Raw genomic sequence first — 56,875 nt, 5'->3', positions numbered from 1 at the left:
AGACGGGCTGACAGTTGCGCCACACCGAACAGCGAGGCCACACCCACGGCGGCGAAAGCGGTCATGCCCATCAATTCCAGCATGCGGGGCAATTGGGTGGCCATGGCGCTGAAGGTGAAGGCGATGCACACAAAACACAGGGACAACAGCAGCAGGTTGCGCCGGTCATTCGGTGTCCATGGTCGGGCTTCGGCGGCCGGCCGGTCTGCGGAAGGGGTGTCTTGCGGCACGCTGTGATGCACTTTCAGCGCCAGCAGCACTTGCACTGCGGCCCAGAACACGCAGGCCCAGCGCCAACCGTAGGCTTGTTCCAGCGCAGCCGTCAAGGGCCAGGCCACCGTGCTGCCCAAGCCACCCACCACGGTCACCACCGTGATGGCGGGGCGGGTGTTGGTGCCATACAAGCCCACCAGCGTGGCAAAGGCGGCTTCATAGACACCCAGCGGCATGGCCATGCACAACAGCACCCAACCGGCTGCCAGTTGTGCCGGGTGATGCGCGGTGGCCAGCACCAGTTGGGCACCGGCAAACAGCAGGTTGGAGGTCATCAACAGCTTGCGCCCGCCATGCCGGTGCAGCAGCCGCCCAGCCAGCGGGCTGACCAGGCCCGAGCACAGCAGCCCAACCGAGAACATGGCATAGACCCAGTTGGGCGGCAAGCCAAAGCCCTGCGCCATGGGCACAGCCAACACCCCGAGGGTATAGAAGCAAGTGGCCCAGGCCATCATCTGGCCCAAGCCCAACAACACGGACGCCTTGGCCTGATTGGCCGGTAAACCCATGAACGCCATCAGTGGTCAGGGCTTGATGTAGCCGTAGTGTTCGCGAAATTGAAGCTGCCCAATGCGCACCACACCGGAGGGTGTAAAGGAGGCGTCCAGTACAAACTGGTCCTTCTTCATGTTGAAGGCATTGAGCGTGAGTTCACACACTTCAAAAGTCACGCCTTTGGACACCAAGTCGGAAATCAAGGGGCCGTATTCAATGTTGGGGTTCTTCTTGTCTTTGGCCCCATCCACCAGAAAGCGCACGCCTTCACCCAGAGCCACCACCACAATTTTGGTGTCGGGGGCGGTGTCCATGTAATTGCGCAGGGTGCGCAGCCCGGCGGTGGCCTGGGTGTCGCTGTTGTCGAAGTGATACACCACTTTGTCGCCTGCCTGCGCCTGAAGGGGCAGGGCAGTGGCGGCCAGCAGGGTGGTGGTCAAGGCCACTGTCAGGACAAAGGGCTTGAATGGGCGCATGGCTTTTTCTCCATGGGTGTGGGTTGGTTCAACAGGCAGCCCACAGTATGCGCCATCTGCATCGGGATACCTGCCCGCCCACTGCACCGTGCAGCGTCAACCTTGCAGGGTTTTCACCAAACGTCGGGCCAATCTGCGGGTCAGGCTGTCTTGGCCATGGGCTAGCCGACGCGCCAGCAAATCCGACAAACCCTCGTTCACCGTGTGTTCAACCTGTTGCCGCAGGGCCCACGCCCCACCATCCGGGTCCATGCCCTGAAAAGCCGACGCGTCAATCGGTTCATGAAACCGGAAGTACATCTTCTGTGGTTTGGGAATCAGGGTAGGCCCCCAACCCTTCAGCAACGGTGGAAACTCTTCGGGCTTCAGGCCGCTGAGTTGCACCAGCTTCTGCCCGATTCTTGAGGACTGCATGTCGCGGTTGTCCCAGAGTATGTCGTAGCAATCATCAGCACCCACGGTGGAGAAGGGCACCACAGTGCAGCCATTCTGGATGGCCATGCGCGCAAAGCCAGTGCGGTTCTTCCAGCGCAGGGTGTGTTGTTCGCCTTTGCGTTTCATCACTTCGCCACCGCCGCCCGGGTAGACGATGATGTGTTCACCGGCCTGCATCATGGCCGTGCAGTTTTCCCGTGTGCCATCGACTGCACCGCTGGCCGCCAGCATACGCCCCCACACCGGCAACTTGAAATGGCCGTGCAAAGCCAAGGAGCGGCAAAGGATGCCCCGCTCCTGCCAGATAGCCCGCATCATCAGCGACGCGTCTGCAAACGCCATCAGCGAATGGTTGCCCACCAGCAACACCGGCCCCTGCTGTGGAATCAGGTCCAGCCCTTCAAACTCGGGACCAACCATCCAATCCCACAGCGTCAGCCAGCGTGTGAGCTGCTTGCCCAGTCGGGTTTCATCGCTGGGGCTCAGTGGAGTGTAGTGCCAGCCATTCATGTGTCGGGTTCCTTGCGGTTTGAAAGTGTGGTGCTATAGTGGAATTGTTGATACTATTTCAATTATGAGAAACCATTCAGTATTGAATGTGCAAGCAAAAATCTAGATGTTCCCAACTAAAAACCGGGCAGTACCATGACCAAGGAATCCCCAGCGCAGGCCAGCGGCCTTACCCGTGGCCACAAGAAGAAGGCCAGAACCCGCAAAAAGCTGCTGGACACCGCCATTGAAATCCTCAGCACCATCACCCCCGGCGAGATGACCCTGTTGGGCCTTGCCGAGCGTGCAGAAGTGGCCAGCGGCACCATCTACAACTACTTCTCCACCAAAGAAGAGTTGTTGGACGCGGTCGCCATTGAGTTGGCCAGCAACTTCTCCGGCATCATTGAGGTGCTTAACACCCACGCCAAGTCGGGCGCTGAGCGCGTGGCCACGGGCTTTCGCCTGTACGTTCACCGGGCCAAGGCTGAGCCCCACTGGGCCATGGCCATGGTGCGCCTCTTGAACAACAATGTGTTGCTTGATCAAGCCATCGCCAATTTCATCCGGGGCGATATCCGCCTGGCCATGAAAGAGGGCGACTTCACCGTGGGCGATGTGGATACCTGCCTGAGCTGGGTGCTGGGCATGGGCCAGCAGGCCATGTTGGTGGCGGCCACTCAGCCCTGTGCACCCGGTATGCCTGAGCAGTACGCCGAGATGTTGCTGCGTGCCTTCGGCGTACAAAGCCGCAAGGCCGCGCGCATTGCCACGCTGGCGCTGCCCGATTACACGGCAGCGCCCACCCCCAACGAAGCCTGACGCCTGTTGGCTCACTGGCCGAGCTGGGCCCGGCAGTGCTGGTCAAAGGCGGCCAGCTCGCCCTGGGCCTGGCCTCTGATGTCCTGTTCCAACACGCCTGCCAACACCTTTCCAACCAGCGGAATGTTCACGCTGACCACCCAGTCGTGCCTCATGCGAAATTCCTGAAAACCAGGCTCTACAGTCAGTTTCAGTGACATCCGTATTGGTGCATTCAGCTCAAAGTTGCAATTGCACACCAGCCGCTCAATGTCCCACGTGTCGGTGCGGGTCAGGGTCAGGCTGTCTTTGACGACTTTCTGCAAAGGCCCGGGCAGCTTGGCATTCAGGGGGTGTCGTCGTTTGAACGCCGCCCTTGTCTTGCTGACTTCCAGGGCCAACACCTCCAATGCTTCTCCATTCAATTGCCGGGCCAGCCCAAGGTGAAACCCCTCGGTGGCCAGCATGCGTGTGAATGCATCGGCGGACACGCCTTGCACGGTGTGTGTGAAGCTGAATTCATGGCTCATGGACAGTCTCCTGATCTCGGTCTTGGGTTGTTCTACGGGTGCGGTCTGTGTCTGGAATATCAAAAATCAGACACAAGTCTCAATATTGAATATTGACAGTATTATCAAAAATGGTGATTATGTCAAAAAAATACAGGAGACATCATGGCCCAATCACCTCGCCGGGGCGCGCGCCCCTCAGCCTTTTCCTCGCGGTCTGCCCGGCCCTGTGCCGTGCTGGTGACGTTGGCCTTTGGCTTGTTCCATGCCCAGCTTGGCGCAGTGGGTATCACACTCACCGAGGTGGGTGCTTCTGGCTTGGGCAACGCTTATGCCGGTGCGACGGCAGAGGCTGCCGATGCCGGCGTGATGTTTTTCAACCCCGCAGCCTTGACCCGTTTCAAACGGGCTGAGCAGGTGTTCTCCGCGATTGGCATTCAATCCAAAGCCGCGTTTGTCGATTCTGCGCAGGGCAGCAACGGTTACCCCGCAGGTGAACAGCGCTATGAACGCGACCCGTCCTATGGCTTTGCGCCCAGCAACTTCTTGGCCATTCCGGTGAACGAAAAACTGGTGCTCGGCTTTGGTGTGTCGGGCTCTGCCGGGCTTATTCTGCGGTACCCCAACGATTACCCGGGCCGTTTCCAAAGCACCAGCACCGACATCAAGGTCAGCCGTGTCAATGGTGGGTTTGGTTACAAAGTCAGCCCAACCCTCAGCGTGGGGGCCAACCTGTCGGTGGAACGCTTTTTTGAATCCATCCGCGTGAATGTGGACTATGCCAAGGCCGCCGCGGCGGAAAGTGGAATCAACGGCACCTTGGGTAGTTTGTTGACCAACCCTTTGCTCAACGGCCTGTTCTTCGATGGCTTGGGCAACAGCCGGTCGGCGGGCCTGAAATTGAAGATGTACGGCACTCAGGTCAATGCGCAAGTGGGTGCCTTGTTCGAGCCCACTGAAAACACCCGCATCGGTGTCTCGTTCCGCCCGAAAACCCGTTTTGACCTGGAAGGCAGCTACCGTTTCCAGCAGGAACATCCCGCCTTGTTGTTGGCGGCTGCCCCGCAGTTGCTGGCCGATGGCCGAGTCACCTCCACAATCACCACTCCCAGCGAACTCCGCATGTCCATCTTTCACCGGGTGAACAGCACCTTCGATGTGATGGCTGACATTCTGCGTCTGGACTACAGCGGCATTCAAGCCATCGAGTATCGCCGCACCGACGGCAGCGTATTGAAGTCCTACATTCAGGACCTGAAGGTAGGCCACCGTTACGCAGTGGGTGTGAACCACCGTGTCTACAAGCGCCTGACTCTGCGATACGGCTACTCCTACGACGAAGCCATCTCCAGCGACCGCTACAGGGTGACTGCCTTGCCTGATCAAGCCCGGAACAACTTCAACCTGGGCATGCAGGTGCAGGTTGCGCCCACCGATTTTCTCGACTTCGGCGTGCAGTACACCCTGTTCAAAGACGCCGCCATTCAAGACCGTGCAGCCTTGCAAGGCACACAGGGCGAAAAATCGTTTGACGGTGACCTCAACGGCACCATCAAGTCCAGCCTGCTGTTTTTTGGCCTGCAGTACGGCGGCGTATTCTGAGCGGAATGCTCGCCAGATCCAACATCAAGGAGTCTTCCCCATGACACGACTACTCACCCCTCAGCCCGCGCGTTGCGACAGCCCAATCGTCAAGGCCACGGCCCTGCTGTATCTGGTCTTCGAGCGCAGCGACTTGAACAAAGCCCAAACCTTTCTTCAGGACTTTGGACTGAACACGGTCAGCAAAACCGACCAAACCCTGTTGATGCGCGGCACTGCCCGTGCGCCATTTTGTTACTGGGTACGCAAGGGCAAGCAAGACCGTTTCATTGGTTTTGGTTTACAGGTGCCCACACTGGCTGATCTGAACACGCTGGCACGCAAGCTGGGCCACCAAGCCCCTGTGCCGCACCCGCAAGACCCTGAGGCCCGTGTGTTGGTACTCAACGACCCGGCCGGTTTTGAAGTACACGCCGTGTGGGGTTTGAACCCTTGCCCAGAATTGGCGACCCGGCCCCCATTGCCTGTCAACAGCCCAAGCCACACGCCGCGAATCAACGCAACCCAGCGAAGCGCCGAGGATGTCGAGGTGGTCAGGCTGGGCCACGTGGTGCTGGAAGTGGCCAACTACCAGCACGTCAGTGCTTGGTACACACGCACTTTTGGTTTCATTCCCAGCGATGTGCAGGTGTTGCCCGATGGTTCTCCCGCAGTCACTTTCTTCCGCCTCAACCTGGGTGACACGCCCACCGACCACCACACGCTGGCAATCGCCCAAGGGTTTATGGCCACCTATTCACACAGTGCCTTTGAATTGGTGGACGCCGATGCCGTGGGCATGGGGCAGCGCAAACTGCGCAGCAAAGGCTACAGCCACGCCTGGGGCATGGGGCGTCACATTCTGGGCAGCCAAATATTCGATTACTGGAACGACCCGTGGGGCGCCAAGCACGAGCACTACAGCGATGGCGACCTGTTCACCGCCGCACAACCCACCGGCATACACCCGGTCAGCCGTGAACACATGGCGCAGTGGGGCCAGCCCATGCCCGCCAGTTTCACCAAACCCAAGATGAATGCCCGCGCGCTGCGTGCGCTGGCCGACAACCTCAAAAACACACCGGACCTCACCCTTCGCAAGCTGGCCACACTGGCCCGCCTGTTTGGTTGAGCACACCCCCACCACCTGAACCGGAGCAGATTCCATGGCCATTTCGATCCTTCATTTCCGCCACAACAACGCCAACCAGTGGGGTGTCCTGCAAGGCGACTACATCGTCCCTCTTCAACAGCGCTGCACCACCACGGCTGAATTCATTCAGGCGTACAGCACCAGCGCCATTCGCAGTGAACTCAACAGCGGCGCAGCACGAACGCTGACTTTGAGTGAGGTCACCGTGTTGTCCCCGGTTACGCGCAATCAACAGTTCCTGTGTCAAGGGGCCAACTATCGCCAGCACATGATCGAGTCCGGCATGGACCCCGATGCCAAACGGTTCAACATGTTTTTCACCAAGGCATCCAGTTGTATCGTGCCTGCGGACAGCCCGCTGGAGAAACCCGATTTCGTTCAGTTTCTGGACTATGAAGTGGAGTTGGGCTTGGTGCTTCGGCAGGACATTGCCCACGCCATTGCAGTGAATGAGGCCAACCTCAAACAGTATGTTGCAGGGCTTGTGATTGTTAACGACTACTCCGCGCGTGACATTCAAATTCCCCAGATGCAGTTTTACAAAGGCAAAAGCTACCGAACCTTCGGACCTGTTGGGCCTTACCTGTGTTTGCTGGACGATGAGGACTATGCGCTCATCCGTCAATTGAACCTGACACTCACCGTCAACGGCGAGGTGCGCCAGCAGGACAGCACCGCCAACCTTGTGTTTGGCCCGGAAGAAACCCTCACCGAATGGAGCGGGGTGCACGACCTGTATGCAGGCGACCTTATCGCCACTGGCACACCCGCGGGTTGTGCGCTGGCCATTCCCTCGCCGGGCAAACAGCGTGTGGGGGCATTGTTGCCCGAGGCGCTGAAGTGGAAAGTGTTTATGAAAGTGCAGGCCCAACGCAGCCAATATTTGAAGCACGGTGATGTGGTGGTTTCTGCCATTCGCAGTGCCTGCGGCACCCTCAACCTTGGCGAGCAGCGCAACGTGGTTGTGCCCGCCAAAACCCGCGCTTGAAGGAGTAGCACCATGGCAGGCATTGGTTCCCTTCAGGATGTTTTGGCGCTGGAAAGTACCCCATGGACCGACGAGCCCTCGGCCAGTACGTACAGCTTGATTGAACACGCGGCTAGGCAATGGGGCCATGCCCCTGCGCTGTCTTTTTTCATGGACATGCAAACCCACCGCAAGCCGGTGCGCTGGTCCTACCGTGACCTGTTTCACGGCATCAACCAGACAGCCAATGCGTTTCGTCATCTGGGTGTGACCCGTCAAGACACCGTTGCTTACATCCTGCCCAACCTGCCCGAAACCCACCTCACCATATGGGGCGGGCAAGCCGCAGGCAGGGTGGCTGCTCTGAACCCCCTTTTGGAAGGGGCTGCATTGGCCGAGTTGCTGAATGCGGTTTCAGCCAAAGTGTTGGTCACTTTGTCGCCTTTCCCCGGCACCGACCTGTGGAACAAAATCAAACCCCACTTGGCCCGTGTGCCCTCGCTGCGCCATGTGGTGTTGGTGGACGCGGTTCACCATGTCAAAGGCCGAAAAGGCATTGTGGCCAAGCCGCTTCAAATGGCCGAGCATGTGTTGTTGGGCGTGAAGAACCGGGTGAGCAACCCTTTGCCCTGGGGGGCGCAGGTTCACAGCTTTCACGCACTGGTGCGCCGTTTCAACAGTGCCCGGCTGATGTTTGCCGACAGGCCACAAGCCTCGGATGTCTCGTCCTGCTTCTGCACCGGGGGCACCACCGGCTTGCCCAAAGTGGCCCTGCGCACGCATCGCAATGAAGTGTTCAACGCATGGTCAGCCTCGCGTTTCTTGGGTGATGGCATCGGCGCGGGCAAAACCGTGCTGTGTGGGCTGCCGCTGTTCCATGTTAACGGCGTGTTGGTCACAGGCTTGCTGCCATTCTCCAAAGGCGCACATGTGGTGTTGGCTGGCCCCCAAGGCTACCGCACGCCCGGTTTGATCAAACAGTTCTGGTCTGTCGTTCAGCACCACCAAATCAACTTTTTCAGCGGGGTACCAACCCTGTACTCCAGTTTGCTGGATGTGCCTATTGGCGATGCCAATGTCAGCAGTCTCGAATACGGCCTGTGTGGTGCAGCCCCCATGCCTGAGGAAGTGTTCCGCCGGTTCGAGCAAAACACTGGCTTGAAAATTCTTGAAGGTTATGGCCTCACGGAAGGCACTTGCGTGAGTTCAGTCAATCCCCCGCTGGGTCAGCGCAAGCTGGGTTCGATTGGCCTGCGTATTCCCCATCAAGCCATGAAGGCAGTGCGCCTTGGCGACCAAGGTGAATACCTGGGTGATTGCGCACCCGGCGAAGTGGGTGCATTGGTGATTTCCGGCCCCAATGTGTTTTTGGGGTATGCCACGGCTGAGCAGAATGCGGGTTTGTGGGTGGACTGCGGCGATGGCCAGAAATGGCTGAACACCGGAGACTTGGGCCGCATGGACGCGGAGGGCTATTTCTTTCTCACTGGGCGCAAGAAGGAGTTGATCATTCGGGGCGGCCACAACATTGATCCAAAACTCATCGAAGACGTGTTGCATCAGCACCCCCAAGTGCAATTGGCCGCTGCCGTGGGGCGTCCCGATGCACATGCGGGCGAACTCCCAGTGGCCTATGTGCAACTGGTTGAAGGTGGGCAGTGCTCAGAGGCTGAACTGCTGGCGTTCTGTCAGGCTAACCTCAGCGAGCGGGCGGCTGTACCCAAGGCCGTGACGGTGTTGCCGAACATGCCGCTGACACCCATCGGCAAAATTTTCAAACCCGACCTGAAAATGCGGGAGATCGAAGCCATCACCCGAAACACTTTGGAACGCCAAGGCATTGCGGTGTTGGACTTGTGCGTGGAGCAATCCAAGCAATTCGGTTTTCTGGTGCAGTTGGTGGTGAGCGATACAGCCGCCGCAGAACAGGCCCGCACCAGCCTTGGCTTGTTGCCGCTGCGTGTCGACATTCTGGTGGCTGCCGAGGAGCATGCAGCATGAGCCCCGACACAGTGACCCAAACCGACATTCTGATGGTGGGCTTTGGCCCTGTGGGGGCCACCATGGCCAGTTTTCTAGGGCGTTACGGTGTGCAAACCCTGGTGATTGACCGGGCCACCGACATTCTCACCATGCCCCGCGCCATTGCCCTGGACAATGAAGCCCTGCGCATTTTGCAGAATGCCGGGTTGGCTGAAGACGCCTTCGCCAAACACACCATCCGCGAAGTGCTCATGAAAAGCCCACTGGCGGGTACCTTCGGGCGTGGCAACACCTCGGGCAGCATTGACGGGCACCCCAAGCTGGTCACCTTCTATCAGCCCGAACTGGAAGCTGCGCTGCGCAACAATGTCGCCAAGTACCCCAAGGTGACGCCTTTGCTGGGCACCAGCTTGGTGTCCTTTCAGGACCATGGCGATCATGTGACCAGCGTCATTCAATTGCACAACGGCGAACAGCGTACCGTGCGCTCCCGTTTCCTGATTGCGGCCGATGGGGCTTCCTCATCCATTCGCGAGTCGCTTGGGCTGTCTTTCAAAGGCGAAAGCTATGCTGAGGATTGGTTGATTGTTGATGCCATTAACCGTGACACCAGCCAGATGAGCCATGTCGAATTCATCTGCACCCCCAAGTTACCCACACCCCACATGCCTGCGCCCGGTGGTCGCGAACGGTGGGAGTTTATGTTGGGCAAGGGGCAGAGTCGTGAAGAGGCTTTGGACGACGGCTTTATTCGCAAACAACTCAAGCCGTGGGTGGGTGACGGGCCCATCGACATTGAACGCAAAGCGGTGTACCGCTTTCATGCGCGGTGCAGCAAAACTTTTCAAAAGGGGCAGGTGTTTCTGATCGGTGACGCAGCCCACATCACGCCGCCGTTTGTGGGGCAGGGCTTGGTGGCGGGGCTGCGTGATGCGGCCAACCTGTCGTGGAAACTGGCTTGGGTGTTGCGCGGGGCGTGCCAACCCAAGGCATTGTCCACCTATGACCAAGAACGCCGACCCCACGCCAACAGCATGATTAATCTGGCCCGGCGTATGGGCGGGCTCATCATGCCGCAAAGTGCCCTGCGTGCCCTGGTGGTGCATAACCTGATGAAAGCGGCGCGCCTGATTGAGCCTGTGCGCAATCACCTTGAAGAACTGGAAATCAAACCCAAGAACCAATACAAACGCGGCCTGTTTACCCACAAGTTTCGCCCTGCGGATGCTGGCCTGGAATGCGGTGCCCTGTTTCCGCAAGGTTTGGTACGCAACCCCGAAGGCCAGATTGCCTGGAGCGATGATGAACTGGGGAACACCATCAGCGTGGTGGGTTTGGGTGTAGACCCGCACACCGTGCTGGATGTGACGGGACGGGAGGCCATCAGCGCCCTGGGCGCACAGGTGTCCACCATCGTGGCGCGCAAGGGCACGCGCTCTTTGGCCAACCATGAACTGGAAGACCTTGAAAACACCTTCCTTGCCAAAACCCGCCACAAGCCCATGGTGGCCCTGGTGCGCCCCGACCGCATTGTGATGGGGCTGTGCCCACCCGCGCAGTTGGGGCGGCTGTTGCAGCAGGTCCGCCGACTGTGACCTGCTGCGGGTGTGGAAGGGGTTAGATCACCGCACCCAAGCGCACGCCCTGATTGATGGCACGCCGGGCATCCAGCTCGGCTGCAACATCTGCGCCGCCAATCAGGGTAACTTTCAAGCCTGCGGCTTCAAGCTCGGCTTGCAGGTCCCGGCGGGGCTCCTGGCCTGCGCACACCACCACGTGGTCCACTGGCAGGGTTTGCGGTTCACCATTGATTTCCACATGCAGGCCAGCGTCGTCCACGCGTTTGTACTGCACACCGGGCACCATCTGCACTTTCTTTTTCACCAAGCCTTCGCGGTGAATCCAGCCCGTGGTTTTGCCCAGCCCACTGCCCACTTTGCTGGTCTTGCGTTGCAGCAGAATGACTTGTCGTGGTGGTTCCTCCACATGCTCAGTCGTCAGGCCGCCTGCATTGGTGTAAGTGGGGTCGATGCCCCATTCACGGTTGAATTTCTCCAGGTCCACACTGGCGGAAACTCCTTCATGCGTCAGGTATTCGGCCGTGTCAAAGCCAATGCCACCGGCACCAATCACCGCCACGGTTTTGCCCACGGTTTTTCGTTCGCGCAGTACATCCAGATAACCCAGCACTTTGGGGTGGTCTGCACCCGGAATGTCCAGCTTGCGGGGCACCACGCCGGTGGCCAGCACCACTTCGTCGTAGCCGCCTTCCTTCAGCATTTCCGGGGTGGCCCAGGTGTTCAAGTGAACATGCACCTGCTTCTGTGCCAACTGGCGCTCGAAGTAGCGGATGGTTTCGTGAAACTCTTCCTTGCCGGGAATGGTTTTGGCAATGTTGAATTGCCCACCCACCTGGCTGTTCTCGTCAAACAGGTGCACCTCATGGCCCCGCTCAGCAGCCGTGACTGCCAGGCTCATGCCTGCAGGGCCTGCACCCACCACTGCGATGCGTTTGCGCACATCAACGGGTTGGTTGATGATTTCGGTTTCATGGCAGGCCCGTGGGTTCACCAGGCACGAGGTAATCTTCAACTGGAATGTTTGGTCCAGGCAGGCCTGGTTACAACCAATGCAGGTGTTGATGTCGGCACTGCGGTTCTCCGCCGCCTTTTTCACAAACTCCGCATCGGCCAGGAAAGGGCGCGCCATGGACACCATGTCCGCGCAGCCATCGGCCAGCACCTGCTCGGCAATTTCGGGGGTGTTGATCCGGTTGGTGGTCACCAGCGGAATGTTCACCTTGCCCTTCAGGTTCTTGGTTACCCAAGCGAAGGCCGCACGGGGCACCTTGGTGGCAATGGTGGGAATACGCGCTTCATGCCAGCCAATGCCGGTGTTGATGATGGTGGCACCTGCGGCTTCAATGGCTTGGCCCAGTTTCACCACCTCGTCCAGTGACGACCCACCTTCCACCAAGTCCAGCATGGACAATCGGTAAATGATGATGAAGTTGGGGCCAACCTTTTGGCGAATGGCGCGCACCACCTCAATGGGCAGTCGGATGCGTTTTTCAAAGGTGCCACCCCACTCGTCGGTGCGGTGGTTGGTGCGTGCAGCAATGAACTGGTTCAGCAGGTAACCCTCAGAGGCCATCACCTCCACACCGTCATAACCAGCCTCCTGGGCCAGGCTTGCGCACCGGGCAAAGTCGTCAATGGTGCGCAGAATGTCTTCATGGCTCAGGGGTTTGGGTGTGAAGGGGTTGATGGGCGCCTTAACCGCGCTGGCCGACACTTGGTTGGGCTGGTAGCTGTAACGGCCCGTGTGCAGAATTTGCATCGCAATTTTGCCACCCTCGGCATGCACGGCATCGGTGATGATTTTGTGCTCAGCCACTTCATGCGCATTGGTCAGCTTGGCACCGCCAGCAAACACCACACCGTCGTCGTTGGGGGCAATGCCGCCCGTCACAATCAGGCCCACACCACCGCGCGCGCGCTCGGCATAGAAGGCCGCCATGCGGTGAAAGCCCTGCGGTGCTTCTTCCAGCCCCAAGTGCATCGACCCCATCAGCACCCGGTTTTTCAGGGTTGTGAAGCCCAGGTCCAGCGGGGCAAGCAGGTGAGGGAAGGGGGCGGCGGGCGTGCTGACGGCGTTCATGCGTGGGTACTCCAGTGTTGGGGTGTTATGCAACTGGTTGCAATTTATAGCGCAGCTTCAGAACTATTGCAACTGGTTGCATAAAATGCAGCCTGCGCCTACACTCAGGCATCCCCATTGTTATTGCACTGCACACTGTGTCACTGCCCCACGCTTTGCTCACCTCCTTGCTGGAAAAGCCCAGTTCAGGCCTTGAACTGGCCCACCGCTTCAGCAAGTCGATAGGCTATTTTTGGCAAGCCTCCCACCAGCAGATTTACCGGGAATTGGTCCGCCTTGAAGAAGCCGGTTGGGTGCAGTCGTCCGCCGACGAAGGCGCACGGGGCCGCAAGCGCACCTATGAAGTGTTGCCCGCAGGCAAAGCCGAATTGAAGCGTTGGATGGCCTTGCCCTCGGAACACAAAAACCTGCGCGATGAAATGATGGTGCGCATACGCGCGGCGGCGGTGGTTGGCCCAGACGGCCTTGCCGACGGCCTGAAACAACGTTTGGCCAGCCATCGTGAACAACTGGCCCTGTACCGCGCCATTCACAAAAAAGACTTCGAAGGCAAAAAGGAAACCCGCGCCATGGTGTTGCAGCGCCGTATTCTGGAGGTGGGTATTGAGTATGAACGCCAGTACGTGGCGTTCTGCGAAGATGTACTCAAGGAGTTGGGCGAGGCCTAGACAGCTCTCAATATGGCCCGTTGCGCAAACAGGCGCAAATCGTCGTCACTGATGTCATCACCAGTAATCAGCAACCGAAAGTACACCGCACTGCACGCGTCTTCAAGAATCAGCCGACTGTCCGCGCCTTTGGGCAAGTCACCTCGGGCAACCGCTCGTCGGATAATTTCCCCGCTTCTTTCAAACCGTTCGTTGAAGAAAGCACGCCGCATTGACACTGCTGTGGCATCAAGGCTGCCGTCGATGGAAGCCGCCAACAAAGCGCGAATGGCACGCGATCTCAGCATCACCTGAATGTCTTGCAACAGAGCAATCAGGTCCGTCAGCAACGCGCCTGTGTCACGCCCGGTGACCTGCTGTTTTGCGATGAACGACAACATCTCAAGCAGCAAGGCTGATTTGTTTGACCACCGCCTGTAGATGGTTGTTTTGTTGACATTCGCCCGTTGCGCAACTTCGGTCAGTTCCAGGCCCGAAAACCCTTTTTCCTCAAGAATCTGCAAGGTGCTGGCATAAATGGCGTTCAGAACCATGGCAGAGCGACCGCCTGTCCTTCTCTGCGACTTCAAAGCTTGGTTCGACACGCACTCACCGGAAGTAGTTGACTTTCCTGAATATTCTAAACTACATTAACGCAACTACAGTTGCTTTAAGGTGTTGTATGAATCTCTTGTCCAGTCGCCGCCTATTTATGGCGCGCTCGCTTGCTTTGGGCACATCGGTCGTGGGTGGGGCCTTGTTGAATGCAGGGTGTACTCAGGACAGTCAGTCGGGGTCAAGCGCTGCTCGAACCACACCGAGTTCATCGGATAGCGGGGTGAATCCCAAAATTGTGGCGCTCATCGGCAATCAAACCGTGCAGCGGGAACAGGTGTTGGAATGGGAAGCCCGTCGCCTTCAAGTGGTTGCGCAGCGCATGAAATCCAACCTGCCAGCGGCAACGCTGCTTGACCTCAGCGCCCTGTTGCTCAGGCCCGGTGCGTCTATCGACAACATTGCTCAAGAGCGTGAATTGCTTGCACAGGCCAAAATCAAAGCGGGGGACGAAGCCATGCGTGCCTTGGTTCGCAATGATTTATTGCTGTCAGATCTGGCTTCCTCATTGGCGGCTGCACCCAACCAGTTCTCTGGCAGTGTGGCCGAGTTGCACTGCGACATGGGTACAGCAGAAGGCTTTGTCCAGTGGTTCAACACTCAAACCATTCAAGACAATCAACTGGCCCTGCTCAGGGCCTGCCCCGACCATTATCTGATTCGGAAGGCTGGGGATGTTGGGCAAGAAGTGATTGAGGAAACTGGCGGTGCGCTGGTGGTCTCCCACTTTGAAATCGACTACAGCCAAGAAGGAACCTTGCCTTATTCGCTGGACCCGGAGTATCCGGTTCGGCTCAAGGGGCCCGCCAAGAACATCAACGGAAAACAGATTGGCGGGGTGCTGCACCAGTTTGCCAATGCACCCACGGGCTTCAAGTGCAAACTGACGGTCTTCTTCCCATCAACCCTGCCGTTCTGGTACGTGACCGAACATCGCTGGCACCTGGCCTGTGAGTTCTCCAACTGGATCACCGCTTATTTGAATGACAGCAATCAGGTGGCTTAGCCTGCACAATACAAGGCCTGACTCAAGGCCCTGACATGGCCGTGGAGGCGGGCAATGCGTCAAGCAGGAAATCTTTGACCAAGCCCACAGCCTGTGGCACGTGCAACAGCCCTGAGTGCGTGGCATACACGCCCGGGTACCGGTCTTGAATGTACAGGTTGGTCACGCCGGGTTCATTCAAAAACTGGCTCTCAACCGGGGTAACCACAAGGTCGTTTTTGGTGGCCAGCACCAAAGCGTTGACGCCCTTTGGGTTGAGTTTTTCCATTCGGACTGTGGCCATGAAGGGTGACTGACTGGCCAACTGTGCGCAAGCCGGGCAGTGCATGGAAGAAAGATTGTTGGGCACAAGCGTCGTGCCGTTCAGGCTGGGTGCCACAGCCACAATGCGGTCAATGCGCCCCGCCAATTCAGGTGATTTGGCCGCCAGAAAGGCCAGTAAGCCGCCCTGTGAATGGCCAATCAGGCTGACTTTGCTGGCCCCGGTTTTCTGCAATACAGACTGTGCAAAGCTGACTACTTCAGCCAGGGAAGATTGAATATCCGCCGTGCCATTGACGCCGGGCAACCCATTGCGCCCGTAATTCAAGGCGTACAGGCAAAGGCCTTGGTCCTTCAGCACGGGGGCCATGCTGGAGTACGCCCTGCGGGCATTGGCAAACGTGCCGTGCACCAACACCACCGGTGAATGTGCGGGGTTTGAACAACTGACATTGACCAAACCGGGCAGGCCCAAAGTGTCCTCCGACCACACAGCACTGGGTTGCAGCAGGGCAGTCAAGCTCAACAAGAGCGTCAGCAACAAGCGAAGCACTTCGTTTCTCCATTTTTGGATTGTGTAACCACTCTCACCCAGTCAGGCGCTTATTCACCCTTGGGTTGCGCAACTAATCTAGGTGCTGTACTCACTTTAGCGCACCCAGCCACAGCATGACCAAGAAAGAGATCAAAGCCAAAGTCCTTGAGCTATTGTCTGCAGGCGTCCCTAAAAGCACCGTGTTCAAGCAACTGACCGGACAGGGTGTTAAGGACGATCAACTGGCGTATTACATCGCATCGTATGTAAACCCTCAGCGTAGCGAACAGCAAGAGCGGAAGGTCAACATTCTGGTGACTATTCTTCTGATTCAAACGTTGGGTGCTGTGGTGTTGACATACGCGGTCACGTCCGCGTTCGGTACAGGTGCCCGATGGGTGGCTGTGTTGACGGTTCTGCTGATCCAAGGGTTGATGATCTTTGGGTTTTATCACCACAAACTCGCTGCGTACAACATGTATTCATTGTTGTGCTTTGTGAGTGCTCCACGCTGGTTCAATGACTTGTCGACTGTCTCCGCAAGCAGTATTGGGGCAATGATTCTCAATTTCGCCTTGATTGGGTTTGTGCTGTACTTGCGGCACAAGTTATTTCCTGACGTGTTCTTGTTTGGACCAGTCAGGCGCAAAGGTGAGCACTGGTTTGTGGACTGATAGTGCAGAGCCCGCCCCCTCACTCCTTGAACGGGTTCAACTTGTTGCCCAAGTGGTACTGAAGCCCGACAGGCAGGGGCCGCACGCTGCTGGCCACCAACTTGTTTACAACACCCGGCACGCACACTGGCTTACCCTTCATCACCGCTTGCCAGCCTTCGCGCACCACATCGTCCGCATCCTGCCACAGCACGGCGGGTAACTTGTTGGCGGCGTCTCGTGTGCCCATGGTGTCGTGAAACTCGCTGCGTGTGAAACCCGGGCACAATGCGGTCACATGAATGCCTTGGGGTTTCAGTTCCATGTCCAGCGATTGAGAGATGTTAAGCACATAACTCTTGATGCCGGTGTACAGCAGGCTGGCACCCGGTGGCGAGAAGGCCGCCAGCGAGGACAGGTTCACAATGCGGCCCCATCCACGTTCTTGCATGCCGGGTAACACGCGATGGCACAGCTCTGTCAGGGCGGTCACCATGAGTTGAATTTCGCCCGCCAGTGTGGTCCAAGGGGTGTCTGCAAACGCGGTTTTGCCGGAAAGCCCGGCGTTGTTGATCAACACATCAATGGTGATGCCTTGTTCCTGCGCAAACGCCATGATTTGTGCGGGCGCCGACGGGTCGTTCAAGTCGGCTGCAAACACATCACAGCGCACGTCGTGTTGGGCGCTCAGCTCCTTGGCCAGTTCATTCAAGCGTTCTGCGCGGCGGGCCACCAGCAGCAGTGAATAGCCTTCTGAGGCCAGGTGACGTGCAAAGGCGGCACCAATGCCGGCGGAGGCCCCTGTGACCAGGGCGGTACGGTTGGATTGACTCATGATGTTCAAACTCCTGAAGTGGCGGGCAATTCCCGCGTGCTGATGACAAAATTCTTGCGTGTTTGGCCAATGTCCCCACGGTAAGGGGCCACAGGGCCCTCCAGCACAAAGGGTTGCGGGTTGTGGCGTTGGCCCCGCGTAAAGCCCCAGGTGCCAATACCCAGATAGAGCCCCGGGCCAACCTTGCGGACTTCATCAACCATGTTCATGTCGCCGCACAAAGATTCAAAGTGGCGGTACACCAGTTGATAGGCCGGTTGACCATCAAAGCGTGAAGGGGCGAGCAGCGTCAGCATGGGGTAGCGCTGCACAATGCGACCACCCTGCAAAAAGGTGTTGTAGCCCCGGCCTGTTTGCCCGTCGACTGGTCGAAAGGCTTTGCACTGCCAGCGGCTCAGTGGGTTGGCCACAGCAAACCAGCCTGCCGCAGCAGCCAGCCAGTTGGGTTGAGCCAGCAGCCGCGCCCTGTATTCGCCGTGCATTTCGTCCAATGCGGGGGCTTGCAAGCCTGAAAACAATTGGAGCAGCTCGACTGTGGACAGCCGCGGCAAATCGTCTTTTGAAAGTGTTTTAGCCATGCTTGAGCCTGTGACATGCTGTTTGTTGAATGACATTCAACATGAAGCATACCTCATTGTTGAATGCTATTCAACTGCTGATACAATACACACAACAACACGGCCCCTTCGGGGGCTATGAACCAACGCAGCGGGAGCCCTGTGTGGCCAAAACCAAACGAAACCAGGACAAAGAAGACAAGCGGCAAGAAATTGTTGCTGCAGCCCGGGCGCTGTTCATCGAGGAAGGGTACGAGTCCACGTCGATGAGCCGTCTGGCGGCGGCGGCGGGTGTCGCACCCAACACCATCTACTGGTATTTTCAGGACAAAGATGAGGTGTTGGTGGCTGTGCTCGACGCGGAGTTTTCCGCCAATGCGCAGGCGTATCTGTTGATGTCGGAATCTGACCCTGTGGACAGGCTGCTGTGGGTGGCCAAACAGCTTGCGCGGGTCAACCGCTTGGTCAGCACCGTACACAGCCGCTTGGACAAGTCCCCAACCATTTTGGCGTGGCACGATGAATTTCACGCCTTGAGTGAATCCATGCTGAGGCATGAATTGCAGCAGGCGGGTGTTGCCGCAGACAAGCTGGAAGCCCGTGTGAAGATCAGCGTTTTTGCCATTGAAGGCCTGCTGACCCATTCGATTGCAGACGATGAAACGCGGGCCATTTGTGCGGCACTGCTGAATGCGTGATCACAGGATTAAAACGCGCTCAAAGTGGCTTGATCAGCCGAATATCAATTTCCCGCTCCACGTACTCCCATTCTTTGGACCGTCGCAAGTGGGCCAGTAGTTCATTGAATGCTGGTGTGTGTTCAGGCGCAAATTCGAACCAGGTCAAAAAATCGAACGGCTCGCCCAAGTCGCGAGAATGGTGGAGTTGCCGAGCAATCTGCGGCAGGTAGGCCAGGCCAATTTCAGTGTGGTGGGACTGGGCCTCAAAAATCGCCCGGCGTTCATCTTGAGCCATTGCCCACCATTGCGGGTTCTTCTTGATGGGAATCAATGCAGCGCACACGGATGCCTGTCGTCCAAGGCCTTCCTGTTTGGCGCGCAACAGCTCAATCTCATGTCGTTCTGCATAGCGAACATTGCTGGTGAACCCTTGAAGCGTCCAGGTGGCCTTGTTGCCCAAGCTGTGCGCGGGTCCATTCACAACACTGATTCTCGTCACATCAGCCAAGGGTGGGCCAATGAGTGTTTCGCAGTGGGTGACCTGCCATGGGCCTTCATGGCCACCGAGAAACGAAAAGTGATTGTTCATGGCTTGGGGCCTTGCAGTGTCAGAAGGGTCAGGTTCCGTCTCCAACAGTGACATGTTCATCCCGAAAAATAAACCCGTTGACGCGAAAAAACATTCATTTAGAGTGGCTGCTCAGCCCTTCAGTGTATTCGTTTTGCACACCCCTTTGAAACTCGATAACATGCATTACACCGTTACCTGTAATTCAATAAGATGCATGTTCTCGAGAAAATCCGTTTGGGTTTGCCCTCCCTGTCCCCGGCTGAGCAAGCCGTGGCGGAGTTGGTGTTGGTCGACCCAACAGCCTTTCTGAAAGCGCCGGTGGCTGAACTGGCCCGGCAGGCCAAAGTCAGCGGGCCAACCGTGGTGCGTTTTTGTCGGGCACTGGGGTATGAGGGCTTAAGCGACTTCCGCCTCGTTCTGGCGGCCAGTGCATCGGAGGGGGTGCCGTATGTACACCAGTCTGTCAAAGCCAGTGATGGTGCCGATGCCTTGGTGCACAAGGTGTTCGACAACGCCATTTCCACACTGAGCAGTTACCGCGACAGTGCAGTCAGCAAGCCCGTCGAGAAAGCCATTGATGCCATTGCTGCGTGCGTCAAGGCGCAAGGCAAGCTGGAGTTCTATGGTGTGGGTAACTCCGGGTTTGTGGCGCTGGATGCGCAGCACAAGTTCTTTCGGATGGGCTGTATTGCGCAGGCTTATTCCGATGGACATTTGCAGATCATGGCTGCGTCCATGCTGAAAAAATCTGATTGCCTGATCATCATTTCCAATTCAGGCCGCAGTGAAGATTTGCTGGAGGCTTGCCGAATCGCCCGTAAAGCGGGGGCCACCACCATAGCTGTCACCGCCTCGGGTTCGCCATTGGCCGACTTGGTGCATGTGCACCTGGCCGCAGACCACACAGAACTGTATGAACAGTTCAGCCCCATGGTGTCGCGCCTCTTGCACCTGTGCATGGTGGATGTATTGGCCACCGGCGTGGCCATTCGTTTGGGCAAGGGTGTGCAGCAAAACATGGCACGCCTGAAAAAGCACCTCATTGAAAGCCGATATGCCTCCTGAGCAGGCGCCGGTTCAATTCACGTTGGCGAACGCTTCAGCAAAGCCGCGAACGGCGGTGTTGGCTACAATCACGCTGCTGTTTTCATAGCCTGCCCGGTTAGGGAATTGGCTGTCGGGTGTGGCTGAGGTCACCATCAGCTGCTGAAGGCCCGGGCCTCCGAAGCAGGGCATGGTCGGTTTGGCCACGGGTAATTCCACTTGGTCCATCAGTTGGCCATCGGGCCCAAACCGGTCCAGCCGGTACCCTTCCAGCACCGCCACCCAATAGCTGCCGTCGGCAGCCATGCAGGCACCATCCGGCCGTTCTGTGCCTTGGGTGTAGTGGTGCATCAGGCTGCGTTCACCCAGTTGCCCCGTGGCGGCATCAAATTCGAACATCCACACGCTGCGCTGGCGGGTGTCGGCCAACATCAGGCGTTGCCCGCAAGGGCTGAAGGCCAGGCCGTTGCCCACAATCAGGTCGCCCACCATGGCCTGTGCGGTGTGCCCTTCAAGGCGATACAAGGCGGCCGTGGCAGGCTTTCGTTCATCCACCAGGCTGGAAATCCAGATGCGGCCTTGTGGGTCGGCGCGGCCATCGTTGTAGCGGTGCAGGGCTGCATCGTAAGGGGCGTGTGCAATGGCCTGAACATGCTGCCACTGGTGCAGGTGGTAGACCCCCTGCCGGCCCAGCAACACCCACACATCGGGGTTGGGGGTCGGCAAGATGCAGCCAATTTCGTCCGGCAGGCTCAGGCTTTGCACCTCGGCGGGGTTGGTCGCGGGCAGTGATGTTGCCTTGAACACCTTACGCCCGGTGATGTCCAGCCACACCCATGCGCCGTGGGCGTAGCGGGGGCTTTCTGCCAGTGCGCAGCTTGGTACCTTGGCGGGTTGCCATTCAAGCGTTTGCATGTCGTACCTGTTCAAGCAAAGTCATCAAGTTCCGGGTCTGTGGGTTGTCTGAATGGAATCGCCGTGTTCGCAGTTCTTCGGCGATGTCCTCTGAAATCACTTTGCCCAGTTCCACGCCCCATTGGTCGAAGGGGTTGATTCCTTGCACGACTGCCAAAGCCACCGTTCGGTGTTCCCAAAGTGCCAGCAATGCACCCAAGGCGTGTGGGGTAAGCCTGCTCATCAAAGTGAAAGTGACAGGCCTTTGGCCGGGGCAGGTTCTGAAGTTCACCGCCGGGTCCTTGGCCTGTTCCAGGGTATTCAGTTTGCCACTGGAAAAGGCTTCCGCCTGCGCGAGCGCGTGGGAGAGCAGCAAATCGTGTGTCTCTGCTTCAGAGTGGTCGGGCACTGCAACGGCCAGAATCTCGATGGCGGTTTTCAGGGGGGCTTGGTGCAGCATCTGAAAAAATGCATGTTGCCCGTTGGTGCCCACGTCGCCCCACAGCACCGGGCAGGGTGTGTCGGTCAGTGGTGCCCCGTTGGTGGTCACGCCTTTGCCCAAGGATTCCATCCACAACTGCTGCAGATAGGGCACCAGCAAACCCAGCCGGGAATCGTAGGGGCTGAGCATCAACGATTCCAGCCCCGCTGCCAGATTGGCTGCATCGGCCAGTGCCAGTTGTACAACAAGGTTCCGGGGGGCCGGTGTGTTCAGGCAATGCACATCCATTGCTGCAGCACCATCCAAGAATTCTGTAAAGGCCTGGTTACCGTGGATCAGGCGTATGGCCATCGACACGGGCCCCCACAGGGAGTAACGTCCGCCCACTGTTTCACTGAATTCAAACACCTGTTCTGCGGCAATTCCTGAATCAATTGCTTTGTTGGGCTTGCAGGTGGCCGCCAGAATGGAGCGTTGACAATGCTGCGTGCTGACTTGCTCCAGCCAGCGACGGATGTGCGCCAGGTTATTCAGCGTTTCACGGGTGGAAAAAGATTTGCTGGCGACGATCACCAGTGTTCTTTCCGGGTTCAGGGTATCCAGCGCGGCCTTCATCTCGTGGTAGTCCACATTGGCCACGAACCGCGCCTGCCGAATGGGCGATTCACGATTCAATCCCAAGGCAGAGAAGACTTGATGAAGCAGTCGAGGCCCGAGGTCGGACCCACCAATCCCCAGGTGTAAAACGCTGTCATAGGTTTGACCGGTGGAGGTGGTGTAGCGGCCCGCGCGGATGTCATCGATGGTACGGAGCAGGCGGTTTTCAACCTCTTGCGCCTGTGCAAGTACATCAGTGCCTTGGTGGTTCAAGCCGACCCACTGTGGGTACTGTGGCCTGCGTTGGGCGGCACGCAGCGCCCAATGGCCTGCGGCGCGTTGTTCAGACGGGTTCACCACCTGCCCTGTGAACAGTGCCTTCAGGCCTTGGGTGATGCGTTCAGTGGCGTGTGCATGACTGGCTTGGGCAGCTTGCCAATGGTGTTGGCGCTCAAGGTTCACATGCAGGGGGCTGGCATTCAGAGTGCTCATGACGGTTCTCGGTTCAGGCGTCGTTCCATGCGTTCAGTGCTGCTGCGCTGCGTGCGGCCACTTCGTCCCGAATGCAGGCCACTTGGCCCAGGCCCTGTGTCAGCCAGGTGCCGCCCACTGCCGCCAAAGCGCGGATGGGTTTCCAGTCTTTCAGGTTGGCCAGTGTTATGCCCCCGGTGGGTACCACACGCACACCGGACAGTGGTGTGGCAATGCCTTCCAAGGCTTTGGGGCCACCAGCCGCCATGGCCGGAAAAAACTTCACCAGATCAAACCCCAGTTCTAAGGCATGCATCATTTCCGACGCGGTGGCTGTGCCGGGCACCCAATTGAAATGACCGTCCAGTGCGTGTTGGGCCAATGCCTCGGTCAGCCCCGGGGAGATGAACAAGGTGGCACCCGCTTCAGCGCATTGGTCAAATTGCTCAGCCCGCAACACAGTGCCTGCGGACAGCTTCATCTCGGGAAATGCGCGCGCAATGGCTTGCATGGCGGGCAGGGCGGCGGGTGTGCGCAAGGTGATTTCAATTTGTGAGATTCCACCTTGCAGAAGGCCTTCGGCAATCTGCAGGCCTTGGTCCACCGAGTCGATGACCACCACTGGAAGAATGGGTTGAACAAGCCAGGTGTGGGTTGCGTGTTGACGTGCGTTCATGGGTGTTGTTCATTCAAAAAGTTGACTGGCGCCTTCTTCGGCGGTGCTCACTGCTTTTCTCCAGGCGTTGAAATATCCGCGCCCGTGGCTGGGGCTTCGTGTGGGTGCAAGTGCCTGCGTGCGGGTGCTCAGGTCGGCATGGGTCAACAGCACCCCCTGTTCGGCATCCACACGGACCACATCGCCATCCCGAAGCAAACCAATCGGGCCATCGGCCATGGCTTCCGGGCTGACATGAATGGCCGCACAGATTTTTCCGGATGCACCGCTCATGCGGCCATCCGTCACCAGCGCCACCTTGAAACCTTGGTCTTGCAACAGGCCCAGTACAGGCGTCAGCTTGTGCAGCTCGGGCATGCCGTTGGCCCTGGGGCCTTGATGGGTCACCACCACCACCACATCGCGGTTCAGCAGGCCTGCTTGGTGTGCTGCCAACACGTCCAGTTGATCCTGAAATACCAGGCAAGGCGCTTCAATCACCCGGTGTTCGGGTTTAACGGCCGACACCTTACAAACACTACGCCCAAGGTTGCCTTGCAACAGGCGAATGCCGCCATCGGCTTGGAAGGGGGTGCTGTGTGGGCGAAGTACTTCCGTGTTTCTGCTGGGGCCAGGGCGGGCAATGGCATAACCCTCAGTGCTGGGCACCACTTCGCCGACTGTGTCGCCTAACGATGTACCCCACACAGTGCGTGCGCTTCCGTCTACCAGCCCTGCATCAATCAGTGTTGCAATCAACCCTGCGGTGCCGCCGGCGGCATGGAAGGCGTTGACATCCTCTGTGCCATTGGGGTAAACGCAGGTCAGCAAAGGGGTAATGGCAGACAGGTCGTTGAGGTCCGTCCAGTCAATCAGGTAACCAGCGGCGCGTGCCACGGCAATCCAGTGAATGGTGTGGTTGGTTGACCCACCCGAGGCCATCAGCCCAACCAGCGCATTGACCAAACTGCGTGAGTCGACCAATTGGCCCAAGGCCACTGAAGGGTTACGCGTGGCCTGTTCAATGGCCTTCACACTGTGCTGGATCAGGAATTCCCGTTGGGGGCTGTCCGGCAGTTCAAAGGCCCCACCGGGAAATTGCAGGCCCATGAAATCCAGCAGAAGCTGGTTGGAGTTGGCCGTGCCATAAAACGTGCAGGTACCACTGCTGTGGTAGGCCTTTTCCTCCGATTGCAGCAACTCGTCGCGGCTGGCTTTGCCTTGTGCCGCCAGTTGCCTCACCTTGGCTTTGTCTGCGTTGGAAAGGCCGGTGCGCATGGGCCCAGCCGGAATGAACACAAAAGGCAGGTGCCCATAGGCCAAGGCACCGATCAGCAGGCCGGGTGCAATTTTGTCGCACACGCCCAGCAGAATGCCGCCGTCAAACACATCGTGCGACATGGCGATGCACGTGGACTGGGCAATTACATCACGAGAAAACAGCGAAAGCTCCATACCCTCGCGGCCTTGGGTAATGCCATCGCACATCGCGGGTGTGCCGCCTGCCACTTGTGTGGTGGCGCCCAGCGCCCGCGCGTGTGCATCAATGATGGCCGGAAAACGGACGAAGGGTTGGTGGGCTGACAACATGTCGTTGTACGCCGTCACGATGCCCAGGTGCGGGGCTTGATGTAATGAAATTACACGCTTGGTGGACGGTGGGTAAATGGCTGTGGTGTGTGCGAGGTTGGCACAGCCCAGGGCGTCGCGCCGGGCGGCTTTGGCGGGCAGATTGTCCAGATAACGCTGGCGTGTCTGCTTCGAGCGTTCTTCAATCCGCTCGCGAATGGCAAGCAGTTGGGTGTTCAGTGGCACGGTCATGGTTGAAGGCTTCCGGTGACGATTTTATCTTGCTTGATTGTTATAGTTGTAACATAATTACATTTAATAATCAAACAATGTAATTCAGTTTCCTGATCACAATACCACGGGATGGAGAGAACAGACATGAATCAGCAGTCCGCAAGCGCAGGGTTGGATCGATCACCCTACCCGGTGGGGTCATTCACCTTTGTGTTGCACGGTGCCAGTGGCGACCTCGCCAAACGAAAAATCATTCCCGCATTGGCACACTTGGCCAAATCCGGTTACTTCGCCGAAGATTCCCGGGTCATTCTGGCCCAACGCGAAAAGCTGTCCCCGCAGGACGCCTTGGCCGGTGTGGACACTTTTCTGGCGCAGGCTGGGGACGAAGCGGGCAGGGCCAGTTTGCCAGCCCTCAAGCCATTCTTGATGACGCTGCAGATGAACTTGGGCACTGAAGACGCTGGCCGCGATTTGCGGGCAACCCTGGCTGGTCTTCCTGAGCCCGTGGTGCATTACGCCGCTTTGCCGTCATCACGGTTTGTCAACCTGATCGATTGTCTGGATGAAGTGCGTGACCCCAAGCGCCTGCGTTTGGTGCTGGAAAAACCGCTGGGTTTCAATGGTGCGGAATCGGCCGATATTGAAGCGGCGGTGGCCGCCAAACTGGATGAATCGCAGGTGTACCGCATTGACCACTATCTGGGTAAACAGGCGGTTCAGAACCTGTTGGCGCTGCGCTTGGGTAACCGTATTTTTGAACCCCTGCTGACCCGTGAACACGTGCACAGCGTGCAGATCACAGTGGCCGAGGACTTGGGTGTTGAAGAACGCGCCGGTTTTTATGAACACGCTGGCGCGCTGCGTGACATGGTTCAAAGCCACATTCTGCAGTTGTTGGCGATTGTGGCGATGGAGCCACCGGTGTCTCTGGAAGCCGATTCCCTGCGCGATGAAAAGCTGAAGGTATTACGTTCCCTGAAAGTGCCCAATGTACAAGCGGGGCCCGAGTTGGTGGTGGGTCAATACGGCCCCGGTTTTGTGCGCGGTCAGCCTGTGCCCGCGTACCGCGATGAAAAGGGCGTGTCGCCCCGGTCGATGACGGACACGTATGTGTCTTTCCGCACTGAAGTACAAACCTGGCGCTGGGCTGGTGTGCCCTTCCTGTTGCGCACAGGCAAACGCATGCCTCGCCGGTTTGCAGAAATCGTGATTCAGTTTCGTGACGTGCCCAAGCCCCTGTTTGAACCGGCGGGCGGGCAGTGGATGGGCAATCAGTTGATCATCCAGTTGCAACCCGAGGACAAGCTGGAGTTGAAATTGCTGGCCAAGTCACCGGGTGAGCGGGAACGCCTTCGTCCGGTGTCTCTGGATTTGGACTTTTTCAACACTTGGCGCATTCCTGTGCGCGACGCGTACGAGCGCCTGATCACCGACATTCTTCGTGGCCGTTTAAGCCTTTTCCTTCGGCGCGATGAGGTGGGCACCCAATGGGCGTTCGTGGACCGCATTTTGACCGACATCCGCAAACACGGCATTGAGCCAGTGCCTTACGCCAGCGGTACCTACGGCCCATCGGCAGCCACTGCCATGGCTTTGCGCAGTGGAGCCCTGTGGGCCGAGGACGGAGTGTGACATGGTAAGCACCGACAAAGATTCACCGCTCAAGGAGGACATTCGGCTGTTGGGCGGCCTGTTGGGTGAAGTGATTGCCGAACAGCAAGGGCAAGCGGTGTTCGAAGCCATTGAAGAAATTCGCCAGCTTTCGGTGAAGTACCGCCGGTTCGATGACCTTGGGGCCCGCCAGCGATTGGAAGACCGTCTGGCCGGGTTGTCCCGCGATGAAACCATTTCATTGATTCGCTCGTTCTCGGTGTTTTCCATGCTGTCGAACATTGCGGAGGACTGCCATTTGATTCGCCGCAACCGCCAGCATGAATTGGCGGGCATGCCCGCCCGCGAAGCGAGTCTGGATTACACCGTGGACGAGTTGGTGGCTCAGGGTGTGCCGGTACAGGCCTTGGTGGACCGCTTGAGCCAGAGCGAAACAGTGCCGGTACTGACTGCCCACCCCACCGAGGTGCAGCGCAAAAGCGTGTTGGACGCCCAGCAAAGCATCAGTGAATTGCTGCGCCAACGTGATTTCACCACCTTGACTCCCATCGAGCAATTGCAGTGGCGTGAATCGCTGAAATACGCGGTTCAACGGCTGTTCCAGACGCGCCTGCTGCGGCGAAACAAGTTGTCGGTGATTGACGAAGTCAACAACGCGGTCACCTATTTCGATGCCACCTTTTTTTCCCAAGTACCCGCGGTGTACCGCAATGTTCAGGCCAAGCTGGGTTTGCCTTGGCAGGATGATTTTTTGCCCCCCAGTGAGGACAAGCTGGGCCGCATGTTGACGGTGGGGTCATGGATTGGTGGGGACCGCGATGGCAACCCCTTTGTCACCGCCGCAGTACTGAAGCAGACTTTGGGCATACACAGTGAAAAGGTACTCAGCCATTACCTCGCCGAGGTGGGTGCCTTGGTTCGCGAATTGTCCATCACCGATTACTTTCTGACCCCCAGCGAAGCCTTGCTGGCGTTGGCCTCGCAGTCGCAGGATGAATCCGCCCACCGCATGGATGAAACATTGCGCAGGGCCTGTCTGGCCGTTCACCGGAAACTGGCTGGCACTCTGGCGGTGGTGCGGGGCGAACAAACCAACAGCGTGTCGTATGCCAATGCCGATGCCTTGATGAATGATCTGAACACGATGGCCCAGTCCCTGAGCCAACAGGGCATGCAGCGAATGGCCCAAGGCCGCCTTGCCGAGTTGGCCCGCAAGGTCAAGGTGTTCGGTTTCTCATTGATGTCTTTGGACCTTCGGCAAAACAGCGATGTGTTCGAGGCGGTGGTGCATGACCTGTTCAAGCACGCCAGCCTGGGGCAAGTGGACTACTTGGGCAGTGATGAGGACACCCGTGTGGCCTTGTTGGTACAGGAGCTGCGTTCACCCCGCGTGCTGTTCAATGAGTCATCGGACTACACCGATCAGACCCGCAGCGAATTGGCGATTTTTCGCATGGCCAAATGGGCGCATACCCAGTTCGGCCCACAGTCCATTCAAAACTGCATCATTTCAAAAGCGGCCTCGGTCAGTGACATGCTGGAATTGGCGGTACTGCTGAAGGAAGCCAATCTGCTGAATGTGGCCACACGCACTGTGCAGGTGAACCTGGTGCCCTTGTTTGAAACCATCGGTGACTTGAAAGCCGCGCCAGACATCATGGCGGCCTTGTTCGAATTGCCGGAGTACAAGGCGCTGCTTGCCTCGCGTGGGTTTGTGCAAGAAGTGATGTTGGGGTATTCGGACAGCAACAAGGACGGTGGCTTTGTCACCTCCGGCTGGAGCCTTTACCAGGCCGAGATTGAACTGGTGCAAGTGTTTGCCCGTCATCAGGTGAAAATCCGTCTGTTCCATGGCCGTGGTGGTTCCGTGGGCCGAGGTGGTGGTTCCAGTTACCACGCCATTCTGGGCCAACCCCCGGGTGCGGTGGATGGGCGTATCCGCTTGACCGAGCAAGGCGAGGTGATTGCGGCCAAGTACGGCATCAATTCCCTGGGGCGTCGAAATCTGGAAGTGTTGGTGTCCGCCAATCTGATGATTTCAGAGCATCGGAGCCTGAACACGCCGTTGCCCGCCAAGTACCTTCAGTTGATGGGTTATTTGTCTGACCTTGCTTTTGAAACCTACCGGAAGCTGGTGTACGACACCCCGGGCTTTCTGGAGTATTTCAAGCAGTCCACCGTGATTTCTGAAATTGCCAGCCTCAACATTGGCAGTCGGCCTGCTTCCCGAAAGCAGGATTGGACCATTGAAGACTTGCGGGCCATTCCGTGGGTGTTCAGTTGGGCACAAAGCCGGGTGATGCTGCCGGGCTGGTATGGTTTTGGAACCGCGGTGAATGAACTGCGCAGCACCCTGTCTGTTGAGGATCAGCAGGCCCTTAAAGCCATGGCGCGGGAATGGCCTTTTTTCTCGACCATGCTGTCCACCTTGAACATGGTGCTCTCCAAAGCAGACATGGCGATTGCGTCGCGTTATGCGAGCATGGTGGATGACGAAGCCCTGCGCCAGCGCGTGTTTGGCCAGATTGCCGCCGAGTACACATTGGCAGTGGAATCGCTGTTGTGGATCACGGGTCAGTCGGCGTTGCTGGAAGACAACCCCCTGCTCAAGCGTTCAATTGAAAGCCGTTTTCCTTACATCGACCCACTGAACCACATGCAGGTGGAACTGCTTAAGCGGTTCAGGGATGGCGATGTGGATGAGCGTGTCGCAAGGGGTGTACACCTGTCCATCAACGGTGTAGCCACGGGCCTTCGCAACAGCGGCTAAGGCCCTTCATGCTCAGTGGTTCTTTAGCCGAACCCTGAGCATGGCCACGGCCCCACCCATCAGCAACACACCAGCAAGGCGAATCACGTTTTCGGGGTTGCTGTTCAGCAGCGGGCCGTAATAAAGCGGCAGCGTGAAAATCTGAATCAGCATGGGCACCACAATGAACATGTTGAAAATGCCCATGTACACCCCAGTGCGCTCGGCGGGAATGCTCTTGGCCAGAATGATGTAGGGGTTACCCATGATGCTGGCCCAAGCCAAACCCACTCCGATCATGGGCAGGTACAGCCACTGTGGGTTGTGAATTTCTGGGATCAGCAACATGCCGATGCCCGCAGCAGTCAGGCTCACCGCATGGGTCAGTTGTGGGCCCAGCCTTCGGGTGACAGGAATCATCGCCAAAGCACCCAGAAATGCAACCAGATTGTAAAAGCTGCCAATTTGACCGTTCAGCAATGCCGCATCCCGAAAGGCCTGGCTCGTCGGGTCGGTGGTGCCAAACAGGGTGGTGGACAGCGACAGTGTGATGTACTGCCAGTAGCAGAACATGCCATACCACTGCAGCAACATGACCATACCCAGTTGTCGCATGGTGGGGGGCATGTCGCGGAAGGCGTCCACAATCTCCTGAAGCAGGGCGCCTACACTGCGGCCCTTGGCGCGAATGGCGGCCAGTTCATCCTCGCTCAGGGGGTGTTCTCGCGTGGTTTTCAGTGTCCACGCAATGGAGGTGATTGAAAACACCGCTCCAATCAAAAAGGCACTGACGGTGATCTGCGGAATGTGGTTACTGCCCACCGCATCTTTGTTCAAGCCGAACCAGACCAACATGGTTGGTGTGAGGTAAGACAATGTTTGCCCCAAGCCCGTCATCGCGCTTTGAACCAGAAAACCGATGCTTTGCTGTTCTTCACGCAGCTTGTCGCTGACGAAGGCCCGATAGGGCTCCATGGTGATGTTGTTGGCCGCGTCAAGAATCCACAGCAGGCTGGCCGCCATCCACAGCGCTGAACTGTAGGGCATTGCCAGCAGGCACAGGCTGCACAAAATGGCGCCGATCAGAAAGTAGGGGGTTCGACGCCCCAGCCGGCTGGTGGTTCGGTCGCTGAGTGAGCCTACAAACGGTTGCACCAACAGACCGGTCATCGGGCCAGCCAGCCACAGCAATGGCAGTGTGGCTTCATCGGCGCCCAAATAGTTATAGATGGGGCTCATGTTGCTTTGCTGAAGGCCAAAGCTGTACTGAATGCCGAAGAACCCTACATTCATGTTGACGATCTGAAGCAGGCTTAGCCGGGGTTTAAGTGGGGTGTTCATGTGTTCGTCAGCCTGCTGAGAAAGGGCGAGTAATGAGCAGCGTTGTCGGGCACTGCACCCCGCACGCCGCAAATGGAGGCTGCAAATTCGCTGGCGAATGCCAGGGCTTGTGGACCAGTCCAACCGTGCAGGTGGGCAGCCAGGGTTGCAGCCAGAAAGGAGTCCCCTGCGCCAACCGTGTCTTCAAAATGATCAACCGGAAAGGCGGGCCCGTTTACTAGGGCGTCTGCGGTCACGTCGGTGTAGCCATCGGCGCCACGCGTCACAATCAGGCGGTCCAGGCACCAGCGGGTGCGCAGGCCCTGCAGGTCGTCTTCGGGGTGTTGAAGGTGCTGTGCAAGCAAGCTCAGTTCCTCATCGCTGATTTTCAGCCAATCGGCCTGTTCAATTGCACCCAGCGCCACTTCAAAGGGTGTGTGGCCTGCGCGCCAGTTGAAATCACACACTCGCAGGCCCCGATGGACCTGACACAGCAATTCAAAGGTGTGCCGATTGTGGGTTTGCCTCAGCGCCAGGGTGCCATAAACCAGCACGGCGTTTTGAAAGGCATTCATCAGCGGGAATGCAGGTGGGTCGATGAAGTCCCAGGCGCTGTGGGATTCAATCTCAAATGTGTGCCCACCTTGCGCATGCAAGTGGACCTGCACGCGGCCAGTGGGAATCTCGCAGTTGTCTTGCAGAAGCCGGGTGTCAATGCCGGAATGTTTGCAGGCTTGAATGATTGAACTGCCCAGTGGGTCAGCCGCCACGCGGCTGAGCAAGGCTGTACGAACGCCCAAACGCGCAGTGTGGCGCGCAACATTGAACGGTGCACCGCCCAGCACTGCGCGGTCAGGGAACACGTCAGCCAAGGCTTCGCCAAAAATCAGCAGGCTTGGTTCGGTGTTCATGCGAGCACCAGGTAGAGGGCTTGATACGGTTGAACCGCTGCGCGTTCAGCAGGCGTTTCATTGGGCATCAACAAATCATGCGCGGTGCGGTGGCCATTTAGCGCAGCAGGCCAAGGCACCGCTTGCCCGCTGAAATTGAACACGCAGGTGACCGCACCATGTTGAATGCTCAACAGGCGAGGGTCGTGGGTGTCCACGAGGCGAAGGTGGCTGGTGTTGGTGGCGGTTAGCCAGTTCATGTGCAATTGCCGCAGGGTTTTGATCCAGTTTAAGGCTGAATGGGCGCGGCTACCGGGTACGCCGGCGGCCAGCATTGCGCTGTCGTCCAAGGGTGGGCGGTGGATGTCGCGGGTGTCGGTCCACGTGGCTTGCAGCGCGATGTCCTGCCCGTGTTGGGCCAGTTCATCGCCCATGTAAACCATGGGAATACCGCCAAGGCTGAACATGAATGCAGTCATCAATTGGTAGCGTGCCCATCCCAGTTCGTCTTGGCGGTGTTCAGCCCAGCCCAGCAGGTCAGCCGTCATGCCGTTGGTGCCATGCACGGCGTCAGGGTGGGTGGCTTGAAAGCTGATGCCTTTGGCAAAGCTCTCGGGCACCTGCCCGCTGAAAAATGCGGAAGCGTATTTCAATTGTTCAGGCTCATTGCCGGTCAGTTCTGGTTTCAGCACATTCCAGCCGATGTCGTCGTGGCAGCGGATGTAACTGATCCAGGTTGTGGTGTCGGTCATGGCGGGCAGCTCCCCCAAAATCCGCTGCACCAGTGAGGCGTCTGAGTTGGCCAAACTGTACCAGGCCGCGGCCATCAGGCTGCTTTGGTAAGCGAGGTGGCATTCCTTGCCTGCTGCATCGTCCAGCCCAAAGTAGGGGGGCAACTCACGGGTGGGTACAATGGCCTCAGCCTTCAGCAAAACGCCCGGTGCACACCATTGCGCTGCTGCACGGAAACACTGAAGAATCCAATGGCATTCCGGCTGATTCATGCAGTTGGTGCCTTCCTTTTTCCACAGGAATGCAGCGGAGTCCAGCCTGAACACTTCAACACCCATATTGGCCAGTGCCAGCATGTTGTCGATCATCCCCACCAGTACATCCGGGTTGCTGTAGTTCAAGTCCCATTGGTAGGTGTAAAAGGTGCTCCACACATATCGGCCCTGCTCCTCAACCCACACGAAATTCCCGGGGGCTGTCTGCGGAAAAATTTGGGGCAGCAGCGGTTCAAGTGCGTCCTTGGCTTCGGCACTGCGCCAATGGAACATGGCCACGCAGCTTGGGTCGCCAGACCGGGCGCGCAAAGCCCAGTCGTGTGTGTCTGCCACATGGTTGAGTACCAAATCGGCGCACAGGCTGATGCCCGCTTCACGCAGGGCCACAGACAAGGCCTGAAAGTCTTCAGTGGTGCCCAGCCGGGGTTCCATCTCAGTGAAGTGTTCCACCGCAAAACCACCGTCGTTCTGCCCGGGCCGCATCTTCAGAAAGGGCAGCAGGTGCACGTAATTCACACCAAGGGATTGCAGGTGCGCAATCCGTTGTTGAACACCCTTGAATGTGCCTCCAAACTTGTCCACATAAGTGCTGTATGCCATGAAGTGGTTGCCTGTGAACCACTGTGGATTATTGAGGCGCTTGGCGTCCAGTGCCTTCAGCGCTGTGCTGCGTTGTTCGTGTCGGTTCGCAATCACTTGCTCCAGCCTGCGGGCGGTGTGTGCTGCAACCTCAGTGTCTTTGTAAATCATGGCCAAACGCTGCAACAGGAATGCAGCCAGGTCGGCATGAGTGCCCTGAGGGGCGGTGAAAGAAGGGTGTTGGCTTGTCATGTCCGTTGGGCGATTCGCTCAGTGCGGTTCAGTGGTCGCGTCAATCTAAGACCAAATGCAATCGTTTGCAACATCCCGAAAAATTGACATAAGTTTGCAAAAAACTTTCTTTTGTCCTCATGCTCTCTTTAAGTGTATGAAATCGCGCAGAAAAATAGTTGACTCCTTGTTCATCAATAATTGTGGCTGTGCAGCATTGTCTCTTGAATTTACTGGTGAATTTCACTTTCTTAAGGGGGGTGATTGTATAAAAAATGCATTAGAAACAATCCTCTAATTCATTGTCAAGTGCGATTGCTGCAACTCTGAATAAGTTTTTTTTCATTCAGATCTCTGGGGTTTTTGCTGTATTGCAATCGATTACATTTTGCGTATAGTGCGATCCATCGACCCGTCCGCGTGGCAATGCGCTGGCCAATCGATTCACCTAGAGGAGACCTATAACGTGAAAACATTCCCTAAACCATCCCTGGTGGCCATGGCTGTGTCTGTGGCTCTGTTGCAGGTGGGCGCGGCATACGCCCAACAAGCCGCTGACAGCAATTCCAACGTCGCTGACGGCTTGAAGTTGGACTCAGTGGTTGTAACCGCGACCACCACCAAAGTGTCGAAAATGAAGTCCTCTGTGTCGGTGTCTGGTCTGGACGCTGATCAAATTCTGCAACAAGCCCCCACCAACGCGGCTGAAGCTTTGCGTTCCATTCCTGGCGTTCGCTCGGAGTCCAGTGGTGGTGAAAGTAACGCCAACATCACCGTACGCGGTGTGCCCATTTCTGCCGGTGGTGCGCGTTATGTGCAGATTCAGGAAGATGGCCTGCCCATCATTCAGTTCGGCGATGTGGCCTTTGGCACGGCCGACAGCTTTCTGCGGGTTGACGGGTCTCTCGATTATCTGGAAGTGATTCGTGGTGGTTCCGCATCCACCATGGCCACCAACTCCCCAGGCGGTGTGATCAACTTCATTTCCAAAACCGGTGAAACCGAAGGCGGCATGGTGTCCTACACCACAGGCTTGGGCTTCACTTCCAACCGTTTCGACTTCAGCCTGGGCAAACACCTGAGCGAAGACACCCGCATGCACATTGGTGGTTTCTACCGCAAGGGCGAGAATACCCGTGACATCAACTTCACGTCTGAAGACGGTGGGCAGATTAAACTTAACCTCACCAAAGACGTCAAGAACGGTTTCATCCGCGCCAGCCTGAAAATGCTGGACGACACCACACCGGTGTTGTTGCCCGTGCCTGTGTCGGCACAGGGTGGCCGAATCAGCCAACTGCCGGGCATTGATGCACGCAAGGCGTTTTACCTGAATTCCAGTTTCCCGGCTGACGTCATCAAGAATGAATCGGGTGGCCGTGTGGCCAGCAATGTTCAGGACGGCTTGACTGTTGAAAGCCTGGCCTTTGGATTGGAAGGCAACTTCAATCTCGACAACGGCTGGAACGTGTCTGACAAGTTCCGTATTGCCAGCAACAAAGGCCGCTTTATCGGCATGTTGCCCATCAGTGAAGTCCAAACAAGCCCAGGCAACTACTCCTTCGCCACTGGCCCACAAACTGGCCAGGCATACAACGGCGGCGTATTCACTGGCCTGTTGTTCAACACCGATGTTCGTGACTTGGGCAATATGGTCAACGACCTGAAGTTCTCCAAGGCCATGAAGGATGCTGAGGGCAACAAAACCACCGTGTCCGGCGGTTTGTATGTGTCACGCCAAGCCAACAGCCAAGTGTGGAACTGGAACTTCTACCGGGTGTCTGCTGACGGCAGCAACCCCCAGTTGATCAACGACGCCACTGCAGCCAATCCAACAAGCCCCGTGACAGCAACTGACATTGCCTACCGCGCTTGGGATGTGGACTACACCACTGTGGCCCCTTACCTCGGCTTGGGCTATGAAACCGGGCCTTGGACATTGGACGGCAGCATTCGTTACGACAAACTGTCCGCCAAAGGCTATGCCAACAGCACCGTGTCGTTGGCCACAGGTGGTTTGGACCCCGCTGCACGTCGGAGTGTGGACTACACCCAAAGCGAAGCCAGCTACTCCATGGGCGCCAACTACCAGTGGAACAAAGACTTGGCTTTGTTTGGCCGCACCAGCCGTGGTTACTCCTTCCCGTCTGACCGTGTGCTGTTCGACGGTGCAACCAACGTGCGAAACGGCAGCACTGTGGCCGTGTATGAAGTCAACCAACACGAAGCTGGTGTGAAGTACCGCCAGGGTGGCCTGAGCATGTTCACCACATTCTTCATGGCCAACACCAAGGAATCCAACTTCGACATCACCTGTGCTGGCGGTGCTGGATGCTTGACCAAGAACGAGTACGACGCCAAAGGGGTTGAACTGGAAGCAGCTTACCGTGTGGGTGGTTTCAAACTGTCCGGTGGTGTGACTTACACCGATGCCGAGATCGTTGCTTCTCTGAACCCAGCCAACGTGGGTCACCGTCCACGCCGCCAAGCGGACTACATCTACCAGGTTTCTCCCAGCTACAACCTTGGTGCACACACCGTGGGCTTGGCTCTGATCGGCACAACCGATTCCTTCACCCAAGACGACAATGCCGTGAAGATGAAAGGCTTCAATGTACTGAATGCCTTCTACAACATGCAAGTGACGAAGGACGTGAACGTGTCGCTGAGTGTGAACAACCTGCTGAACGAAGTGGGCTTCACCGAAGCTGAGCCGCAAGGCACAGGCTACATCGCCCGTTCCATCAATGGGCGTACAGCACGCGCAACCGTGCGTTACACCTTCTGAGTTTTACCCTGCAGTGCCGGGTCCCGGGCCGAGTTGGCCCATGGCCCTTGGGTCGGCTCCCTGCCCGGGGCCGACCAATTTGAAGCCTTCGCAGTTTCCAATCCTTTCACGCAAGGCAGTGAAACATGAATTTTTCGAAAACCCAACAAAGCCCAGCCAGAAAGTACACTGGCCTGATCGTCGTGGCCCTGCTGCACATCGGCATCGTGTACGCCTTGGTCAATGGCCTTGCACGCAAAGTGGTTGACATTGTTCAAGCGCCGCTGGAGACCAAGATCATTGAGGAGTTGAAGAAGCTTCCTCCTCCCCCGCCTCCGCCGCCCAAGGATATTCCCCCTCCACCCAAGAGCAGCGCACCGCCTCCTGCGTATGTGCCGCCGGTGGAAGTGCCGGTGCAGGCAGCACCCAGCAATGCGCCCAGCATTACATCGTCCAACACAGCGCCGCCCCCTTCAGCACCAGCCCCTGTGGTTGAGGTGCACCGCGACCCAGTGGTGGTACCCCCCCAGGTGAATGCCTCCGCATGTCGCAAGCCTGTGTACCCAGCAGTGTCGCGTCGCGAAGAAGAGCAGGGCGTTGTGGTGTTGCGTTTCCTCGTGAACGCAGAAGGCACCGTAGTACAGAGTGAAGTGAAGTCGTCCAGCGGCTATGCCCGTCTGGATGAAGCAGCACGGCAGGCCTTGAGCCTGTGCAAGTTTCAGCCGGGCACATCGGATGGCAAGCCGGTCCAGGGCTGGGCGCAATTGAAGTACGAATGGCGTCTGGAGTAGTGCAGCGTTGCACCCCACTCACGGCTCGTCGAATCCTCGTTTTAATGTCATGGAGACAACAATGAAATCAGCACTCTCGATCCTCAAAGGAATTGCTGCCCTGATGCTCGTGGTTGGCATGGGCTCTGGCCAAGCCATCGCGCAGGACAAAGCCCAACCCGCCACAGCGCCCGCCGCACAGGCTGCACAAGATGTACCGCAGGCGCCACCCATGCCACCTTCAGTCAAGAAGGAAGAAGTGGAGAACCCCTATGGCTTGTCCGCCATTTGGGCCCAAGGCGACTTTGTGGCCAAAGGCACATTGATCATCATGATCATCATGTCCATGGGCAGTTGGTATGTCATCGTCACGAAGCTGCTTGAGCAGCGAAAACTCTTCAGCCAGGCCACCCAGGCCCGCAACAGTTTCTGGAGCGCTGGCAATGTCAATGACGGCTTGAAGAAGCTGGACGAAAGCAGTGCCTTCCACTTCGTGGCCGACAATGCCATCAATGCCAGCAATGAGCACACCGGTCAATTGGCTCAGGAAATCAGCAAAAACGTGTGGATTGAACTGGCCTTCAACCGCGCCTTTGAAGAAATCCAGTCCCGTCTGCAAATCGGCATGTCTTTCCTGGCCACGGTGGGTTCGACAGCCCCCTTCATTGGTTTGTTCGGCACCGTTTGGGGTATTTACCACGCGTTGACCGCCATTGGTATTGCAGGTCAGGCATCCATCGACAAGGTGGCAGGGCCCGTGGGTGAGGCGCTGATAATGACCGCGATTGGTCTGGCCGTTGCTGTGCCCGCGGTGTTGGGTTACAACTGGCTGATTCGCCGCAACAAGGCCGCCATTGCTCAGGTGCACGCCTTCTCCGCAGACCTTGAAAAAGTGCTGCTGGGTGGTGCCAAGCCCAAGGCCCAGTAACCATCGCAATCCAGGGGTTTAATCATGGGTATGAACATCGGTTCCAATGACGACGACAGCGTCATCTCCGCCATCAACACCACGCCTTTGGTGGATGTGATGCTGGTGCTTCTGATCATCTTTCTGATCACGGTTCCTGTGGTGGTGCAAACGGCCAAGGTGAACCTGCCTGAAGAGGTCAATCAGGCGCGCGCCACCAAGCCCGAGGACATCAACCTGGCTGTGGACGCACAAGGGCGAGTGTTCTGGAACGAGTTGTACATCCGCGAAGAACTCGACCTTCTGGACCGACTGAAAACTGCGTCCCAGAAAACACCTCAACCTGAGGTGCATGTTCGGGGCGATCAGGAAACCAGCTACGAGCACATTGCGAAGGTGATTCTGAATGTGCAGCGTGCCGGCATCGCCAAAGTGGGTTTCATCACCATTCCCCCGGCGCGCAATTGAGGAGAGCAACATGGGTATGAATACTGGGTCTGGGCGTGATGATGAGGTCATGTCCGAAATCAACACCACACCGCTCATCGATGTCATGTTGGTGTTGCTCATCATGTTCATCATCACCATTCCCGTTCAGTTGCATTCAGTGAACATGAACATGCCGACAGCCAGCACAGCCAAGTCCCTCAAAGAGCCGACGATCCTGAAGATCGACATCGACGAGAATGGCCAAGTGTTCTGGAATGGCACCCCAGTGCCTGACCGTGCAAGCCTGGAGCAACAACTCCAGGGCATCAGCCAATTGCCGGAGCAGCCTGAGGTTCACCTGAAGCCTCAGAAAACCACAGCCTACAAGCATGTGGCTGCTGTGATGGCCAGCGCACAACGCCTCGGTGTGAACAACATCGGTATTGTGGGCAACGAGCGGTTCGTTCAGTGAACGACAAGCCACGAGGTAAGCCCATGCGCCGTATACCCCATCGATTGGCCAGCTTGTTGTTGATCGCCTTGCTGGCTGGCCCGGCGTTTGCCGGTAATGAGCCCACTGTTGGCCCCGCTGTGGGCAAGGCATTGAAGTCGGCTGTTGAACAACTGGGTGGCAAACAGTATTCTGCCGCCAGTGCAGGGCTCATGGCTGCATTGCAGGCGGAGTCGCTGACCGCGTTTGAGCGGTTCTCCTTGAACCGCCTGCTGGTTGGGGCGGCCTTGGGTGACAAGCAATATGCTGTGGCCGTGAAGTCAGCCCGCGAGGTGTTGGGCAGCGCGTTCCTGAACGAACAGGAACGGGGTACTGTGCAGCAAAGCCTGTTGGCCGCCTTGATGAAACAAGGCCAGTTTCAGGAACTTGCACAGGCGTGTACCCAATTCCTTGAACGTAACCCCGCTGATGTAAGCCTGCTTGAGTTGCGTTTGAAAGCCAATTATTTGGGCAAGCAATACACACAAGCCATTCAAAGCGCCCTCCCGCTGCTGAATGTTCTGGAGCGCCAACAGGCCACGCCCTCTGAAGAGATGCTGAAACTGCTGGCCGCATCCGCCAGCGAAGCAACAGATTGGGCGATGTATCAAAACGCCTTGCGCAAACTCGTCAAGCATTATCCGAATGCCGAGTACTGGTCGGACCTGTTGTACCGCAGCCAAGCCGATGGCGCATTCAAAGCCGTGGGTGATTTGCAGTTCTATCGCCTGCTGCGCGCCACCCGTTCGTATCGTGATTCCGGCGAATTCATTGACGCCGCCGATGCCGCCATCAAAGCGGGTTATCCTCTGGAGGCTGCGCAATTTCTTGACCTTGGCGTTGCAATGGGCTTGTTGCCCCATGCTGACGTGAAAGACGCCTACGCTGACCGGCGCAAACAGGTGGAGAAGTTGTTGGCCCTGGAGGCCAAACAGCCGTCTGGTAAAGCCAAGTCTCCGTTAGCCATGGTGGCCAATGGGTACAATGAAGTGCTGGCAGGCCGTGTTGACGCCGGGCTTAAGTCCATGAGTGAAGGCGTTGCCGTAGGAGTGCCTTCTGTGGTTCGAGTCAATTATGCGGTAGCCCAAGCCATGGTGGGCCAGCATGAGCAGGCGAGGGCCGAAATGGCCCGCTTGCTGACGGATGCGCAGTGCGGAAAATTGGCTGAGTTGTGGTTATTGGCCTTGCGCCCCTGATAGAGGAGTAATTGAGCGTGGCAGACAAGCCCGACAAATTGCAGATGGCGGACATCGCCCGTTTGGCCGGTGTTTCAACGGCCACCGTGTCCCGTGCCTTGTCGGGCAGTACCTTGGTCAATGAGGCCACGCGGGTACGCATTCTTGAGTTGGCCCGTTCACTGAATTACACCGTGAACGTGGGCGCTAAAAATCTGAGGTCTGGTGAGAACCGCACCATCGGCGTGGTTATCCCCTACGACCCTCATTCTCGCCAAACCCTCAGTGACCCATTTTTCCTGAGCATGGTTGGTGTACTGGCCACCACGCTGACCGATCAGAACTATGAAATGTTGTTGTCCCGCGTGGACGAGAACGACCTTGCTTCCATCGCCGACCTGCACACCAGCGGGCGTGTGGCCGGCCTGATTGTGATTGGGCAATGGCACCACCACGATGACCTCAACCTCATGGCCATGCGCAAGCTGCCCCTGGTGGTGTGGGGTGCGCAAATGCCTCAGCAGTTGTATTGCTCGGTTGGCAGCGACAATGAATTGGGCGGCTACCAAGCCACCAAACACCTGCTGCAAGCCGGTTGCAAGCGAATTCTTTTTTTGGGCGACACTTCATGGCCCGAGGCCAACGCCCGTTATGCGGGGTACTGCCGCGCACACGAGGAGTTCAAAAGGCCGGTGAAGAAGTCGCTGGTGCTGGCCTTGCCCTTTGAAGCCAGCGCTGCTCGCCCCATTCTCAGCAGGCGCATGGAGCACACGCCCATTGATTTCGACGGCGTGTTCGCCAGTTCCGATTTGCAGGCCTTCACCGCCATCTCCTTGATGTCGGCGCAGGGCATTCAAGTCCCCGAGCAGGTGCAAGTGGTGGGGTATGACGACATTGAAATGGCGTCGCATTTCAGGCCCCGCCTCAGCACGGTGCGCCAGCCCCTTGAACTGGCAGGCCCTGCCATTCTGGAGGCACTGGTGGCCCAAATACAGGGCAAGCCAGCCCCTTCCGTGAGTTTGCCCACCCAGTTGATGCCGCGCGAATCATCGCGCTCGGTGTGATGTATGTCCAATCCTGAAGTTTGCCTTGTCGGTGATGTCGGCGGCACCAATGTGCGCTTGGCGCTTGTGAACAGTGCCTCACCAGCGCTTGAGGCGGTCGAGGTTCGGCAATGCGCCGATTTTCCGAGCCTGCAAGCAGCCATTGAAGATTACTTGTCCAACCGTGGGGTGGATCGTATACATGCGGCATGCTTGGCGGTGGCCTGTCCAGTCAGTGACGATCACATTCAGTTCACCAACAACCCATGGAGCTTTTCACGCAACGCCCTGAAAGCCAGCTTGAATGTACAGGCCCTGCATGTAGTCAACGACTTTGAAGCCATGGCCATGGGCATGCTGAGCCTGGCCCCCCATGAGGTGTTGCCGATTCGTCAAGCCACTTTGCAAGGCCAGCAACCCCGGGTGGTTATTGGCCCGGGCACCGGTTTGGGTTTTTCGGTGTTGGTGCACCTGCACGGCCAATGGACAGCCTTGCCCACCGAAGGCGGGCATGTGGGTTTTACCCCGCGAGATGAGTTGGAAATCGAGATACTCAAGCTGCTGCTTGAACGTCACAATGGCCGCGTGTCTGCTGAACGCGTTCTGTGTGGTCAGGGTTTGGTCAATGTGTATGACTGTCTGGCCACCTTGCGCCAACAGGCGGTGCAGTGCCGCACACCCGCCGAGGTCAGCGCCGCCGCCCACGCCGGCGACAGGCTGGCCCAAGAGGCCCTGGACCGCTTCTGTGCCATGCTAGGTGCCTACGCTGGCGACATGGTGTTGGCCGTGGGCGCGTACGGCGGTGTGTACTTGTGTGGTGGCATTCTGCCGCGCATTCAAGAAACCTTGCTGTGCAGCCGCTTCGTGGAAAGTTTCACCAACAAAGGCCGGTTTGCATCCTTGCTGCAGGGCGTGCCTGTGGTGCTCTCGCTGGCGGAGTTTCCGGGCTTGATGGGCTCAGCCGCTATATTGAGTCAATCCCTCAAGCACTCACCTTGACGAGGCAATCTCTTCCAACCCCTGCGCCAACGGTGTCACTTTGAACTCCGGAAACGCCGCCTTGAATTTGTCCGAGTTGAAGTAGTTGTCCACCGCATAGCGGGGCAGCAGTTCCACAGCATCGCAAATACGCTGATTGAACATTCCCGCCAGCACCAACTGCCATTTCTTCACCACCACATAGTCGGGCTTTGCGCCCAACGCCTTGGCAGCCAGTTGAACAAACTCCCGATAGGTCACGCGGTTGTCGTCACAAGGCAGGTGCCAGGTTTGGCGAAACGCCTCGGGTGTGTTGCCCAAGAGGGCCATGGCACGGCTTGCATCGGGGGTGTAAATCAGCGTGCGAAGGGTGTCATCCCTTAAAAACAACCGCGCTTTTTTGCCCGCTTTCAACGGTTCTATCACCGTGCTGTTGGTGATGCTTTGCGTCAGCCCCGGGCCATAGAATTCAGGGGCGCGGCAAATCAGGGCGTTCACTTTTCCAGCTTCCATGGCCTGCAACAGCCAATTGGCAATTTCACCCCTCACATGCCCTTTAAGCCCATGGGGCTGGAAGCGGCATGTTTCGGTTTGCACTTCGCTGGTTTGCGGGTACATGTAGGTGTTGTCAAAGAACACCAGCTTCGCTTGGTGCTGCGCGCAGGCGTCAATCACATTGCGCATCATGACCGGCCATTGGTCGATCCACATCTGCGTGTTCATCGGCAGGCCAACGGTGAGGTACACCACGTCCGACCCCGCTACCGCATGCAGGGTTTGCTCAGCATCCAGCAGGTCGGCTGCCAGCAACTCATCGCTGTCATTCACGCGTTGCGGTTTTCGGCTCACCACCCGCACGGGCACGTTGAAGTCCCGGTGCAGGGCCCGCGCCAGCTCTTGTCCAATTTGCCCGCTGGCGCCCAGAATGGTGTGCATTGAAGTCTCCGTGGTGGTGTGGGGGTGTGCATGTGTCTGCACTGCCGTCAGCATACCGCCACACTTGGCCGACTTTGCCCAGGCGTTGCCAAACTCGCCCTCACTTCAGAAGGGCTGGGTGCCGCATTTGAAGAAATAGGGCAGTGAAGCGATGGGTGCGGGCACGGTGACATCTGCTGGGCCGTTGAATTGCGTGCCTGTGTCAGCATGCGTCCAGCACCCTTTGGGCAAGTACACTTTGCGCTGGGTTGCGCCTTGGGTCACCACAGGGGCCACCAAAACATCGGGCCCCAGCATCCACTGTTGGTCTTCCTGTCGGGCCCTTGGGTCGTCCGGGAATTCAAGCCACAGGCCGCGTGTGGGCGGAATGCCCGTGGTTTGGGCTTCTGCCCACAGTTTCATGATCAGCGGTGCAGCTTTCAAATGCAGGTTCGCTGCTTTACGCCAATTCTCCAGTGTGGCTGCGTCATACGACCACGGCATCCGCACCCCGTTGCTTGAGGAGTTGTGAACCCGAAACACTGGGGACAGGGCTGCCCAGAATGACCATCGGGTGAACAATTCCGCGTCAGGTGCGCCAACGTGGTAGTCGAAATAACCGCCAATGTCGGTGTTGAAGCCATAGGCGCCTGTGCTGGCCCTGCTGAGCATGTCAGTGGTCAATGAGGCCAGGCCTGATGCGCGCGACCAATCACTGGTTTCATCACCGGGAAAGTTGGACGACTCAAAGGCGGAACTGCCTTGTCGCCCTGAGTAGCCTGCTCGGGTCCAGAAAAAAACACGACGGCCCGTGCTGCGCTCAATGGCGTCCACAATGCGCCGGGTGGTTTGGTGAAACACGGTGGGGTAGTGATTGTGCATGGTAACTCCGGTGCTGCCGTCGAAGAAACGCATGTCCAAGGCAATGTGTTCTCCGAAATCCTGCATGAATCCATCGGCACCAAGGTCGACAATCATTTCCCGAATCCGTTTCTCCCACCAGGCGACGGCGGCTGGATTGGTGAAATCGATGGCTGCACCCAGCCCGCCAAAGGGTGTGCCAAACAGGTATGGGCCACCCACTGCATCGCGCACCACGTAGCCCTCCTGTAAAGCCTCGGTGAAGGTCTCGGTCCGCTCGGTGTTGGCAGGGTCTATCCCCACATAGTTGCGGATGTACAGGTAAGCGCGAATATTGCGGTCGTGCAGTGCTTTGATGATGGCTTTGCTGGTGTCTCGGGGCAGAATTTCCCACCCTTCAAAGACATAGCCTTTCACCGGCAAACCCAGCGTGTCAATTCTTGACAGATCATCCCGAATTTTTGCTTCGTAGCTTTGCGCGTCATCGGCTTGTGCAGACAGCACTCGCACCGCACGTGACAGGGTTGGCCCTAAATCATCGGTGTGTGGAACGCGATGTCGCCCCTGTATGGCCGACAGTCCTTTCACGCTGTTCTTCACGCCACCGGGAATCACCAGATAAGTCATTTCCGCGCCCGAGACACTCACCTGCCAGGTGTTGTTGTTCTTCGATCCAAGGTCGTAACGGGATGGTTTGGTACTGTCCAGAAAGAAGCCATAGCCACCCGTGGACGCAAAGGCGGTCGAGATGTAATAGGCGGCGTCCGGGCCAGATGGAAACATGTAGGTTTCGCCTCGGCCTGAAGCGACATTGGCCGCAGGGGCCAGTGGGCCTGCGCCCACGTTCTGGGCTTGAATGAAATTGGTGAGCGCGTTCCCGCGTTGGTTGACCGCGTTGTGGCGCCCGCCAAAGCCGTGAAACGACTCATTGGCTTTAAGCACAAAATTGTCGCTGACCGTGACCACACCCAGAGCAGGCGTGACGTTCATGGACACCTCGAAGCTGCCTTGCTCGGCTGCCCGGACAGTGCCCTGAATCACTCGGCCCATGGGGTCATTGGTGGCAATCAGCAGTTCCAGGCCTTTGCCGGTGGCTTTGGCTTGGGTAATGCGTGTGCCATGGTAGGCCAGCCCCAAGGTGGCTTGGGTGATTGTATTGCCCACCCATGGCGTGGCGCGAAACTGAGGGGCAACATCAACGCCCACGGTGTACCCAAATGGAGTGGACACCGTTTGTTGCGGCAAATGAGCGCTGCCCAGAGGTTCCTTGAGCATGAAGGATGGACTCAAGGGTGTTGTATCTGCTGCCACCTGTTCAAGCACTACTGTATCGTCGGCATTCAGGAACTGGATGCGCAAGGGCGAGCGTGTAATGACGACTTTCCCGCCATCACCGGCCAGCACAATCCGTTCCTCACCAAGGTCAATTTCTGAGGGCGTCACGTTGGATGGCCCAGAGGCGGCCGCAGGGGCCGAGTCGCCTTGGCTCAAGCATGCGGACAAACCGAATGTGAGTAGGCCTATGCCCAAGGCTCGGTGAATCAGGGCGATGTGTGTATGCATGGTAATCACCGAAACAGGTCAAGGTTGATACAGTCCGCCATGGCGGCATAGCCCGCAGGGTTTGGGTGCAGATTGTCTCCACTGTTGTACTGGGGCGCCATGTAGCCTTTGCGCTTCTTGTTTTCAAGGCAGGCTTCAAAGTCCACGATGCCATCGCTCAGCGTCTGTGTACGTATCCACGCATTGGTCTGGTCTCGTTTGCGTCGTGCCTCGGCAGTGCCATGCAGTACAGGCAGCAACTCTGTGACTGTGCCTTCAGCCGGTGGAATGGTACCCAGCACAATTTTCACCCCGGCTTTGTGGGCTTTGTCAATAAGCGTGGTGTAGCCAGCGATCATTTGCTCGACACTTGGGCTGCCCGCAGGTTTTGGGTTGCCAAAGTCATTGGTGCCTATCATTAACAGAATGTGGCTAAGCCCCGGTGTGTGAAGCACATCACTGTCAAACCTTGTCAGCAGGGCTTTGCCAAACTGGGGCAACCAGCCGTCCTTGAGCAGTTCATTCCCACCAATTCCCGCATTGGCCACTGTCAATGGTAAACCTGCTTGAATCAGTCGCCGTTGCAGGTGGTTGGGGTAGCGTTGGTCTGTGGCGGTCAAAGGCGAGGCTTGTCCGTCCAAGAAGCCGGTTGTTGAATCTGCACCGTCGGTGATGGAGTCGCCCACCGTGACCAAAGTGGTGACTGCGTTTGACCTCAGAGTTTCCAAGGCTTCAATCACCAGAAAATTGGCCGTGTAACCGTCGGGTGCCGGCAAGTAGGACGATCCGCTGGCCTGGGCTGTGTGGTCACCGGGCAGGCTCAGGTACAACACCTCGTTCGCATTCAAGTGTCGGGTCACCTGCGGTGTCACACCGGGGGCATAGAAACTCACCCCTAGGCGTTTGAAGGGTTCTACCCGGTAACTCATCCAGTCGCTGGTCAATGTTTCGCCTGGTTCTAAAGTCACTTCATGCTCACCGTTGAAGCTCAACAGGCAGAACGTGTTGGGCAGCATGCTGGCACTTCCCGGGCTGGCCTCTTGCGCAAGGTACACATTCCGCAAAGTGACGGGCAGGTTGCTGTAACGGTTGCTCAGTCGCAAGCGGATGACATCGCCATGGCCGTGGGGCGCAAATGATTGCCGAACGGACAAACCGCTGATGGGATGGGTAATCAACGCATCACCGGGTGCTGCTTTCCACAGGGTATTTGCTGCAACGCTTGAGTTGAAGGACGGGCTGGAAGTACAGGTACTCACTTCGGTAGGACGCACCGGCGATCCGGTGCTGTCCAGCGTTGGCGTGTCTTCGCCACAGCCACCCACCAGTAAAAAAGCGCTGCACAGCAAGATCAGTGGAGTGTGGTTCATGTCCGTGATGAGTTGGCAGTGGAACAGGTTGTAAATTGTGATACGGTGTGGTGTCAGAATAAAAGTGATACGATTCGGTGTCAAATACAGGAGTGTCAAGTTGACGACTCAAGCCGACGATTCATCGATCAAACCCGCCAGGCCCTATGCTGGAAAGTCCGCCCAAGAGCGGCAGAACGCCCGCCGATTGGCCTTGGTGGATGCCGCAGTCCGGCTGTTTGGGGAACAAGGGTTCAGTGCAGTCAGCATCGACATGATCTGTGCTGAGGCTGCGCTCACCAAACGCTATTTCTACGAAGCCTTTGCCAGCCGTGAAGCGCTGCTGACGGCGGCCTATGAATCGGTAACCCGAGAGTACTTTCAAGCCATTCTGGTGAAGATGACGCCCCACATGGCCGATGCCCCCAAGCTGGTTCGGGCTGGATTGAAGGAAACATTCGGATTTGTTCGTCGAAACCCGGTCAAGGCGCGGCTGATGATGGTGGAGGCCATGAACGTGCGGGGCCAGTTGGGGGACATGTACGGCGCACGCTACGACGATTTCGTGGAACTGCTGCTACAGGTCACTCGTCCTTTGCTGGGTCGACAAGCCCCTTCTGACAAAGTGTTCCGCGTCATGGCCAAAGCGGTGGTGGGCGCGCTAATCCATCTGTGCCAAAACTGGATTGCCACCGATTTCGCGCAGCCGGTTGATGAGCTGGTGGAGGGTACAGAGCGGCTGTTCGCAGGAGTGGGGCGGGAGTTGGGGGTGCGAGGGTACAACTAAGGTAACCCCCCCAAGTTTTCAATTGCTCATCGACATGGTCAGCCTGAGCAACTCGGCTGGCCGCATTTGACGAACACGCAATTCATCGACGCTGTTGGTCAGCTTTCTGAAAGGTTTGCGTAAACCGCCACCCGCAAACAGGTATTCCACCCATCCTTTTTCCCTAAGCCGTTGGCGCGTGGTTTGAAGTTCTGTTGCATCAGGATAAACAAGTTCCTCCCGGGGCTCCGCCCTTTTCTTAAAGACCGCTTTTAGATTGCCCTCGTCTTCCCAGTACACAGGATAGAAATATCGGCTCATTACGCAGCGCAGGCTGCTGTGGGAAAAGTAATGAAGGTGGGCTTTGAAGTAAATGTTGTGTGGGCTCGCGTCATTCTGGTGGATGTTGGGCACCTCAATGACCACATGCCCGGTGGGCTTGAGGCGATACCACAATGAGCGGACAGTGGCTTCGGGTGAGGGCAGATGTTCCAGCACATGAAACATGGTGATGACATCGTATTCTTGGCCCAGTACATCATCGATAGACCCAGTCATGACATCCACGCCCAGTTCCGTTTTGGCGTAATTGGCGTAGCCTTCGTTGAGGTCAACCCCCTTGGCCTTGATGCCCATTTTACCGGCGACAGCACAAAACTCACCGCCTCCGCATCCTACATCAAGCAGGCTGGCGCCAGTGCTGCGAAGGCCAGCCCTGGCCATGAAGCCCAATCGGTCCTTGGCCACATTCATCGCACGGTACACATGCTTGCTTTTTGGGGTGTAGGTTTCCTTGTAGTCAAGTCGGTATTCCTTGCGGTAATACTGGTCAAGTACTTCCCGTGTGGGCTGGAAAAGCTGTTGCACAAGGCCACAGCGCGGGCACATGCCGATCATCAGCAGGCGTTCTGTTTTGCTGTCGGACTCATGCCAGCACTCATCAATCTCATGGCCACAAACGACACATTCGGCTTGCATAAGGCGCTCCTGAAACAACATCGGGTTTTCAGTGTGGGCCGATTAATTGAACGATATACACTGTGAAAAATGAACGCCAGATGAACGCTGTATTAATTCAAATCCATGATTTCTAAATAGAAAATTCATCCTTCCATCCAGTAAGGTTTGTCGACATTCTGTGAGGCCAAATTAACCACTGGAGTACATCATGCGTTTACAAACCCTGCTACACCGGAATGGCCCTGCACTGGGGCTGGCCGTGTTGTTTGCACTTGCGAATCCCACCGCAGTTTATTCAGCGGATTCGCCTCAGGTACAGGATCTTGAACGTCGAATTGCAGAGCTTGAGCGCATACTGCTGGACATCCGACAGGCTCAGGATCAGGCTAAAGTTCAAGCCAGCGCACCTGTGCAGGTGGCAGCCCCTGTGAAGGAAGTTGCGCCCGTGGCCAACAACTCTGGCAATGAATTGCAGTTCAGTGCAATCGCCCAGTTTGATGCGAGGTTTTTTGTCTCAGGACAAAGTGCCACCGGTGCTGAATTCGACGATGGCTTCCTGCTGCGCCGAATTCGTCCGACATGGTCGGGCAAGGTGCAAGGCATTGGTTTTCGGATTGTTCCCGAGCTGAGTGGCAACGGAACCGGGGCCAACATTTCTTTGCTGGATGCGTTTGCGGATGTGCCCGTCGCCGCCAATCAGTTTGTACGAATTGGGAAACAGAAAACAGCCGTGAGTATTGACCGAATCAGGGTTGCGACAGCTCTGCCTTTGATCGAAAGGGGCTTGGCCAATGAACTGGCCCCCAACCGCGATTTGGGTTTGAGCTTGAACTCAAGCTGGGTTGATGGGCGTCTTAACACTGTGTTTGGTCTATTCAATGGTGCTGCTGACGGACGTGATGTGTCCTCAAGGGATGATGCCGGTAAGGAGATTCAGGCCCGTGTGTTTGCTGAACCGTTTATTCATGACTCGTCCGTATGGAAGGGCTTGGGTTTTGGCGTGTCTTTGACGCACGGCAGCAAAAAATCGTCCACGGGCAACGCGGCCAACACCGCCAATACCTTGGCCCGCTACAGGTCGGCTTCTCAGGAGGAGTTTTTTACCTATGCCAATGGTGTGGCTGCATCGGGCACGCATCATCGCCTGTTTCCACAGTTGTCCTACTTTCACCAGAACTGGGGCGTGGTGGCTGAGTATGGAATCTCTGAGCAAGAGCTCACTCGTGCTGGTGTTGAAAAAAGCGTTCGAAACACCGGTTACGACTTAACGCTGTCTTGGGTACCCACAGGTCAGCCCATCACTTTCAGAGGGGTCAAGTTGGGGCAGGGAAACAGTTCAGGCGCAGTTGAGTTGGCGTTCCGGGTTTCTGGCCTTGACATCGATGATGCGGCCTACCGGGGTGGGGCTGACAGGCTGGCTGACCCGGATGTTGCGGCACGCAAAGCCAGAAACCTTGGCGTGGGTTTGAATTGGCACATCAACAAGGCAGCGAAATGGTCTGTAGATTTCAACAGCACTCAATTCAGCGGCGGGGCGCTGGGTGGCCGCGATCGCCAGGAAGAGCAGATCGTCATGAGCCGCTTTCAGTTGGTGTACTGAGCGGGGCTCAGGCCCATCGTTGACGGGCCTGAAGCCCTCGGTTAGAAACCGTGGATGTAAAGCACTGAGGCAATGTGATTGGTTTGGTTCTCCCGCCCAGTGGTGACGTTGACCACTTGGTTCAGATAACCAAATTCAATCCTTGATTTGTCCGAGGTTTTGAACAGCATTCCTGCAAAGGCACGGTTTTGATTGATGCCACTACCACCGGCCCAGTTGGTGTCGTTCAGGTTGATGAATAACTCGTTCCAACCCAGATAGCTCCATGCACTGCCTTGCGACACAGGGTGACTGAAGCGGATCATTTGACGCAAGCGATGGGACTGATCGGGCTGGCCTTGCAAGTCCCGTTGTTCCAGCCGGGTGCGTGAAAGCCAATTCAAGGTGTCCCATTTACCGGTCACTTGGTACTGTTGCCACAGGCGGTTTTCACTGGTGCTGCCCTGGTTGTTGCGGGTTTCGACGTGGGCGTATCCCAGCCAAAGGGTCGACCGGTCGGTCAATGCATAACTGACCGCCGGGCGAACAATCAACTGGTCTTGTTTGGTCGCGTCGTCTCGAAGCCGATTCTGGATTTCTAGGAACCACCGTGTGGTGCTGCCCAATTGACCTTCAGTGATGAGCGAACTCCAAAGGCGGTTATCCTCTTGGTTGGCGTGGGCGGCAGGGGCCAGTCCAACACAGCCAAGCAGGAGCGCGCTGGCCAGTCGGCGTGTCATTGATGCGTTCATGTCTGTTTCCTGAAGCGGACATAGAAAGCTCGAAGTGTAGGTGGGGCAGGTGTCTAATGGGCTGACCGAAAAATGAACAAGTCTGCTCAAAAAAATGAACAGAAGATGAACAACTTAAAGAGAGTTTCACAGTCCAAGGGCACAGGGATTACTGGTGTTTCACTTCGGTTACGGGCAAGTAGTCCGCTGACCAATCGACTTCACCGCAATGAGGTTTCAAAATGATGTTCAAATCAAGGCTGTTTTGGGCCTTCAGCGTACTGGCCATCGCGTCAGTCATTCAGGGCATATTGGGTGGGTCCATCTTGCAGGTGGTCGACCAGAACATTCAACGCGGGCGCGTCGCCAACGAATTGCTGGTGGGGTTCATTGATTTGTCCGCCAACAAGCAACGGCTGCGTATCCTGCTGTCTGAAGAATTGCTGGGTGGGCCTGTTAATCCTGATGAAATCGCCCAAATTCAGAAGAACATGTTCTCAATTCTCGATCAGCTTGACCGGCTGGCCAAGCGGGCCTCGGCCTTGTATGCCAATGATCGGGAAATGGATGCCGAACACGCTGCGCGTGCCAATGCCATTGAAATACTTCGGAAAAGTGTCAAAACCCTCCAAGGCAATGTCAATGCGCTGATGGGGCAGCCAAGGCGCGATGCTGTGGAGTGGCGCCACATCAATCAGGCGTTCGACATGAGCGATGGTTTGGATATGCGTACCCTGCTGGCCGAAAGCATTTCCCGGGAAAAGATTGCAACAGCACGTGACCGGGCCGCTGCGGATGCTTCACTGAAATTACTCAACGTCATCGCCATTTCAGCCACCATCGGTTTGTCACTGATTGCTGTGGTGCTCGCGGGCTACTTTTCCAAGGCTTTGCGCAAGCCACTTCAACGCATTTCCAATGGTGCACGCGAGCTGGAAAGCGGCAACCTGGACTACCGAATTCCCGAGAACTCCAATGATGAGTTCAGCGAACTGGCGCGCTCGGTCAACCGCATGGCCAGGGAACTGTCCCGCTTGCGCGGGCAGGAGATTGAGGCGCGTGAAGAATTGGAACGTTTGGTGACGCAGCGAACTTATGAAGTTCAAGAAGCGTTGCACCGGCTTGAGAAGCTGGACCTGCGACGTCGGCAAATGTTTGCCGACATCAGCCATGAGCTGAAAACACCCACCACAGCCATTCGTGGCGAAGCTGAAATCACCTTGCGCGGCAAGGACAAGGAAATTGAGGAGTACAAGGACACCTTGGTGCGCATTCGTGATGGTGCCAAACACTTGGGCTTGGTGATTGAAGACATGCTCACGCTGGCCCGAAGCGACATTGATTCATTGGCTGTGGACCGCAGCCCTTTGCGCTTGAATGAGGTGTTGTTTGAATCGATGAATCAGGTTATGCCCACCGTGCACAAGAAAAAGATGTCTTTGAGTACCGAACTGGATACGCGTGCGATGGTACTTGGCGATCGTCAGCGCCTGACACAACTGTTTGTGATCCTGCTGGACAATGCCGTTCAGTACTCAGCGCAAGGGTCTGTGGTCAGCGTACGCTGCACCGAATTGCAGGATGCTGAAGGCGGACGCATTGCTCAAGTGGAAATTGAGGACCACGGCATTGGTATACCCTCTGAAGAGCTGCCGCGCGTGTGGGACAGGCATTTCCGGAGCGACAACGCCAAACAAGCCAGGCCTGACGGCAGCGGCCTCGGTTTACCGCTGGCCAGCGCCCTGGCACGCGCCCATTTCGGCAGCATCGAGTTGCGAAGCACCTTGAACCAAGGGACCACCGTTCGTGTGGTTCTGCCAGTTTTTGAATCCACCTTGGAGGTTGAAGTTTGAATATTCTGATTGTTGAGGACGACGCACGGGTTGCTTCCTTCCTTGAACGTGGCTTAAAAGCCGAGGGTTATCTGGTTCAATGGGCCAAGAACGGTGCAGAAGGACTGGCCTATGCCCGTGAGCTTGCGCAAAACATGGGTGAAGGCGACAAGGCCGTCATTTTGCTGGACGTGATGTTACCCGACATGAATGGCTTGAATGTTTGCCAAACCTTGCGAAGCACTGGGGTGTTCATTCCGGTGTTGATGCTATCGGCTTTGAGTGCCATGGAAGACCGAGTGGCGGGTTTGCGTTTGGGGGCCGACGATTACCTGCCCAAGCCGTTTGCATTTGAAGAGGTGCTGGCCCGAATTGAGGCATTGTCCCGTCGCAGCATTCAAGCCAATCGCCAACGAAAATCAGTGCTTCAAGTGGCTGACCTGGAACTTGACCTCGACAAGATGCGAGTCAGCCGTGCCGGCCAGCCTATTGAGTTGACGGCCAAAGAACTGGCTTTGCTCGAATTGTTGATGAGTGCCCCCGGCCGCTTGTTCAGCCGCGAGCGTATTTTGGCCAGTGTGTGGGCAGTGAATGAAGACCCATTGACGAATGTGGTGGATGTGTACATTCGGCGTCTGCGCGCGAAGATCGACATCGAAGGTCTCAAGCCCTTGATTCAAACCCAGCGTGGCCTCGGCTATCGCCTAGAGGAGGGCACGTAATCCCACTGCCCTGAAATACTTTTTCATCTTTCGTTCATTCTTTCTCGCTCCGAAATTCATGGATTGATCAGCCCCCCTGTCAGGTTCGCTCTCCACAATGGTTTGCAGGCAGGCAAGCAAGATCAATCGTAAAGCCTGTTGCCGGGAGTGCATGGTGCACACCGGTGAACAACCCGCAAATGAATGAAGGAGTACCCCATGAACGTGATCGCACTGAAAAAAACTGCCCTCATTTCCGCTCTGGTTTTGGGCACATCGGCACCTTTGGTTGCCTCTGCAAATGCCCCCGTCGTCAGCTCGAACATTACTGAAGCTGAAGTGCTGGCAGCCCAGCAAGCATGGGGCAAGGCCCTCGTACAAATCTCTCGCGATTTTGAAGCCGGTGGCCTGAACAAAGCCCGCGAAACAGCCAATGCCGTGTTGGACGCTGCTTATGGTTACAACATGGGCCCTGTGTTGTTCAAACCGACACTGACCGTAGCGCCCCAAACTTTCCGAACCACCAAAGAAGGTGCCTTGGCTTACTTCGTGGGTGGTGACAAGAACTACCCCAACGACAGCGGCTTTGCCCTCAAAGGCTGGCGTGCAGTGGACGTGAAGAACACGGGTATTCATCTGCACGGCAATACCGCGATCTCCATGGGCAATGTGTCTATCACTGACAAAGCAGGCAAAGTCACCACAGTTGACAAAACCTGGGGCTACGTGAAAGACAGCACAGGCAATCTGCGCATCGTACTCCACCACTCCTCGCTGCCTTACTCCCCCAAGTAATGCAAGACGACTAAGCCGAGAGGGGCATTCCCTCTCGTCCTACACGACTCAACGAGGACAGCAATCATGACAATGAGCACACACGTGTGGCGCATTTCCGCCATGACAATTGCGGTGCTGGGTGCGTTGGCGGCCATGCCTGCCAAAGCCCAAACCGGCAAGTTGGTGTTGACCGGCGGCGTCAGCACCATTGAGGGCGCCGGTGGTGGTGGCCTGACCCCATGGGCCTTCATTGGGACCCAAGCCACAGAGAACGAGTGGGGGGTTGCCACCAACCTGACCCATGTTCGAACAGACGATTACTCCTTGAATGCTCAGGGCGTGAGCTTTGGCTGGGACGACAAGCTGGAGTTGTCACTGGGGCGTCAGTCACTGGACACTGGCATCACAGGGCAAGGTTTGGGTTTGCCTGGCCTGAAACTGGACCAAACCATTGTGGGCGTCAAGTACAAACTGTTCGGTGACGGCGTACTCGATTCCGACAGCAACCTGCCGCAGGTGGCCATTGGTTTGCAGCACAAGTCCTTGGACAGCACCGGGCTTGACGCCACGCTTAATGCATTGGGTGCAAAGCGCACGGGCACTGACTTCTACGTGTCCGGCACCAAGCTGTTCTTGAAGCAAGGCATCTTGGTGAACGGTACCTTGCGCGCCACCAAAGCCAACCAAAACGGTTTGCTGGGCTTCGGCGCTCGTCTGGGTGGCGATGAAACTGATTATGACTTTGTGCCCGAGGTGTCTCTGGCCAAACTGCTGCGCAACAACGTGGCGGTCGGCGTTGAATACCGGGTCATGCCCAACAAGCTGGAGAACGCAGGGCGTGCCGCTGGCCTTGGCAATGGTTTGGCGGCCGATGACTGGACAGACCTCTTCGTCGCCTGGGCACCCACTAAAAATGTGTCCCTGACCGCTGCTTATGTTGATCTTGGGCGCATTGTGCCTGCCACCACGGGCAACCGGGATCAACGTGGTGTGTATGTGTCCGCGCAGTTCGCATTCTAGGAGTATCAATCATGAACAAGTCGATGATGGCTATTTTGGTGGCCAGTGGTTTGATGTTGAGCGCCCCAGTGATGGCACAGCCCGCGCAGCCCAGTCTGTATCAGCAGTTGGGTGGCAAGGACAACATCCGGAGTTTGATGGATGACTTTGTACAGCGCCTGAAGGCCGACAGCCGGATTGGTGAGCAGTTCAAAAACACCGATGCAGCCCGACTGGCCTCTCAGCTCACTGACCAAGTGTGTGAGGCAACCGGTGGCCCGTGCAAGTATGTGGGCCTGGACATGAAGGCTGCGCATGCAGGCATGAACATCACCAAAGCCCACTTCAATGCGTTGGTGGAAGTACTGCAGGCCAGCATGAACGCCAAAGGTGTGCCCTTTGACAAGCAACTGGAAATCCTGTCCATGCTTGCACCGATGCACCGGGATGTCATTACAGTTCGCTGATTGATCACCCTTCCGGGATGCGTCGCGCAGGTTGCTCCAGCGGCGCATCCCATTTTTTTGGTAGTACCGATGAAAATTCTGATCATTGAAGACGATGCGCGTGTGTCCTCTTTCCTGGATCGAGGCTTGAAGGCGGAGGGCTACAGAACAACGGTTGCAGCCACTGCCTCTGTCGGCCTGACCTTGGCCCGTGAGCTGGCCAACCCGAAATCAGAGTCGTCTGAAGAAGCGGTCATCCTTCTGGATGTGATGTTGCCTGACGGCTCCGGCCTGGATGTTTGCCAAACGCTGCGTGCCGAGCGAAATACCACCCCCATTCTGATGCTGACCGCTTTGAACACTGTTCAGGACCGTGTGCTTGGCCTGCGGACCGGGGCCGACGATTACTTGGGCAAACCGTTCTCGTTTGATGAACTGCTGGCCCGAATTGAAGCGCTGAAGCGGCGTGGTACACAGGTGAATACGGTCAGCCAAAGCCGAAAGCTGAGTGTGGCCGACCTCGAACTGGACTTGGAGCGCATGAAGCTGACCCGCGCTGGCCGTGAGGTTCAGTTGACGGCCAAAGAGCTGGCGCTGATCGAATTGTTGATGAGTTCGCCCGGCCGCTTGTTCAGTCGCGAGCGTATCCTGTCCAACGTTTGGGGGCTTAATGAAGATCCGCTCACCAATGTGGTGGACGTCTACATTCGCCGGCTGCGGTCCAAGATTGATCTTGAGGGGTATCCTCCGCTGATTCATACCCAGCGCGGACTGGGCTACCGGCTTGAATTGCTGGCTGAAACTGAAAGCTGATGCACCATGAACAAGGGCCTGTCAAGACAGGCCCTTGAGCATTCAGCAGGTGTTGATCAGAAGTTGTACTGAACCTGCAAGCGCAGTGCATCGCTGGTGAAGTTGGCATAGTCAGCCCGACCCAGTCGGTTACCCGTCACAATGTTGGTTCTGTCCATCATGTGATACACGGCAGTCAATTCCACTTCTTTGCTCAATTGCCATTCCACACCAAGCTCGATGTCATTCACCTCGTTCTTGGGTGCATTGGTCTCCGCCTTGTTGTAGCCATCAAAATACTGCCACTTGATGAAGGGCAGCACATTGCCATAACCGTTCGTTTTGTGCAGGTACATGGCCTGAACGTAACCGCCAGAAATGTCACGGTCGTCAATCAGGCGAGTGTCATTCTCAAGGCCTGGGCTTTTACCCCAGTTCCATTCAGCTTGAAGGCCGAAGGGTTGTGGATACATCACCGCCGACACCCCCACACGCTGGTCATCGAAGCCGTCACGCAGGCGCGGGTCGTTGGTATTGTTGGCCACTGAGGTGGTGTTGGTGCCCGGTGTGTTCACGTTCGCCGCAGTG

52 protein-coding genes (2 of these 52 running past the window's edge) are annotated in these 56,875 nt (G+C 57.1%); 29 read left to right on the top strand and 23 right to left on the bottom strand.

All coding sequences use genetic code 11. The annotated features are described in order from the left end of the window. The 3 genes from ACK4FF_RS08215 to ACK4FF_RS08205 form a co-directional block, all read right to left on the bottom strand. Positions 1 to 782 carry the 5' portion of an MFS transporter gene (locus ACK4FF_RS08215; protein WP_409707232.1) on the bottom strand. It extends 388 nt beyond the left edge of the window, so 782 of the gene's 1,170 nt are visible here — the first part of the coding sequence; it begins with the start codon at positions 780 to 782; its stop codon lies beyond the left edge, outside the window. A gap of 15 nt (positions 783 to 797) precedes the next feature. Next, the gene (locus tag ACK4FF_RS08210) at positions 798 to 1,244 is read right to left on the bottom strand and encodes a DsrE family protein (RefSeq protein WP_409707229.1); all 447 of its coding nucleotides are present in this window, start codon (positions 1,242 to 1,244) and stop codon (positions 798 to 800) included. Positions 1,245 to 1,340: 96 nt separating this feature from the next. Continuing rightward, positions 1,341 to 2,189 carry a lysophospholipid acyltransferase family protein gene (locus ACK4FF_RS08205; RefSeq protein ID WP_409707226.1) on the bottom strand — a complete coding sequence of 283 codons (849 nt, stop codon included), beginning with the start codon at positions 2,187 to 2,189 and terminating at the stop codon, positions 1,341 to 1,343. Positions 2,190 to 2,324: 135 nt separating this feature from the next. Between ACK4FF_RS08205 and ACK4FF_RS08200 the strand changes: the two genes are divergently transcribed. After that, the gene (locus ACK4FF_RS08200) at positions 2,325 to 2,990 is read left to right on the top strand and encodes a TetR/AcrR family transcriptional regulator (protein WP_409707223.1); all 666 of its coding nucleotides are present in this window, start codon (positions 2,325 to 2,327) and stop codon (positions 2,988 to 2,990) included. A gap of 11 nt (positions 2,991 to 3,001) precedes the next feature. On the opposite strand, the gene ACK4FF_RS08195 is transcribed toward ACK4FF_RS08200, so the two are convergent. After that, positions 3,002 to 3,499, bottom strand: a complete 498-nt coding sequence (locus tag ACK4FF_RS08195; RefSeq protein WP_409707220.1) for a DUF2505 family protein — start codon at positions 3,497 to 3,499, stop codon at positions 3,002 to 3,004. 144 nt (positions 3,500 to 3,643) lie between these two features. Between ACK4FF_RS08195 and ACK4FF_RS08190 the strand changes: the two genes are divergently transcribed. The 5 genes from ACK4FF_RS08190 to ACK4FF_RS08170 are packed head-to-tail and all read left to right on the top strand — an operon-like array spanning position 3,644 to position 10,757. Next, positions 3,644 to 5,080 carry an OmpP1/FadL family transporter gene (locus tag ACK4FF_RS08190; protein WP_409707217.1) on the top strand — a complete coding sequence of 479 codons (1,437 nt, stop codon included), beginning with the start codon at positions 3,644 to 3,646 and terminating at the stop codon, positions 5,078 to 5,080. A 40-nt stretch (positions 5,081 to 5,120) separates the two neighbouring features. Continuing rightward, entirely contained in the window at positions 5,121 to 6,191 is a 1,071-nt protein-coding gene (locus tag ACK4FF_RS08185) for a VOC family protein (RefSeq protein WP_409707214.1), read from the top strand. Positions 6,192 to 6,225: 34 nt separating this feature from the next. Continuing rightward, complete coding sequence (locus ACK4FF_RS08180; RefSeq protein ID WP_409707211.1) at positions 6,226 to 7,200, top strand: fumarylacetoacetate hydrolase family protein; 975 nt, start codon at positions 6,226 to 6,228, stop codon at positions 7,198 to 7,200. Positions 7,201 to 7,212: 12 nt separating this feature from the next. After that, positions 7,213 to 9,180 carry an acyl-CoA synthetase gene (locus ACK4FF_RS08175; RefSeq protein WP_409707208.1) on the top strand — a complete coding sequence of 656 codons (1,968 nt, stop codon included), beginning with the start codon at positions 7,213 to 7,215 and terminating at the stop codon, positions 9,178 to 9,180. Next, a complete protein-coding gene (locus tag ACK4FF_RS08170) occupies positions 9,177 to 10,757 on the top strand; it encodes an FAD-dependent monooxygenase (RefSeq protein WP_409707205.1) in 1,581 nt (526 codons plus the stop codon). The genes ACK4FF_RS08175 and ACK4FF_RS08170 overlap by 4 nt, the downstream gene beginning before the upstream one ends. A 22-nt stretch (positions 10,758 to 10,779) precedes the next feature. Here ACK4FF_RS08170 and ACK4FF_RS08165 read toward each other — a convergent pair whose 3' ends face one another. Continuing rightward, the gene (locus ACK4FF_RS08165; RefSeq protein WP_409707202.1) at positions 10,780 to 12,822 is read right to left on the bottom strand and encodes an FAD-dependent oxidoreductase; all 2,043 of its coding nucleotides are present in this window, start codon (positions 12,820 to 12,822) and stop codon (positions 10,780 to 10,782) included. A gap of 137 nt (positions 12,823 to 12,959) precedes the next feature. On the opposite strand from ACK4FF_RS08165, the gene ACK4FF_RS08160 reads away from it, so the two are divergent. Then, a complete protein-coding gene (locus ACK4FF_RS08160; protein ID WP_409707199.1) occupies positions 12,960 to 13,490 on the top strand; it encodes a PadR family transcriptional regulator in 531 nt (176 codons plus the stop codon). Here ACK4FF_RS08160 and ACK4FF_RS08155 read toward each other — a convergent pair. Beyond that, positions 13,487 to 14,023: a TetR/AcrR family transcriptional regulator gene (locus tag ACK4FF_RS08155; protein ID WP_409707196.1), complete on the bottom strand. Its 537-nt coding sequence runs from the start codon at positions 14,021 to 14,023 to the stop codon at positions 13,487 to 13,489. The genes ACK4FF_RS08160 and ACK4FF_RS08155 overlap by 4 nt on opposite strands. A 284-nt stretch (positions 14,024 to 14,307) precedes the next feature. Between ACK4FF_RS08155 and ACK4FF_RS08150 the strand changes: the two genes are divergently transcribed. Beyond that, positions 14,308 to 15,090 carry a hypothetical protein gene (locus ACK4FF_RS08150; protein ID WP_409707193.1) on the top strand — a complete coding sequence of 261 codons (783 nt, stop codon included), beginning with the start codon at positions 14,308 to 14,310 and terminating at the stop codon, positions 15,088 to 15,090. 22 nt (positions 15,091 to 15,112) lie between these two features. Here the strand turns inward: ACK4FF_RS08150 and ACK4FF_RS08145 are convergent, their stop codons facing one another. Then, on the bottom strand, positions 15,113 to 15,904 hold the full coding sequence (locus tag ACK4FF_RS08145; protein ID WP_409707190.1) for an alpha/beta fold hydrolase: 792 nt from the start codon (positions 15,902 to 15,904) through the stop codon (positions 15,113 to 15,115). Positions 15,905 to 16,020: 116 nt separating this feature from the next. Here ACK4FF_RS08145 and ACK4FF_RS08140 point away from each other — a divergent pair, with 116 nt between their 5' ends. Beyond that, a complete protein-coding gene (locus ACK4FF_RS08140) occupies positions 16,021 to 16,560 on the top strand; it encodes a hypothetical protein (RefSeq protein WP_409707187.1) in 540 nt (179 codons plus the stop codon). Positions 16,561 to 16,579: 19 nt separating this feature from the next. On the opposite strand, the gene ACK4FF_RS08135 is transcribed toward ACK4FF_RS08140, so the two are convergent. Next, positions 16,580 to 17,374 (bottom strand): SDR family NAD(P)-dependent oxidoreductase, encoded by a 795-nt coding sequence (locus ACK4FF_RS08135; RefSeq protein ID WP_409707183.1) that lies wholly within the window; start codon positions 17,372 to 17,374, stop codon positions 16,580 to 16,582. A 5-nt stretch (positions 17,375 to 17,379) separates the two neighbouring features. Next, the gene (locus tag ACK4FF_RS08130; protein ID WP_409707180.1) at positions 17,380 to 17,952 is read right to left on the bottom strand and encodes a hypothetical protein; all 573 of its coding nucleotides are present in this window, start codon (positions 17,950 to 17,952) and stop codon (positions 17,380 to 17,382) included. Positions 17,953 to 18,095: 143 nt separating this feature from the next. Here ACK4FF_RS08130 and ACK4FF_RS08125 point away from each other — a divergent pair, with 143 nt between their 5' ends. Then, positions 18,096 to 18,629: a TetR/AcrR family transcriptional regulator gene (locus tag ACK4FF_RS08125; protein ID WP_409707177.1), complete on the top strand. Its 534-nt coding sequence runs from the start codon at positions 18,096 to 18,098 to the stop codon at positions 18,627 to 18,629. A 19-nt stretch (positions 18,630 to 18,648) separates the two neighbouring features. Here ACK4FF_RS08125 and ACK4FF_RS08120 read toward each other — a convergent pair whose 3' ends face one another. Beyond that, entirely contained in the window at positions 18,649 to 19,200 is a 552-nt protein-coding gene (locus ACK4FF_RS08120) for a chlorite dismutase family protein (protein ID WP_409707174.1), read from the bottom strand. 192 nt (positions 19,201 to 19,392) lie between these two features. On the opposite strand from ACK4FF_RS08120, the gene ACK4FF_RS08115 reads away from it, so the two are divergent. Further along, positions 19,393 to 20,247 (top strand): MurR/RpiR family transcriptional regulator, encoded by an 855-nt coding sequence (locus tag ACK4FF_RS08115; protein WP_409707171.1) that lies wholly within the window; start codon positions 19,393 to 19,395, stop codon positions 20,245 to 20,247. Between the two features lie 12 nt (positions 20,248 to 20,259). On the opposite strand, the gene ACK4FF_RS08110 is transcribed toward ACK4FF_RS08115, so the two are convergent. The 4 genes from ACK4FF_RS08110 to edd are packed head-to-tail and all read right to left on the bottom strand — an operon-like array spanning position 20,260 to position 25,106. Next, positions 20,260 to 21,141 (bottom strand): SMP-30/gluconolactonase/LRE family protein, encoded by an 882-nt coding sequence (locus tag ACK4FF_RS08110; protein ID WP_409707168.1) that lies wholly within the window; start codon positions 21,139 to 21,141, stop codon positions 20,260 to 20,262. Continuing rightward, on the bottom strand, positions 21,128 to 22,651 hold the full coding sequence (locus tag ACK4FF_RS08105; RefSeq protein ID WP_409707165.1) for a glucose-6-phosphate isomerase: 1,524 nt from the start codon (positions 22,649 to 22,651) through the stop codon (positions 21,128 to 21,130). The genes ACK4FF_RS08110 and ACK4FF_RS08105 overlap by 14 nt, the downstream gene beginning before the upstream one ends. Before the next feature lie 13 nt (positions 22,652 to 22,664). Continuing rightward, on the bottom strand, positions 22,665 to 23,306 hold the full coding sequence (gene eda, locus ACK4FF_RS08100) for a bifunctional 4-hydroxy-2-oxoglutarate aldolase/2-dehydro-3-deoxy-phosphogluconate aldolase (RefSeq protein WP_409707162.1): 642 nt from the start codon (positions 23,304 to 23,306) through the stop codon (positions 22,665 to 22,667). Positions 23,307 to 23,315: 9 nt separating this feature from the next. Further along, on the bottom strand, positions 23,316 to 25,106 hold the full coding sequence (gene edd, locus ACK4FF_RS08095; RefSeq protein ID WP_409707159.1) for a phosphogluconate dehydratase: 1,791 nt from the start codon (positions 25,104 to 25,106) through the stop codon (positions 23,316 to 23,318). Between the two features lie 126 nt (positions 25,107 to 25,232). Between edd and zwf the strand changes: the two genes are divergently transcribed. Both zwf and ppc read left to right on the top strand, forming a co-directional pair. Next, positions 25,233 to 26,723, top strand: a complete 1,491-nt coding sequence (gene zwf, locus ACK4FF_RS08090; protein ID WP_409707156.1) for a glucose-6-phosphate dehydrogenase — start codon at positions 25,233 to 25,235, stop codon at positions 26,721 to 26,723. 1 nt (position 26,724) lies between these two features. Then, the gene (gene ppc, locus ACK4FF_RS08085) at positions 26,725 to 29,472 is read left to right on the top strand and encodes a phosphoenolpyruvate carboxylase (RefSeq protein ID WP_409707153.1); all 2,748 of its coding nucleotides are present in this window, start codon (positions 26,725 to 26,727) and stop codon (positions 29,470 to 29,472) included. Between the two features lie 12 nt (positions 29,473 to 29,484). Here the strand turns inward: ppc and ACK4FF_RS08080 are convergent, their stop codons facing one another. From ACK4FF_RS08080 to ACK4FF_RS08070, 3 genes are read right to left on the bottom strand one after another with little or no spacing between them, the layout of a single operon-like run. Further along, a complete protein-coding gene (locus ACK4FF_RS08080) occupies positions 29,485 to 30,792 on the bottom strand; it encodes an MFS transporter (RefSeq protein ID WP_409707150.1) in 1,308 nt (435 codons plus the stop codon). Further along, positions 30,789 to 31,682 carry a PfkB family carbohydrate kinase gene (locus ACK4FF_RS08075; RefSeq protein ID WP_409707147.1) on the bottom strand — a complete coding sequence of 298 codons (894 nt, stop codon included), beginning with the start codon at positions 31,680 to 31,682 and terminating at the stop codon, positions 30,789 to 30,791. Before ACK4FF_RS08075 ends, ACK4FF_RS08080 begins: the two co-directional genes overlap by 4 nt. Then, positions 31,679 to 33,499, bottom strand: coding sequence for an alpha-amylase family glycosyl hydrolase (locus ACK4FF_RS08070; RefSeq protein ID WP_409707144.1), 1,821 nt, complete (start codon positions 33,497 to 33,499; stop codon positions 31,679 to 31,681). Before ACK4FF_RS08070 ends, ACK4FF_RS08075 begins: the two co-directional genes overlap by 4 nt. 445 nt (positions 33,500 to 33,944) lie before the next feature. On the opposite strand from ACK4FF_RS08070, the gene ACK4FF_RS08065 reads away from it, so the two are divergent. From ACK4FF_RS08065 to ACK4FF_RS08030, 8 genes are all read left to right on the top strand, one after another. Continuing rightward, positions 33,945 to 36,266, top strand: coding sequence for a TonB-dependent receptor domain-containing protein (locus ACK4FF_RS08065; RefSeq protein ID WP_409707141.1), 2,322 nt, complete (start codon positions 33,945 to 33,947; stop codon positions 36,264 to 36,266). Between the two features lie 125 nt (positions 36,267 to 36,391). Next, positions 36,392 to 37,036 carry an energy transducer TonB gene (locus ACK4FF_RS08060; protein WP_409707138.1) on the top strand — a complete coding sequence of 215 codons (645 nt, stop codon included), beginning with the start codon at positions 36,392 to 36,394 and terminating at the stop codon, positions 37,034 to 37,036. Between the two features lie 61 nt (positions 37,037 to 37,097). Continuing rightward, positions 37,098 to 37,943 (top strand): MotA/TolQ/ExbB proton channel family protein, encoded by an 846-nt coding sequence (locus ACK4FF_RS08055; protein WP_409707135.1) that lies wholly within the window; start codon positions 37,098 to 37,100, stop codon positions 37,941 to 37,943. A 24-nt stretch (positions 37,944 to 37,967) separates the two neighbouring features. Next, positions 37,968 to 38,390, top strand: coding sequence for an ExbD/TolR family protein (locus tag ACK4FF_RS08050; protein WP_409707132.1), 423 nt, complete (start codon positions 37,968 to 37,970; stop codon positions 38,388 to 38,390). Positions 38,391 to 38,400: 10 nt separating this feature from the next. After that, the gene (locus tag ACK4FF_RS08045) at positions 38,401 to 38,823 is read left to right on the top strand and encodes an ExbD/TolR family protein (protein WP_409707129.1); all 423 of its coding nucleotides are present in this window, start codon (positions 38,401 to 38,403) and stop codon (positions 38,821 to 38,823) included. 23 nt (positions 38,824 to 38,846) lie between these two features. Continuing rightward, complete coding sequence (locus ACK4FF_RS08040) at positions 38,847 to 40,037, top strand: hypothetical protein (RefSeq protein WP_409707127.1); 1,191 nt, start codon at positions 38,847 to 38,849, stop codon at positions 40,035 to 40,037. 17 nt (positions 40,038 to 40,054) lie between these two features. Next, a complete protein-coding gene (locus tag ACK4FF_RS08035) occupies positions 40,055 to 41,080 on the top strand; it encodes a LacI family DNA-binding transcriptional regulator (RefSeq protein ID WP_409707124.1) in 1,026 nt (341 codons plus the stop codon). A 3-nt stretch (positions 41,081 to 41,083) separates the two neighbouring features. Next, entirely contained in the window at positions 41,084 to 42,058 is a 975-nt protein-coding gene (locus ACK4FF_RS08030; protein WP_409707122.1) for a glucokinase, read from the top strand. Here the strand turns inward: ACK4FF_RS08030 and ACK4FF_RS08025 are convergent. The 3 genes from ACK4FF_RS08025 to ACK4FF_RS08015 form a co-directional block, all read right to left on the bottom strand. Continuing rightward, positions 42,050 to 42,973 carry an NAD-dependent epimerase/dehydratase family protein gene (locus ACK4FF_RS08025; protein ID WP_409707119.1) on the bottom strand — a complete coding sequence of 308 codons (924 nt, stop codon included), beginning with the start codon at positions 42,971 to 42,973 and terminating at the stop codon, positions 42,050 to 42,052. The two genes, ACK4FF_RS08030 and ACK4FF_RS08025, sit on opposite strands and share 9 nt — an antisense overlap. Positions 42,974 to 43,078: 105 nt before the next feature. After that, positions 43,079 to 45,376, bottom strand: a complete 2,298-nt coding sequence (locus tag ACK4FF_RS08020; RefSeq protein ID WP_409707116.1) for a TIM-barrel domain-containing protein — start codon at positions 45,374 to 45,376, stop codon at positions 43,079 to 43,081. Positions 45,377 to 45,381: 5 nt separating this feature from the next. After that, entirely contained in the window at positions 45,382 to 46,725 is a 1,344-nt protein-coding gene (locus tag ACK4FF_RS08015) for a GDSL-type esterase/lipase family protein (RefSeq protein ID WP_409707113.1), read from the bottom strand. A 100-nt stretch (positions 46,726 to 46,825) separates the two neighbouring features. Between ACK4FF_RS08015 and ACK4FF_RS08010 the strand changes: the two genes are divergently transcribed. Next, positions 46,826 to 47,491 carry a TetR/AcrR family transcriptional regulator gene (locus tag ACK4FF_RS08010; RefSeq protein WP_409707110.1) on the top strand — a complete coding sequence of 222 codons (666 nt, stop codon included), beginning with the start codon at positions 46,826 to 46,828 and terminating at the stop codon, positions 47,489 to 47,491. An 18-nt stretch (positions 47,492 to 47,509) separates the two neighbouring features. On the opposite strand, the gene ACK4FF_RS08005 is transcribed toward ACK4FF_RS08010, so the two are convergent. Continuing rightward, positions 47,510 to 48,448 (bottom strand): class I SAM-dependent methyltransferase, encoded by a 939-nt coding sequence (locus ACK4FF_RS08005; protein WP_409707107.1) that lies wholly within the window; start codon positions 48,446 to 48,448, stop codon positions 47,510 to 47,512. 190 nt (positions 48,449 to 48,638) lie between these two features. On the opposite strand from ACK4FF_RS08005, the gene ACK4FF_RS08000 reads away from it, so the two are divergent. Then, complete coding sequence (locus tag ACK4FF_RS08000; RefSeq protein ID WP_409707104.1) at positions 48,639 to 50,030, top strand: OprO/OprP family phosphate-selective porin; 1,392 nt, start codon at positions 48,639 to 48,641, stop codon at positions 50,028 to 50,030. A gap of 41 nt (positions 50,031 to 50,071) precedes the next feature. On the opposite strand, the gene ACK4FF_RS07995 is transcribed toward ACK4FF_RS08000, so the two are convergent. Next, complete coding sequence (locus ACK4FF_RS07995; protein WP_409707101.1) at positions 50,072 to 50,761, bottom strand: DUF2490 domain-containing protein; 690 nt, start codon at positions 50,759 to 50,761, stop codon at positions 50,072 to 50,074. Between the two features lie 221 nt (positions 50,762 to 50,982). Between ACK4FF_RS07995 and ACK4FF_RS07990 the strand changes: the two genes are divergently transcribed. The 6 genes from ACK4FF_RS07990 (at position 50,983) to ACK4FF_RS07965 (ending at position 56,308) form a co-directional block, all read left to right on the top strand. Next, positions 50,983 to 52,593, top strand: coding sequence for an ATP-binding protein (locus ACK4FF_RS07990; protein WP_409707098.1), 1,611 nt, complete (start codon positions 50,983 to 50,985; stop codon positions 52,591 to 52,593). After that, entirely contained in the window at positions 52,590 to 53,294 is a 705-nt protein-coding gene (locus ACK4FF_RS07985) for a response regulator transcription factor (RefSeq protein ID WP_409707095.1), read from the top strand. The genes ACK4FF_RS07990 and ACK4FF_RS07985 overlap by 4 nt, the downstream gene beginning before the upstream one ends. A gap of 198 nt (positions 53,295 to 53,492) precedes the next feature. Then, on the top strand, positions 53,493 to 54,068 hold the full coding sequence (locus ACK4FF_RS07980; RefSeq protein WP_409707092.1) for a phosphoribosyl-AMP cyclohydrolase: 576 nt from the start codon (positions 53,493 to 53,495) through the stop codon (positions 54,066 to 54,068). Positions 54,069 to 54,134: 66 nt separating this feature from the next. Beyond that, positions 54,135 to 55,070, top strand: coding sequence for a DUF3034 family protein (locus ACK4FF_RS07975; RefSeq protein WP_409707089.1), 936 nt, complete (start codon positions 54,135 to 54,137; stop codon positions 55,068 to 55,070). 11 nt (positions 55,071 to 55,081) lie between these two features. Beyond that, positions 55,082 to 55,516, top strand: a complete 435-nt coding sequence (locus tag ACK4FF_RS07970; RefSeq protein WP_409707087.1) for a group I truncated hemoglobin — start codon at positions 55,082 to 55,084, stop codon at positions 55,514 to 55,516. 69 nt (positions 55,517 to 55,585) lie between these two features. Beyond that, entirely contained in the window at positions 55,586 to 56,308 is a 723-nt protein-coding gene (locus ACK4FF_RS07965) for a response regulator transcription factor (protein WP_409707084.1), read from the top strand. Between the two features lie 56 nt (positions 56,309 to 56,364). Here the strand turns inward: ACK4FF_RS07965 and ACK4FF_RS07960 are convergent, their stop codons facing one another. Further along, a protein-coding gene (locus tag ACK4FF_RS07960; RefSeq protein WP_409707081.1) for a porin crosses the window boundary here: on the bottom strand, positions 56,365 to 56,875 show its 3' end. 959 nt of this gene lie beyond the right edge of the window; only the last 511 of its 1,470 coding nucleotides appear in the window; the start codon falls outside the window, past its right edge; it ends in the stop codon at positions 56,365 to 56,367.

Source organism: Limnobacter sp. (genome assembly GCF_046297615.1).
Classification (GTDB): Bacteria; Pseudomonadota; Gammaproteobacteria; order Burkholderiales; family Burkholderiaceae_B; genus Limnobacter.
This window is presented reverse-complemented; position numbering and strand designations above follow the sequence as displayed.

Bases quoted from the DNA above. Each gene is read 5' to 3' on its own strand.
- ACK4FF_RS08075 (WP_409707147.1), bottom strand. From the start codon at position 31,682: ATGAACACCGAACCAAGCCTGCTGATTTTTGGCGAAGCCTTGGCTGAC.
- ACK4FF_RS08185 (WP_409707214.1), top strand. From the start codon at position 5,121: ATGACACGACTACTCACCCCTCAGCCCGCGCGTTGCGACAGCCCAATC.
- ACK4FF_RS08005 (WP_409707107.1), bottom strand. From the start codon at position 48,448: ATGCAAGCCGAATGTGTCGTTTGTGGCCATGAGATTGATGAGTGCTGG.
- zwf (WP_409707156.1), top strand. From the start codon at position 25,233: ATGAATCAGCAGTCCGCAAGCGCAGGGTTGGATCGATCACCCTACCCG.
- ACK4FF_RS07990 (WP_409707098.1), top strand. From the start codon at position 50,983: ATGATGTTCAAATCAAGGCTGTTTTGGGCCTTCAGCGTACTGGCCATC.
- ACK4FF_RS08045 (WP_409707129.1), top strand. From the start codon at position 38,401: ATGGGTATGAATACTGGGTCTGGGCGTGATGATGAGGTCATGTCCGAA.
- ACK4FF_RS08165 (WP_409707202.1), bottom strand. From the start codon at position 12,822: ATGAACGCCGTCAGCACGCCCGCCGCCCCCTTCCCTCACCTGCTTGCC.
- ACK4FF_RS08155 (WP_409707196.1), bottom strand. From the start codon at position 14,023: ATGGTTCTGAACGCCATTTATGCCAGCACCTTGCAGATTCTTGAGGAA.
- ACK4FF_RS08060 (WP_409707138.1), top strand. From the start codon at position 36,392: ATGAATTTTTCGAAAACCCAACAAAGCCCAGCCAGAAAGTACACTGGC.
- ACK4FF_RS08040 (WP_409707127.1), top strand. From the start codon at position 38,847: ATGCGCCGTATACCCCATCGATTGGCCAGCTTGTTGTTGATCGCCTTG.
- ACK4FF_RS08135 (WP_409707183.1), bottom strand. From the start codon at position 17,374: ATGAGTCAATCCAACCGTACCGCCCTGGTCACAGGGGCCTCCGCCGGC.
- ACK4FF_RS08105 (WP_409707165.1), bottom strand. From the start codon at position 22,651: ATGAGCACTCTGAATGCCAGCCCCCTGCATGTGAACCTTGAGCGCCAA.
- ACK4FF_RS07965 (WP_409707084.1), top strand. From the start codon at position 55,586: ATGAAAATTCTGATCATTGAAGACGATGCGCGTGTGTCCTCTTTCCTG.
- ACK4FF_RS08190 (WP_409707217.1), top strand. From the start codon at position 3,644: ATGGCCCAATCACCTCGCCGGGGCGCGCGCCCCTCAGCCTTTTCCTCG.
- ACK4FF_RS08055 (WP_409707135.1), top strand. From the start codon at position 37,098: ATGAAATCAGCACTCTCGATCCTCAAAGGAATTGCTGCCCTGATGCTC.
- edd (WP_409707159.1), bottom strand. From the start codon at position 25,106: ATGACCGTGCCACTGAACACCCAACTGCTTGCCATTCGCGAGCGGATT.
- ACK4FF_RS08130 (WP_409707180.1), bottom strand. From the start codon at position 17,952: ATGGCTAAAACACTTTCAAAAGACGATTTGCCGCGGCTGTCCACAGTC.
- ACK4FF_RS08025 (WP_409707119.1), bottom strand. From the start codon at position 42,973: ATGCACACCATTCTGGGCGCCAGCGGGCAAATTGGACAAGAGCTGGCG.
- ACK4FF_RS07975 (WP_409707089.1), top strand. From the start codon at position 54,135: ATGACAATGAGCACACACGTGTGGCGCATTTCCGCCATGACAATTGCG.
- ACK4FF_RS08110 (WP_409707168.1), bottom strand. From the start codon at position 21,141: ATGCAAACGCTTGAATGGCAACCCGCCAAGGTACCAAGCTGCGCACTG.
- ACK4FF_RS08205 (WP_409707226.1), bottom strand. From the start codon at position 2,189: ATGAATGGCTGGCACTACACTCCACTGAGCCCCAGCGATGAAACCCGA.
- ACK4FF_RS07980 (WP_409707092.1), top strand. From the start codon at position 53,493: ATGAACGTGATCGCACTGAAAAAAACTGCCCTCATTTCCGCTCTGGTT.
- ACK4FF_RS08140 (WP_409707187.1), top strand. From the start codon at position 16,021: ATGACCAAGAAAGAGATCAAAGCCAAAGTCCTTGAGCTATTGTCTGCA.
- ACK4FF_RS08180 (WP_409707211.1), top strand. From the start codon at position 6,226: ATGGCCATTTCGATCCTTCATTTCCGCCACAACAACGCCAACCAGTGG.
- ACK4FF_RS08050 (WP_409707132.1), top strand. From the start codon at position 37,968: ATGGGTATGAACATCGGTTCCAATGACGACGACAGCGTCATCTCCGCC.
- ACK4FF_RS08195 (WP_409707220.1), bottom strand. From the start codon at position 3,499: ATGAGCCATGAATTCAGCTTCACACACACCGTGCAAGGCGTGTCCGCC.
- eda (WP_409707162.1), bottom strand. From the start codon at position 23,306: ATGAACGCACGTCAACACGCAACCCACACCTGGCTTGTTCAACCCATT.
- ACK4FF_RS08115 (WP_409707171.1), top strand. From the start codon at position 19,393: ATGCATGTTCTCGAGAAAATCCGTTTGGGTTTGCCCTCCCTGTCCCCG.
- ACK4FF_RS08000 (WP_409707104.1), top strand. From the start codon at position 48,639: ATGCGTTTACAAACCCTGCTACACCGGAATGGCCCTGCACTGGGGCTG.
- ACK4FF_RS08210 (WP_409707229.1), bottom strand. From the start codon at position 1,244: ATGCGCCCATTCAAGCCCTTTGTCCTGACAGTGGCCTTGACCACCACC.
- ACK4FF_RS08070 (WP_409707144.1), bottom strand. From the start codon at position 33,499: ATGACAAGCCAACACCCTTCTTTCACCGCCCCTCAGGGCACTCATGCC.
- ACK4FF_RS07995 (WP_409707101.1), bottom strand. From the start codon at position 50,761: ATGAACGCATCAATGACACGCCGACTGGCCAGCGCGCTCCTGCTTGGC.
- ACK4FF_RS08030 (WP_409707122.1), top strand. From the start codon at position 41,084: ATGTCCAATCCTGAAGTTTGCCTTGTCGGTGATGTCGGCGGCACCAAT.
- ACK4FF_RS08175 (WP_409707208.1), top strand. From the start codon at position 7,213: ATGGCAGGCATTGGTTCCCTTCAGGATGTTTTGGCGCTGGAAAGTACC.
- ACK4FF_RS08200 (WP_409707223.1), top strand. From the start codon at position 2,325: ATGACCAAGGAATCCCCAGCGCAGGCCAGCGGCCTTACCCGTGGCCAC.
- ACK4FF_RS08170 (WP_409707205.1), top strand. From the start codon at position 9,177: ATGAGCCCCGACACAGTGACCCAAACCGACATTCTGATGGTGGGCTTT.
- ACK4FF_RS08080 (WP_409707150.1), bottom strand. From the start codon at position 30,792: ATGAACACCCCACTTAAACCCCGGCTAAGCCTGCTTCAGATCGTCAAC.
- ACK4FF_RS08015 (WP_409707113.1), bottom strand. From the start codon at position 46,725: ATGAACCACACTCCACTGATCTTGCTGTGCAGCGCTTTTTTACTGGTG.
- ppc (WP_409707153.1), top strand. From the start codon at position 26,725: ATGGTAAGCACCGACAAAGATTCACCGCTCAAGGAGGACATTCGGCTG.
- ACK4FF_RS07970 (WP_409707087.1), top strand. From the start codon at position 55,082: ATGAACAAGTCGATGATGGCTATTTTGGTGGCCAGTGGTTTGATGTTG.
- ACK4FF_RS08120 (WP_409707174.1), bottom strand. From the start codon at position 19,200: ATGAACAATCACTTTTCGTTTCTCGGTGGCCATGAAGGCCCATGGCAG.
- ACK4FF_RS08020 (WP_409707116.1), bottom strand. From the start codon at position 45,376: ATGCATACACACATCGCCCTGATTCACCGAGCCTTGGGCATAGGCCTA.